The organism is Vibrio sp. 10N.237.312.B06 (assembly GCF_041464685.1).
Classification (GTDB): Bacteria; Pseudomonadota; Gammaproteobacteria; order Enterobacterales; family Vibrionaceae; genus Vibrio; species Vibrio tasmaniensis_A.
In genome coordinates this window covers 57,672-101,695 of record NZ_JBFSPI010000005.1, presented here as the reverse complement: position 1 = coordinate 101,695, position 44,024 = coordinate 57,672, and the positions used below count along the sequence as shown (strand labels likewise).

The following is a 44,024-nucleotide window of genomic DNA, read 5'->3' as shown; positions in this document are numbered from 1 at the left end:
CGGCAACCGTTAATAGCGGTTCTAGGGTTCAAATCCCTATCCCTCCACCACCATTGAAAAGCCCGCTGAGAAATCAGCGGGCTTTTTCATATCTGCTATTTAGAAAAACCAAAAAGAGCACTAATGTGCTCTCTCTATTATTTTCTTAACCAGCATATCTAAAGTTAACTAGTCAGGGAGATACTTTCCTTCGGCTACCTGCCAGAACGCTCTAATCAGTGGGTTCTCAAGTTGAGATCGTTTACAGCAAACACCTAATTCAAAGGGTTTGATTGGTTCTATTTTTAAACGATCGACTTTATCTCTCACAGGGCTGTTGTTGATTACAACGTCTGGAGCGATACCAACCCCACAGCCAAGAGCAACCATACTTACGATAGCTTCATGACCTGATACCTGAGCGTAAATGTTGGGCTTTATCTTCATCTTTTTGAACCACGCATTTGCACGTTCTCGTGCAGTACCTGCTTCGGGGATGATAAAAGGCACTTCATTCCAGTTTGGTTTCTCTGATTGCAGCTGCTGGCTAAAGCTACTAACACCGGATGGGATGATGACTGACAGTGGTATATCGCTAATAGTTTCGAACTCTAACCTTGAAGGCAAAATATCTGGTTTAGCTGAAATAGCAATATCAGCTTCATCATTCAGGATCTTGTCGATGGATTGCGCTGGATCACCGGTAGATAGCTTAAACTCAATATACGGATGAATAGCCCTGAATTCGGTAATGAGTTCAGGAAGGTGACTGTAGCTTGCTGTTACGGAACAGAAAATGCGGATCTCACCCTTGAGCTCCTGTTCTCCGCCTTTTAGGTGGAGATTATATTGCTGCCACTCGCCAACGATGCTCAATGCCACAGGCAACAGATGTTTCCCTGCTGGTGTGAGGTCAACACTTCGATTATCCCTGATAAGCAGTTCTTGCCCTGTTTCTTCCTCAAGCTTTTGTATTTGACGACTAAGGGCAGAAGGACTGACGTGCATAGCAGCAGCTGTTTTGCTGAAACTCTTGCTATCACATAAATGTATAAATAATTGTAGAGATTTTATGTTCATGTTTTGCGATCGTTTCCATGTTGCATTTATTGCAATAACTAATTGTGAATATATCACTTTCAGCAACGGAGTGTCTGTTTTAGTATGAAGTCATTCGATAGAGAGATATCGACCTTACGGACTTATTTTTAAAGGAGTGCCCTACAATGGCTAACTATTTCAATACATTAAACCTTCGTGAGCAACTAGACCAATTAGGTCGCTGCCGTTTCATGGATCGTGAAGAATTTACGACTGAAGCTGAATACCTTGAAGGTAAGAAGATCGTCATTGTTGGCTGTGGTGCTCAAGGTCTGAACCAAGGTCTAAACATGCGTGATTCTGGTCTAGACGTATCTTACGCTCTACGCCAAGCTGCAATTGATGAGAAGCGTCAATCATTCAAGAATGCTGACGAAAACGGCTTTGTAGTTGGTAGCTACGAAACGCTAATCCCTCAAGCAGACCTAGTTATTAACCTTACTCCCGACAAGCAACACACTAATGTTGTTGAGACAGTAATGCCTCTAATGAAAGAAGGTGCTGCTCTTGGTTACTCTCATGGTTTCAACGTTGTTGAAGAAGGCATGCAATTACGTGCTGACCTTACCGTTGTAATGGTTGCACCTAAGTGTCCAGGCTCTGAAGTACGTGAAGAGTACAAGCGTGGTTTCGGTGTTCCAACACTGATCGCTGTTCACCCAGAAAATGACCCTAAAGGTGAAGGCTGGGATATCGCTAAAGCTTGGGCTGCAGGTACTGGTGGTCACCGTGCAGGTTGCCTAGAGTCTTCATTCGTAGCTGAAGTTAAATCTGACCTTATGGGGGAGCAAACTATTCTATGTGGCATGCTACAAGCAGGTTCTATCGTATCTTACGAGAAGATGATTGCTGATGGCATCGAACCAGGCTACGCAGGTAAACTTCTACAATACGGTTGGGAAACGATTACTGAAGCACTTAAGTTTGGTGGCGTAACTCACATGATGGACCGTCTATCTAACCCTGCTAAAGTTAAAGCGTTTGAGCTTTCTGAAGAGCTAAAAGATCTAATGCGTCCGCTTTACAACAAGCACATGGATGACATCATCTCTGGTCACTTCTCTAGCACAATGATGGCTGACTGGGCGAACGATGACGTGAACCTACTAGGCTGGCGTGAAGAGACCGGCGAAACGGCATTCGAAAACTACCCAGCTTCTGACGTAGAAATCTCAGAGCAAGAGTACTTCGACAACGGTATCCTAATGGTTGCTATGGTTCGTGCTGGTGTTGAGCTAGCATTCGAAGCTATGACTGCATCTGGTATCATCGATGAGTCGGCTTACTACGAATCTCTACATGAGCTTCCACTAATCGCAAACACAGTTGCTCGTAAGCGTCTTTACGAAATGAACGTTGTAATCTCTGATACTGCTGAGTACGGTAACTACCTATTCGCTAACGTAGCAACACCGCTACTACGTGAGAAGTTCATGCCTTCAGTAGCAACAGACGTAATCGGCCGTGGTCTAGGTGAAACATCTAACCAAGTTGATAACGCTAAGCTAATTGAAGTAAACGAAACTATCCGTAACCACCCTGTCGAGTACATTGGTGAAGAGCTACGCAGCTACATGAGCGACATGAAGCGTATCGCTGTAGGCGGTTAATTAGTCGCTTAGATACTGATAAATTTGTAGAAAAAGCAAAGCAGTATCACTAGCTCCTTACTGGATGGAGTTATAAATAAGCAACACAACATCTAATGAAAAGGCTTGTTCGCCGTTGACCAAGCCTTTTTGCTTTTAGTAACAAAGTCTTAAAAATCAATAAAATGAACATTGTTTGTTCAGTCTTCGTCGACTTTCAGTTCTTGATTGATCTTCAGAAATACAAAAGGGTTGGTGCTTTAACACCAACCCTTTCAGTTTTCTTTCTTTACGCTTACTTGTCGGCAATCTTTGCTTCTAAGTCCGCTAGCTTTTGTTCCATTTCAGTCAGCTTTTGGCGAGTGCGCAGTAGTACTTGTGTTTGAACATCAAACTCTTCACGGCTTACAACGTCTAGCTTGTTCAGTTGGCCTTGGATAACCTGGCGAACTTTTTGATCTACATCTGAACCAAGCTCTTTTACTGGTTGAGGCATAGAATCGTGGATCTGCTTAGCAATCTGCTCTAGTTTTTTTGGATCAAACATATCAATTAAAACTCCTGAATATTTACCACTATTCTATTTAATCACACTTGCGATGTCGCCTATGGCGTACAAAAAAAGGCCACCGAAGTAGCCTTTTTATTGTTATTACGACTTAGTGATTACTTATTATCAGCTAATTCTCTGTGCGCTGCTTTTGCTTCATCGACGCGAGCTAGTTTTTCTAGGTCTTTGTCTTCAACAAATACAGGTAGAGGTTTGTGTTTTTCAGCCAAGTAGCTGTAAATCACAGGCAGTACAAATAGCGTGAAGAGAGTACCAATTGCTAAACCAGCAACGATTACGATACCAATACTGAAACGCTGAGCCGCACCCGCACCACTTGCGTACATCAGTGGGATTAGACCCGCGATCATCGCAGCCGTTGTCATCAGGATTGGGCGAAGACGAACCTTCGCTGCTTCCATTACCGCTTCAATACGAGTTTTTTGATTGTGCAGCTGCTCTTCTTTCGCTACCTCACAAATCAAGATACCGTGCTTGGTAATCAGGCCGACTAAGGTGATCAAACCAACTTGCGAGTAGATGTTCATCGTTGCCGCGCCCCAAGCCAGAGCTATTAGGGCACCACAGATCGCCAGTGGTACAGATACCATGATAACCAGTGGGTCTTTCAGTGATTCAAACTGAATCGCCAATACCAAGAAGATGATTGCCAGAGCTAAACCAAAGGTCGCGTAAAGTGCGCTACCTTCTGTTACGTATTGGCGTGCTTCACCCATGTAGTCATGGTTGTAGCCACTTGGAAGCTTATTCGCTGCCGTGTCTTCAAACCACGCAATTGCATCACCCATTGCAGCGCCTGGAGCCGGTACCGCACCAATCGTAGCCGAGTTCAATTGGTTGAAGTGAGGAAGAGAGCGAGGCTCTGCCACAACATCAATCGTAATCAAACTGCCTAGTGGTACAGCGTTGCCGTCTGCAGCACGTACGTAGTAGTTGTTCATTGACTCCGGGTTCAAACGGAATTTACGTTCAACTTGAGGAATTACCTCGTAAGAACGGCCATTTAAGTCGATACGGTTTACGTAGCCATCTGACATCATGGTGCCGAGCGTGATACCGATATCTTGCATGGTCACACCGTATGCGCCCGCTTTATCCTTGTCGATGTTGATCTTCATGGTTGCTGAGTCGTAGTTCAGGTCGAGATCTGAATATACGAACAACGGGTTTGAAGATACATCAGCCAGAATGTCTGTGGTAATTTGGAACAAGCTTTCAAAACTGTTTGGCGTTGTTATGACAAACTGAATTGGAAGGCCTGAACCAGCACCTGGTAGTTCTGGCATTTGGAATGCAGTTACCGCCATTCCTGGAACATCTTTCACCAAATTACCAACGCGGTTTGCTACGTCTGATTGGCTTGCTTCACGTTCGCTCCAAGGAACCATAGACGCGATACCAAATGCTTGGTTTGCATTTGGCACACCTGTAAATACCTGTGCGTAAGCAACTTCTGGCTGATCAGACAGAATCTGGTTTACGTCGTTCATGGTATTTTGCATGAAGTCTAAGTTTGCATTCGACGGTGCTGTACCCATCAACATGATTACACCTTTATCTTCTGAAGGTGCTAGCTCACTAGGGATGAATTTGAACAACAACGGTAAACTTGCAAATACGATGATAGCAAAACCAATAAATACTGGACGATGTTGCATTACCGCACCAAGCATACGCTCGTAACGGTTAGTCATGCCATCCAGCACGCTATGAACTTTCTGCTCAAACTTGCTTGGTTCAGCGTGAGCTTTCAGCATTTTTGAACACATCATTGGCGAGAGCGTTAGTGCCACAATACCTGATACGAAAACCGAACCAGCTAGGGTTAATGCAAACTCTTTAAATAGCGAGCCTGTAATACCACCCATCATCGCAATTGGAGCATATACCGCACCTAGCGTTAACGTCATTGCGATAACAGGCACCGCAATTTCTCGGGTACCGATAATCGCTGCACGGAAAGGGGACTCGCCGAGCTTGATATGCCTGTCGACGTTCTCAAGTACTACGATCGCATCATCTACCACTAGACCGATGGCAAGTACCATTGCCAATAGTGTCATTAGATTCCAAGAGAAACCCATTGCCTGCATTACCATTGCCACACCAATCAAAGACAGTGGGATAGTAATAATAGGGATCAGTACCGCTCGGAATGAACCTAAGAATAAGGTAATTACGATCAATACGATTAATGCCGCTTCAAGGATAGTCTTGATAACCTCCTGAATTGACTCGTTAATCGCAATAGTTGAATCGTACATGACGTTCATTGAGATGTTGCTTGGTAGGTTCTTCTCTAGTTGAGGAAGAAGTTCCAGTACATCAGCTGCGATGTTGATTGGGTTCGCACTTGGCGCCGCATTGATCGCGGCTACAACCGCCTCTTGGCCGTTAGCACTTGCTCGGTAAACATCGTGACTTTTCTCAAGAGAAACCTTCGCGATATCGGATAGGCGAATGATCTCACCTTCTCCGCTTTTCACGACTAGATTCTCTAGTTCTTCAGTGTTTGATACCTGAGTATCGGCACTGCCGTTGTAAAGCACGAACTCACCGGTCGCTTGACCCGTAGCTGATTGGTAGTTGTTAGCGTTCAGTACTGTCATTACATCAGATGCAGTCAGACCAATCGCCGCCATTTTTGATGGGTCTAGCCATACGCGCAGTGCGTATTTCATACCACCATATAGATCAACTTTAGATACACCATTAACCGTAAATAGCTGCGGGTTGATTACACGCTCTAGATAGTCGGTAATTTGGCTCGATACCAATTCGTCACTGGTAAAACCAATATAGAGTACAGCGGTTGTTGAACCGGTCGACATGGTTACGGTTGGATCTTCAGCCTCTTTAGGTAGCTGAGAACGTACCGAGTTTGTCTTGGCCAGTATGTCAGACAATGCCGCATTCGGGTCGGTGTTCAACTTCATGTTCACGGTAATCGTAGATTTACCTAGTACAGAAGAAGATGTCATATAATCGATATTATCCGCTTGAGCCACAGCCTGTTCGAGGGGCTGGGTGATAAAGCCTTGGATAAGATCGGCACTTGCACCATAGTAACCAGTTGAGACTGTCACCACGGTATTCGTCATTTCAGGGTATTCACGCACCTGCATTTTGAAGATTGCTTGTAAGCCAAGCAGAGCAATCAAAAAGCTGATGGATACCGCTAGAACTGGACGTTTAATAAAAACATCAGTAAAGCGCATTGTGCCTCCAGTTACAGCTTAGGTGTTTCAGATGGTGGAGTGATCGCATCACTTTCAACAACTTTAACTTTGGCGCCGTTACTTAGGCGTACTTGGCCAGAAGTTACAACTGTATCGCCAGCTTTTACACCATCAAGGATGTGTGCAATATCAGCCGTACGCTCACCTACTTTTACAACATGTTGAGCAACACGCTGAACTCCGTCTTCTTCAGTTAAGATGTAAACATTGTCACCATATAGAGTGAAAGTAATCGCTGTTTGAGGAAGAGTAACTTGGTTCTCTAGCTTAGGCAGAATGATGTTAGCACGAGCGAACATACCGCTACGAAGCTTGCCATCATTGTTTGGAATATCTGCTTGAACTTGGATAAGACCACTTTGGATGCTTACTGCTGGTTCGATGGCACTGATAGAACCTTCAAATGGCTTCTCTGGGTAGGCATCAACAAAGATGTCGATAGCTTGACCCACATGGATGCGAGAGATATCAGTTTGAGAAACCGTGAAGCGCAGGCGCATGACACTGGTATCTTCTAAACGAACGATATCCGTACCTGATTGCAGGTATTGACCTAGGTAAACGTTACGAATGCCCACTTTTCCATCGAAAGGAGCACGAATTTCACGACGTTCGATAGATGCTTTTAGGCTTTCAATATCAGCAGATAGAGAATAGAAGTTTGCTTCTGCTTCATCGTATGCTTCTTTAGAAATAGAACCTTTCTTAAAAAGACCTTGGTAGCGTTTGTATTTTGCTTTTGCCGCAGGCAGGCGAGCTTCAGAGCTCTTTAGATTTGCCTTTTCTACGCCGGAATCAAGACGAACAAGAAGTTGGTCATTTTTAACATCAGTACCAGAACCAAAAGAGATTTGGTCAATAACACCGCTGGTTTCGTTCGCTAGTGTTACACCTTGGTTAGGTTCGATGAAGCCGATAACTTCGATTACTGGAACCCAGTCGATAGGTTGAACTTCTGTTACCGTTACTGGAAACTCTGGCTCAGGTCGGTTAGCCATAAACTCAGCAATTTTTTGTTGTTTAAACATGTTAAACCCAATAACGCTGCCGAAAAGTAGTACAGCGATGAGTAACATGAAGAAAGTCCACTTTTTCATTCTAGTTAGAACTCCAAATTAGTGTGTAATAATCGCATCCCAACTTGCTTCAATCGCCGCTTCAATGGCTTTTTTATCAAGTTGGTAATATCCAAGAGATTGCTTACGGGCCAGCGTGACACTGACTTCTAAGCTAAGTGCTGCTAAAACAGGGTTTTCTAGAGGCTTAAACACCCCTTGCTCTCTACCTTCAGTAAAGAGTTGATCTATTTTGTGGAACATTTTTCGTTCAATCTCTTTGGTCTCATGGCTGCGAATACAAGGTAAAGAGTCGTATTGAGCTCTATTCTTTAAATTGCAGATGTTTGATCCCGAGAGCTCGAAAATGTTGAGCCACATTTTTCTAAATCGTTCTTTTAGACTCATCGAATCTTCAACGCCTTGCTGAATTAAACCAGCATTTCGTTGAGTGACAGCTAAGCGAACTTGTTGTAATAGTTCTTCTTTGTCTGAGAAGTAGCGATAAATAGTTCCAGCCGCAACTCCTGCTTCTTTAGCTAGTTTATGCATAGAAAGTCCGTGAAAGCCTGATTCAGCAATCAGTTTTTCGGCGGCATCTATAATTTGTTGTCTTTTATCTATCATAGAATAAAAACCAGACAGTGATAATATACTCACTAATGAATGAACGTTCATTCATTATAGCCTAAGACCCATACATAAGTGCAACATAGTTTTTCATATGTGATATAAAATTCTTGCATAAGAGAGCGTAGCATTCGAGGTGTTGCAGCATTATTATAGGCGCGCAATTGAATTCGCCCCGATAGACCAAATTGAGAACCAAATGAAACTGAACCCAAGACAAGATGAAGCCGTGAAATATGTTTCGGGCCCCTGTTTAGTATTAGCAGGCGCTGGATCTGGTAAAACACGTGTTATCACGAATAAGATTGCTTACTTGGTTCAAGAGTGTGGTTACAAGGCACGCAATATTGCAGCGGTAACTTTTACCAATAAAGCGGCACGCGAGATGAAAGAACGTGTGGGGCAAACTCTGGGTAAAGGTGAATCGAAAGGCCTGATCGTTTCGACTTTTCATACCATGGGCTTAACTATCATTCGTCGTGAATACAAAGCGCTGGGTCTGAAAGCGGGTTTCTCTCTATTTGATGACCAAGACCAGTTGGCGCTATTAAAAGAGCTAACAGAGAGACAGATCGATGGTGATAAGGACCTGCTGCGTGCTTTAATGAGCACTATTTCGAATTGGAAGAATGACATGCTGACGCCAGATCAGGCGAAAGCTCGAGCTCAAGGCGAACAAGAGCAGTTGTTTGCATTCTGTTTTGAGATGTACCAGAAACAGATGAAGGCATACAACGCGCTCGATTTTGATGATCTGATTGCGATGCCAGTATTACTTCTGAAAACCAATCAAGAAGTGCGCGAGCGCTGGCAGTCTCGTATTCGCTATTTACTTGTCGATGAGTATCAAGATACCAACACCAGCCAGTATGAATTGGTGCGTCTGCTTGTGGGAGAGCGTGGTCGTTTGACGGTCGTAGGTGACGATGACCAATCTATTTACTCTTGGCGTGGTGCAAAACCGCAAAACTTGGTGCTGTTAGGTGAGGATTACCCGAACTTACGCTTGATCAAACTAGAGCAGAACTACCGCTCAACGAGTCGAATTTTGCGTGCAGCGAATATCTTGATCGCTAATAACCCACACGTTTATGAAAAGTCACTGTTCTCTGAGATCCCGGACGGTGAAAAGCTCAAGGTATTGAATGCTAAGAATGAAGAGCATGAAGCAGAGCGTATTACAGGTGAGATCATCGCTCACAAGTTTTTGAATCGCACAGAATATAAAGATTACGCAGTGCTGTACCGTGGTAACCACCAATCTCGCTTGATTGAAAAAGCGTTGATGCAGAACCGTGTGCCTTACAAAATTTCTGGCGGTACCTCTTTCTTCGCTAGAGCTGAGATTAAAGACATCATGGCTTACCTCCGCGTGTTGGTGAACCCTGATGATGACAACGCGTTTCTACGTATTGTAAACACACCACGTCGTGAGATTGGCCCGGTGACGCTTGAGAAGTTAGGCAGCTACGCCAACATGCGTGGCAAGAGCTTGTTTGAAGCCAGCTTTGAGATGGGTTTAGAGCAAACTTTGACTGGTCGTGGTTTAGAAAACCTGCGCCGTTTCAGCGATTGGATTGTTCGTATTTCTGATAATGCTGAACGTGGCAATACCGTTGAGGCTGTACGCTCATTGGTTCGTGATATTAACTATGAAGATTGGTTGTACGAAACCTCGGCAAGCCCGAAAGCTGCAGAGATGAGAATGAAGAACGTTTCTGATCTTTATAGTTGGATCGTTGCTGACCTTGAGGGTGACAACTACGACAAAGAAGAGAAGACCCTACGAGAGGTGGTTCAACGTTTAACGCTACGTGACATGATGGAGCGTGGTGAAGATGATGACGATGCAGACCAAGTTCAATTAATGACATTGCACGCATCGAAAGGCCTAGAGTTTCCGTATGTGTTCCTGATGGGAGCCGAAGAGGGTATCTTGCCACACCAAACCAGTGTCGATGAAGGTAACGTAGAAGAAGAACGTCGTCTTATGTATGTAGGGATTACTCGAGCGCAGAAAGAGCTGACCTTCACTAAGTGTCGTGAACGTCGTCAGTATGGCGAATTGATAAAGCCAACACAAAGCCGATTCCTTGATGAACTGCCGCATGAAGATGTGGAGTGGGAAAGCGTGAAGAAGCCTCAATCAGCAGAAGAACGAATGGAGAAAGGGCAGGCACACATTGCCAACATTCGTGCGATGTTCAATAAGAAGTGATGTTTGGCTCTAAATCGAGACCAATAAAAAGGTGACCATGAGGTCACCTTTTTTGAATTTGGTATTTTTAATTACAGATCGGCAAATTACAGGCCGGCAATCATGTGCTCGATAGCATCTTTGATTTCGTCGTCGGAACAGTCCATACATGAACCTTTCGCTGGCATAGCATTGAAGCCGTTGATTGCGTGGTCAGCTAGGATGTCGCGACCTTGGGCAATACGAGGACCCCAGTCACCAGCATCTCCTGTTTTAGGTGCGCCACTTACGCCAGATGCGTGACAAGCGATACAAAAGGTACCGTAAACTGCTGCGCCATCACGAGGGCCTGTTGGTTCTGCGACTACTGGCTCGCTGCCGACTAGGTAAACTTGGCCAACTGGTTTGATGCGTTCAGCAATAGCATCTTGCTTTGCTTCGCTTAGGCCTGAAGCCATAGCGCCAGTTGAAAAGGTTAAAACTGCGATGACAACGCTTAAAATTCGACGAGACATATCCATTAAACTCACTTTACATTCCCAAGGTAAGTACATGCTTACCAATTTATAGTGTTGGAAGGGTGTTTTGGCTTTATCAGCAAAGAGCAACTGTTAAACCAATGTAAATAATGGGTGATTATATCCCGATAAGTTGTTGCAATAAACAACAACTTATAAGCTGCGGTGGGTTGTAGTACTCAAATAAGGGGTTTATCACATATTAACTGTCGAAAAAGAGACCAAACAGAAAAAAAAGTTAAAAAAGTACTAGACGGCATAAGGTGATATACGTATTATTCCACTCCGCCGACAGGGCGTGCGCCTGTAGCTCAGCTGGATAGAGCGTTGGCCTCCGGAGCCAAAGGCCGAAGGTTCGAATCCTTTCAGGCGCGCCATCCGGTCTCTTACTTAGGTAAGTGAGAATTGGCAAAAAGAAATAATGGTGGCTATAGCTCAGTTGGTAGAGCCCTGGATTGTGATTCCGGTGGTCGCGAGTTCGAATCTCGTTAGCCACCCCATTCTTTCTTTACAAAATATCGGTAGCTTCGGCTTCCAGTGTTGATTCATTATTCCCAAGAGTCGATACGAAATTAGTCGGTGAATAGCGCAGCTTGGTAGCGCATCTGGTTTGGGACCAGAGGGTCGGGGGTTCGAATCCCTCTTCACCGACCACTATTTCAATAATCGCTTTTTAAGCGGTTATATAAAAGATTAGTGGTGGCTATAGCTCAGTTGGTAGAGCCCTGGATTGTGATTCCGGTGGTCGCGAGTTCGAATCTCGTTAGCCACCCCATTAATTTTGGTAACTTCATTGAAGTTCCCTGTTTGAGAAATCAAACGAAACGTCTCGGTGAATAGCGCAGCTTGGTAGCGCATCTGGTTTGGGACCAGAGGGTCGGGGGTTCGAATCCCTCTTCACCGACCACCTTAAGAAGCCCTAGTCGAAAGACTAGGGCTTTTTTGCATCTGAAATTTAGATAACTTGAACAGAGTGGGGGTTCGCCTGATGTTCAAAGAATGTCTCTTCACTGACCGCCTTTAAGAAAGCTCATCAGAAATGATGAGCTTTTTTTTATCTGTAGATCACTAGATTGGAACCCAAGTGGGGTTCGCCTGATGTTCAAAGGATGTCTCTTCACTGGCCACCTTAAGAAGCCTCAACTAGCCGTCCGTGTCAGGAATGACGGGGCTTTTTTACATCTCTCATTTCAGTAATCCTCAATTTTTAATGCTGGGACCTCAACCGCTTCGACATCTTGCCTGATGTCACCTCCGTAAATCTCCTCCTTCCATACAATAAGATAGGCTTTTACCCTTTATCTCCATTATGGTGCTTATACGGAGCAGTTTGCTTTATCAAATGTGCAGATCGATATCTAATTTTATATAAAACTCACCACCAATCATTCGACAAATTAATAGGTTTGGTCTAAGGATTTTTATGAAAAGTGAAATTTGACGTTAAATATGTTCTCTAAGGCCTGTATTTGACAGATTTCTTCGAATCTTGTTGTTTAAAAAATCCTTTGATTTATTAAATCTTTCGTTTTTCTTGTTTGTATTTATCAAAAAAATCATATGGTTGAATATGTTGTTGGGTTGGTTTTATCTGGTTATTTTGTTTGCTTAAATTGGTAAAGTTAGCGTTTGTTTCTATAGTGTTAATTGTTTTTTGGAATAATTATTTGATCTTGGTGATTGGTGGGGATATGTGCTTTGAATGATATGTTTAACTCTACAAGTACGCAGTAGTAAGGGGTTTGTGAGTATTTATTATTGGAAATATAATGCTGGTTTTCATTACTATATGCTATTCGAGTGAATACTTATGTGGTATTTTTACTTGCTAAGCGTTTAATGTCGACTTTTTATCCTATTTTTGTTGCTTTTCTGTGAATTATTTGCCAAATTGTCAACCGTATAAAATATCAGAACAATATTCTGGTAAGAATGGATTCAATTTTGCAGACAGGGCAGAAAGCTGCCAAAGCAGTAGAGGTCTGGTAATGTCACTTTTAGAAGTAAAAAATCTTCGTATCGAATACCCATCTCGTCATGGAGTTCACGCCGCAGTGAAATCACTTTCGTTCAACATTGAACGTGGTGAGATTGTTGGCGTTGTAGGCGAGTCTGGTGCAGGCAAATCAACAGTAGGTAATGCTGTGATCGATTTGCTGAGCCCTCCTGGTCGCATTGCTAGCGGCGAGGTATTTCTGGACGGTGAAAAAGTTTCAGGCTTATCTCCTGAACAGATGCGTTCTGTTCGCGGCTCAAAGATTGGTTTTATCTTCCAAGATCCAATGACTTCTCTTAACCCTCTATTCACAGTAGAACAGCAGTTAAAAGAGACGATTCATGCCAACATGAAGGTTTCGGATCAAGAAGCCTACCAGCGCTCATTAGATTTGATGAACCAAGTTGGTATTCCGCAACCAGAAAACCGTTTAAAGCAGTACCCACACCAATTCTCTGGCGGTATGCGTCAGCGTGTTGTTATCGCGATCGCACTGGCAGGAGAACCTGACCTAATCATCGCTGATGAACCAACAACCGCACTGGATGTTTCTATTCAAGACCAGATCTTGGGTTTGATTCGCGACCTATGTATTAAGAAGAATGTAGGTTGTATGTTGGTCACACACGACATGGGTGTGGTATCTAATGTTACCGATCGCGTAGCCGTTATGTATCGTGGTGATTTGGTTGAGTTTGGTCCGACGGCGAAAGTCCTTGGTACTCCTGAACACCCTTACACGCACAGTCTTATCTCCGCGGTTCCGCGTTCAGATCGTAAACTTGATCGTTTTCCTCTTGTGAGCTACATCGAAGAAGCACATGAGATGGAACCACTTGATGTGAAAAACCACTGGTTAGGTCAAAGCCAAGACCACCGTGATTACACTGGTCCACTGTTGAATGTTGAAAACGTAAACTTGCGCTTTACTACCAAGGATTCTTTCTTTGAGAGTCGTCGTGAGTACGTTCAGGCGTCAAACAACGTGAGCTTTGAAGTACACGAAGGTGAAACTTTTGGTCTTGTTGGTGAATCTGGTTCGGGTAAATCAACGATTGCTCGTGTGATTGCTGGTTTGTACGCACCTAACTCAGGTAAGGTAACGTTTGAAGGCGTTGATCTTACGGGACTTAAATCTGAAAAAGAACGTCGCCCAATGCGTCGTCAAATGCAGATGGTTTTCCAAAACCCTTATACATCAATGAACCCTCGAATGAAGATATTCGACATCATTGCTGAGCCGATCCGATTCCATAAACTGACGCGTAACGAGAATGAAACTCGTCAGATCGTTAACGACCTGCTAGAGCACGTTGGTTTAGGCAAGATGGCTGGGGTTAAATACCCACACGAATTCTCAGGTGGCCAACGTCAGCGTATTTCTATCGCTCGCGCCTTGGCAACTCGTCCACGTCTTTTGATTTGTGATGAACCTACCTCGGCGCTGGATGTGTCGGTTCAGGCTCAGATCCTTAACCTATTAAAAGATTTACAAGACGAACTCAACCTAACCATGCTGTTCATCAGTCACGATTTACCGGTTATTCGCCAAATGTGTGATCGTGTTGGTGTGATGCAAATGGGAGAACTATTGGAAGTAGCGCCAACTGAGCAGCTATTCCAATCGCCTCAGCATGAATACAGCAAACACCTAATTTCTTTAATGCCTGAATTTACAGGTTTAAGAGAAGAAAAAGCAGTGGCACAAGCCGCGGTATAAAAATCAGCAGGCTGGAGTTTAGCTTGCTAAAAACAATAAACAGACGCAAATACAACAACTAGGGATCTGGATTCCCGCATGAAGGAGTTATGCAATGAAAACCATGAAAAGCAAATTAGCAGTAGCTTTAATGGCAGCTGGCCTAAGCTTTAGTGCAGCAGCAGCAGATATTACCGTTGGCTACGCAGCTGACCCGGTATCACTTGACCCGCACGAGCAGCTGTCTGGTGGCACACTGCAAATGTCTCACATGGTGTTTGACCCTCTAGTACGTTTCACTCAAGAGATGGATTTTGAAGGCCGCCTAGCATCTAGCTGGGAGCGTGTTGATGAAACGACTTTCCGCTTTAACTTACGTAAAGGCGTGAAATTCCACTCTGGTAACGAACTGACTGCTGATGATGTTGTGTGGACTTTTGAACGTCTACAAGCTTCTCCAGACTTTAAGTCTATCTTCACGCCATACGAAAAAATGGTAAAAGTGGATGACTACACAGTTGAGCTAGTATCAAAAGCGGCTTACCCACTAGTACTACAAACAGCAACCTACATCTTCCCAATGGACAGCAAGTTTTACTCTGGTCAAACAGCGGAAGGTAATGACAAATCTGAGCTAGTTAAGCACGGTAACTCGTTTGCTTCGACTAACGTTTCTGGTACTGGTCCATTTATCGTAACGCAGCGTGAGCAAGGCGTTAAAGTAACGTTCGAGCGTTTCAACGATTACTGGGACACAGAAACTGAAGGTAACGTAGACAAGCTAACACTTGTGCCAATCAAAGAAGATGCAACGCGTGTAGCAGCACTTCTTTCTGGCGACGTTGATATGATTCACCCTGTTGCGCCAAACGATCACAAGCGTGTTAAAAAAGCTAAGAACATCGATCTAGTAACGCTACCTGGTACTCGTATCATTACGTTCCAAATGAACCAAAACAGCAACGAAGCACTGAAAGATGTGCGCGTTCGTCAAGCAATCGTTCATGCGATTAACAATGAAGGTATTGTTAAGAAAATCATGAAAGGTTTCGCGACAGCTGCTGGTCAGCAGAGCCCAACAGGCTACGCGGGTCACAACGAAGATCTCGTTCCTCGTTACGATCTGAAAAAAGCGAAAGAGCTGATGAAAGAAGCGGGCTACGAAGATGGCTTTACACTAACGATGGCAGCGCCTAACAACCGTTACGTGAACGATGCGAAAGTAGCGCAAGCGTCTGCGGCAATGCTGTCTAAGATTGGTATCAAAGTTGATCTTAAGACAATGCCTAAAGCACAGTACTGGCCAGAATTTGACCTATGTTCAGCAGACATGATGATGATCGGCTGGCACTCAGATACTGAAGATTCAGCTAACTTCAACGAGTTCTTAACAATGACTCGCAACGAAGAGACTGGCCGTGGTCAATACAACTGTTCTGGCTACTCAAACCCAGAAATGGATGCGATTGTAGAAGCTTCTAACACTGAAACTGACCCAGTTAAGCGTTCTAAGATGCTGAAAGGCGTTGAAGCAACACTTTACAACGATGCAGTCTTCGTTCCTCTACACTGGCAGAGTGAAGCGTGGGGCGCGAAATCTAACGTAGGTGCAGCAGACGTAGTAAACCCAATGGTTATGCCTTACTTCGGCGACCTAGTTGTAAAATAATCTAGCTTGCTAGAATCGAGAGCCTGAAGCTTTCAGGCTCTCAATATTATTAAGATATAGATTTAAGTTTCGGTATTTGGTCTTCCTTCAGTCTGGCTAAATACCTTTTTTAAGACTGAATTTTTTTGTTGTCTAGTCGCGGATTTCGATTAGATAGTCATGGATAGATAAGGGGCAAGGAATGGTTACGTTTCTGGTCAAGCGCCTGTTTCAGGCACTGATAGTGATGTTTGTGATCAGTTTGGTGGCGTTTGCCATTCAGGATAACCTGGGCGACCCGTTACGTGAGTTAGTCGGTCAATCTGTTTCAGAGGCGGAGCGTCAAGCGCTACGCGATGAACTCGGCTTAAATGATCCCTTCGTTACAAAATACTCTCGCTTTGTAGGCGCAGCTCTACAGGGTGATCTTGGTACTTCATACTTCTTTAAGCGACCTGCAGTTGATGTGATTCTAGATAAACTAGTGGCGACTCTGGAGCTGGTATTTGGTGCTTCTTTAATTATTGTTTGTATGTCGATCCCACTCGGCGTTTACTCTGCTATTCACCCAAAAAGCTTTTTTACCAAATTGATTATGGCAGGCAGTAGTGTCGGTATCTCGGTTCCTGTTTTCTTAACTGCAATCATGCTGATGTATGTGTTCTCTATTGAGCTCGGTTGGCTGCCGTCATTTGGACGTGGTGATACGGCCAACTGGTTTGGTTGGGAGTCTGGCTTCTTAACGCTAGATGGCCTTGCACACTTAGTTCTGCCGAGTATTGCTCTGGCATCTATCATGCTGCCGCTGTTTATTCGTCTAGTTCGTTCTGAAATGCTAGAAGTTCTAAGTTCTGAATACATTAAGTTTGGTAAAGCGAAAGGCCTAGCGCTAAACAAAATCTATTACCAACATGCATTGAAAAACACCATGCTACCGGTACTTACCGTTGGTGGTGTTCAGATTGGTACTATGGTGGCATACACCATTCTTACTGAGACGGTTTTCCAGTGGCCAGGTACAGGTTTCTTATTCTTAGAAGCGATTAACCGAGTGGATACTCCGCTGATTACCGCATACGTTATTTTTGTTGGTCTTATTTTCGTCGTGACTAACACGATTGTTGATTTGCTTTACGGTGTTATCAACCCAACCGTTAACATCACAGGGAAAGGAGCATAATCATGGAACAGACATCGACAGTGCCGTCTCGCTGGGAACGTTTTAAGCAATCTGACATTGTGTATTACTTCTTACGCGACAAAGTGGCAATGGTGAGCTTCGCCATTTTCTCAATCTTCTTGGTGATGGCTCTAGCTGCACCTATCCTAGCGCCAACAGACCCGTACGACGTGACATCGATTGATATCATGGACTCAGAGCTGCCACCATCATGGATGGAAGACGGCGAAGAACGTTTCTTGTTAGGAACGGATGAGCAAGGCCGTGATATTTTATCGACTATGCTTTACGGTTCTCGTCTATCACTGACCATTGGTTTCTTAGCGGTAGGTCTACAACTGACGCTTGGTATTATCATTGGCTTGTCTGCAGGTTACTTCGGTGGCCGTATTGATAGCTTCTTGATGCGCTTCGCAGATGTTCAGCTTTCGTTCTCAACCATGATGGTTGCGATCATTGTCTCGGCCATCTTTAAGGCAAGTTTCGGTAGTGATTTTTATGCACAATACGCTGTGGTGATGCTGGTGGTGATCATTGGTATCGCAGAATGGCCGCAGTATGCGCGTACTATTCGTGCATCAGTATTAGCAGAGAAGAAGAAAGAGTACGTAGAAGCGGCACGTGTGATGGGCTTTAGAGCACCTCGTATCATGTTCCGTCATATTCTGCCTAACTGTTTATCACCGATTTTGGTTATCTCTACAGTACAGGTGGCAAATGCCATCATGTCAGAAGCGGCACTTTCTTTCCTAGGTTTAGGCCTTCCAGTCGACCAACCCTCACTGGGTGCTCTGATTAGTACTGGTTTTAACTACATCTTCTCAGGAGCATGGTGGATCACTGCATTCCCAGGTGTGCTTTTGGTGACATTGGTTCTAGTTATCAACCTACTAGGCGACTGGTTACGTGACGTGTTTAACCCGAAAATCTATAAAGGGTGATAGTTCAGTTTGATTTTTAGTAAAAAAAATCACTAAACTAAGAGTCGTAAGCAATTACGGCTCTTTTTTTGCTTAATGAATTTGGAACTTAGTACCATTGATAGAGTCAATAGTACTTAAAATGGAATTCATGTTTTATCGACATTTGTTCGGTAATAATTAACCCCTAGAGGGTTTAAGTGGTGGTTATGAAGTTGACAATGAATGTTGTATGTCGTGCTGTGGTTAGAAATTATCGTATGGGGCTTATTGCTGCATCCCTGTTGGTATCAAGCCAAGTTAATGCCGAATCGGTTCTATGCGATGCGACTCAGGCAAGCACCAATCAGTTACCACAGCTAGAACAATCATGTCCGATTGGTAAAGGCGTTTGGGGCAATAAAGCGCCTAAACATCATTCAGATAATGAGCTGTTTTGGGTTCAATGTGGTTTGTTGAATAAGCCTTTGTCACTGAGCAAAGCAAAGCCATTGTATGAGAAGATTTCAACTAACGTATGGATGAAGCCCGAAGGTGGAGATTATCGCTGCCTAATTGGTCCTTATTCTACCTTCTCTGATGCGAGAAAAGACTTAGCTCAGGTACGTAAGATTTCTGGGTATGGCGAAGCCTTTATTCGTATGGTTGATAAATCGAAGACCTCTTCTTCACAACCGGTCGTGACCAAAGCAATGAAGTCAAAAACGGCAGAGCCAAAAACGGTTAAGCATCAAGCCCCAGTTAAGGCTAAAGTAGCAGCGAAACCAGCGCCGAAGCCGATAGCTGCTGCTCAAAAAACTGCAGTCGCGAGTGCTGCTGCCATTCAAGCTTTCCCTAGTCATGGTGCAAATTCAGACAATGATCTGAACATTGAAATACGCATGACAGCGAGTGTTGCGGGTAGTAAATATGCGATTCCTTATCTTTTAGGTGATGAACAACAGTTTTATATGGAGCAAGGTAAACCTTGGAGCCGACTCGATTACGACAGTGCCGAATTAGTATGTGATAAGATTAATATGACGCTGTTGACTGAAAAGCAGTGGCAAAGTCTCTTAGGGTCGAAGGTCATGGAAAATCAGAACTGGCCAATGCATCTACCTTATTGGGGAGCGGATAAAAAAGGCCTGTTTACTAACGGTAACGTAAACCAGCTTAAAGGCTCCTCACTACTTAATGTGATGTGTGTGAAATAACGAAGACGTGCGTAATACCAAATAAGCCTCAGCCATTGCTGGGGCTTTGTTGTTTATACGCCTTTCTTTTCAATATCAGGTCTATTTCCGGATACTCGGATTTTCAATACAAATTTGATTAAAAATAGCTAAAAATTGTTCAAATAGAGCAGTTGGTGCGTAGAAAACCATAACTCAAGCAATAAGGTGATTGAGATTATGAGTTTGAAGAAACGATTAGAAGACGTAGCCCCGCGTTTTGAAGCCGGATGTAAATACGAAAAGCTTTACCCTGTCTATGAGGCGTTTGCCACCATCTTTTATACGCCCGGCAACGTAAACCGAGGCTTGACCCATGTTCGAGATAGTATCGATCTCAAGCGAATTATGATTCTGGTGTGGCTGGCGACTTTCCCTGCCATGTTCTGGGGCATGTATAACGTCGGGCACCAGAGTGTCTCGGCACTTACATCCAGTTATCAACTTAACGAACTTACCTCGGTTATTGAGAGTAGTTGGCGCTTGTCATGGGCATTTGCTGATGCACAGTCATTGATAGTAAGTAGCTGGGGAAGTCAAATGCTGCTCGGGGCTCTCTACTTCTTACCCGTTTACGCGACAGTTTTCGTCGTCGGTGGTTTCTGGGAGGTGCTGTTTGCCGTTGTACGTAAGCATGAGGTCAACGAAGGATTTTTTGTTAGCTCGGTTCTCTTTGCCTTAATTCTTCCACCGACTATCCCGTTATGGCAAGCAGCGCTAGGTATCACCTTTGGTATCGTTGTCGCGAAAGAGCTGTTTGGTGGCACAGGGCGAAATTTCCTTAATCCAGCGCTTGCTGGTCGAGCCTTTCTCTACTTTGCCTATCCTGCCAACATGTCGGGAGGTTTAGTATGGGTGGCAGCCGATGGTTATTCTGGTGCAACACCTTTAAGCCAATGGTATGAAGGTGGTGGCGCGTCACTCATCAATAACATGACTGGCGAGGCGATCACTTGGATGGACGCCTTTATCGGTAATATTCCGGGTTCGATGGGCGAGGTTTCTTCATTGCTTATCATGTTGACGGGGCTGATTCTGATTGTCATGAAGATCGCCTCTTGGCGCATTGTTGCCGGTGTGATTATCGGTCTCGTCGTGACTTCGAGTTTGATGAACTGGATTGGCTCTGATACCAACTCGATGTTCTCGATGCCGTTCTACTGGCACTTTGTATTGGGCGGTGTTGCCTTTGGCACTTTCTTTATGGCAACCGACCCAGTTTCTGCCGCGTTTACTAATCAGAGTAAGTGGGCTTACGGGATTCTGATCGGTGTGATGACGGTCGGTATTCGAGTGCTCAACCCTGCTTATCCAGAGGGCATCATGTTGGCGATCTTGTTTGCTAACCTTTTTGCTCCGCTGTTCGACTTTGTAGTGAAAGAGCAAAACATCAAACGCAGGCAGAAACGAACATTGCGCTGATTTCAGTGCAGATAGGGAAAGCGATTCCCATAAGAAAGGCTTGCATCGCTGCAAGCCTTTCAATTTTTATTGCGATTGATTTGAAGTTGATTTAACTCCACTTCAAATCAATTTCGAATGGTTGGGTGTTACCACAATGCTCACCGCACATCTCATCGTATGCACTGTTGTGTATCAGCATTGCTGACGATACGCCTTGATCACTGAAGTGGTCGCGGGCTTGGTTAACACTCAAAAACTTCATTGGGTGCTGGTGGTCGTCTTTGATTAATTGCTTTTGCTCGCCAATGATTTGGTAAGCCAAGTAGATCCCGCCTTCAAATGATTCAATGAGTAGATTCATAACAAACTCCATGTTGTTCTCGATAGTTCTTTGTTTCTGTATCTACGTTGATGGTTGTTTGAAGGTTCATGTGTGTTAAAAATGAAAAAACCAGAAGCTCAGCTTCTGGTTTATTAATAAGTAATCAAATTAACTCAAAGGTTAGTTGATTTTTTGCATGATGCTCACACGGCCTGTTGTTGATCCGTCTGGAGTCATTTTACGGCGAGTTAGCAACCCTTCATCCCAGTTAGTACCAGCAGGTTGGTATTCCCATTTAATGATGTATTCTTGGTTATTACCATTTGCATCAACAGGACATTTATCTCCTGAACCAGGAATATAATCATTGTCAGTATCATCACAGAAGCGCACAACTGAGTTTAAATCTGTCAGGGTTGCTTTTGATTCACGTCCCGAAATGTTAAACCACCAATAGTCAATTGCAGCAAGCTCTTCATAGGTATACTTCTTGCCTGAGTCTTCAAGATCTGCCGGTGAGTTTGCATTGCACTCTTTCCCTGATACGGTAGCGCCCTCAGAATCAAATACCATTCTCATGACAGCATTTTGTCCATCAGCGCAAATCTGAGTGGTATCCCAAGAGCCAGTAAAGTCTACGTACCTTTCGTCGCTAGGTGTTTCTACGTGATAGTAGAAATTCAAACTTTCTTCGATACGCTTTGCTTTACTTGATTCGCTTGATGGGTCGCTTAACTCTGTTTTTGAACGAATCTGTGTGTATATTTTTGTAATTGGGTCATAGCTACCTGAAAGAGTTTCATATTGGTATGAAGGGGTTGCATCGCCTTCATCTCGATCATCTTCCAGTTTGTTTGGCGTGTAGTGGTTGAGGACTTGTTGATTCCCTTCAATGAAAGGTGCCCAACCGTAACTCTCTGGTTTAGGTGTTGTATTTTCTTTGCTTTTATCAAGTAGAAGGTAAGAAAACGGAGCGTTTAGGGTGAAGTCTGGGTGAGCTGTTTGATTGCAGCCTGCAGAACTCCCTGCCAATACACAGCTGATGTACTTTTCAGCGTCTGCGTATGACAATAAAGAGTCGCTGTCATTTACAGCAATAAGACCATTGGCTGAATCTTGATAAGTGAAGTAAGGCGTGCCACGTGTATGTTCAAACACAGCTTTAGGGAGCATTTTGTCAGCGTGAACTAACATTGTTTTGTCGTTAGGGCGGTTGTTTGGATCGTTAATATCATACTGTCTCACCATGATTGAGCGAATAAATTGCCCATTTTTCGCTACAAATGGATTGGCATCAGCGCTGCCGCGAACAGTCCCTGATTTTTCTCCGAATGCTTTCTCCATATGAGCCAATGCTTCAGATTCATTAGTAATTGAAGTGACTCCCATCGCTGTTAGGAAGTCTGTAACAGAATCACGGTCATCTAGACTTAGGTTTTTCATCTTCGCTAACGTCGCAGCATCAGGTTCGCGCAACGCATCTGGAATTGTCAGTACTTCATCAGAAGCGCTACCAAATTGGTTATCTAAAGACTGAAGTAGAATTGCTAAATTTAGAGCTCGGTCGTATTTGCCCGCCGCTTCAAATGGTGTCAGTACATCACGGTTTGATGCTGCCCCTACTTTCAAGCCATTTTCACCACCAATGAAGAAGGTCACCGTATCGTCAGACTTAGCGGTAAATTCGCCTTCGCTGTTTGTGATGCCCTTTGAACCAGAGCTAGTGCTGTAGTAGATACCTTCAACAGCGGCATCGATAAATTTGTTGGTTGTTGTTGATGGTTCTGTCGGTGTTGTGACACCTGAATTAGAACTGTCGCTACCACAACCTGTTAAAGCCACTGCAATCGCTGCTGCGAGAATACTCACTTTTTTCATTACTCGTACATCCTTCATGTATTAGAGCTAATTGTTTTTTTTATGCGTGTAATTTTATAGCGCGCGATTGTAGTTTGATCTTGATTCCAAGTTAAGTATGTAAAATGCTGTTCGGTTAATAAACATCCCAACCATACGGTAAAAAACAAAAAAAGCCGACATAGGTCGGCTTTTGTATAATATTTCTTTGACTTACAGTGGTTTATCGCATGGTAGTATACTACCAACACAGGTCGATTCTGAAATAAATCTGGAAAGGTTAGTGTGATAAGGCTTACGAGCCTTTTCCAGAAAAACAGCATTCTTTAGCTGTTTTTCCTAAATCTTGAACTTTGATGCTATCAGTTTCCAGAAAATTAGTCACTTCTTGAAAGCTTGATTTTAAGAAGTGGAGAGGCAGGTGCCTTGTAGCGGCAAGCTCATTTTTGCCCCGAAGTGTTTTAAGAAGCATGGTTTGCTTAATAAGCATTGGTAATGATTTTAGGCCCTAACTAGAGTTTGCTAGACTTAGGCAAAGAGCACATCATGGTGGACGAATGAACTACTTTGCAGAGGACCCCTTCTAGGTAATGTAAACCTGGAGGGTAAATGAAAAAACTTAAGCAACAGTACCGAAGCCATATCAAGGCGCATGGCACTTATCTATGGGATGTGTACCCGAACGTGCGTAGCGGAACACATAAGCATTTTTCAACTAAGCAAGAGAAGAGCTACTTTTTCCTACACAAAGTTGAGTGTCTTGGATACCCAATCAAACTGCGAGCAGCTAGAGGGAAAGCACTAGCTAACCCGTGGGATGATTATCCTGCATACGTATACGACGTTGCGAAGTGCTGGAAGCATAATTCAAGAAGACGCCACCAGTACTACAAATAAACATCATTAAGCCTCGCTATTGCGGGGCTTCTTTATTACCCGTCAGCTTATTCAATTTGAAGCTATTACAAGATTTTGCCCCAAAATCAGTTAGCTCCGTACCAGTACGTAGTTCTATGTCCTTGGTATTCCGATATTTTTACTAAAACGACTTTTTGTGTGAGGAACTAATTGGTATGCGGTTGCATATAACGGTATGCTAGCTAGATGGACTAAAAATCCCCTCTACTCATGAGATAAAATAATGCCTGAAGCAAGTATAAGTAATAAGTGGTATAAGTTTGACTTTCATACCCACACCCCTGCGTCTTTAGATTACCGAGAACCAGATTCTCCTACCGCAAGAGACTGGTTACAAAGTGTTATGACTGCGAAACTAGATTGCGTGGCAATCACAGATCACAACACAGGTGAATGGGTTGATATTCTAAAGAGTGAGTATAGTGAGGTACAATCAGAAGATTGGTTTCGCCCAGTAACCATTTTCCCCGGGTGTGAACTAACTTTGTCCCTAGGTGCTACGCGCATACACTTATTGGCAGTATTCGACCCAAGTGCAACAACAGAAGACATCACTAGATTTTTGGGTAGTTGTGAACTTCAAGGTTCTTTTGGAGACCCAGAAAATTGTTTTACTACCCTTTCAATAGAGACCGTAGTAAAAAAGATTAGAGATGCTAATGGTATTGCAATACCTGCTCATATCGACATTACCAAAGGCCTTCTTCACAACGTAACAAGTACAAATCCAGATCTCAAAAAACACTTGTCACTATTTGAAAGTGCACAGTTTATTGACAGTTCGTACCAAGAAAATGAATCAATACATATTGAACTGAGAAAAGATACTGCACATTTAGCTATGGTTCGAGGTTCTGATGCTCATACACTAAGAGAGTTGGGGGCTAGCTATAGCTGGATTAAAATGGGGAGTCCAAATAAAGATGGACTTGATTTTGCGGTAAGAGATCATGCTTTTTGTGTTCTAAACCAAGAAGAAAATCCCAATAAAATTCCTCGTTCGTATATAAAGTCCTTAACTGTAAAAGGGATGCGTCATTGTGGTATGAACCCACAAAACGTTCCAACAGTTCAGTTTCACCCTTTATTTAATTCCATTATTGGTGGAAGAGGTACCGGAAAGTCAACATTTATAGAGGCTTTACGGTTGTCGCTGGGACGCAGTGAAGATACTGAAGAACTTACAAGCGTACACCAAGACATATCTGCATTTGTCGAAGGAGTAACTACTCCAACAACTGATATTGAGATTACGCTCAAAAGAAATTCTTCTGACTATAAGGCCAACTGGAAGAGAAGTTCACCTATTAGCTTTGAAAGGCTTAATGAGGGAAGTTGGATTGTTGATGAAGGAAGTATCAAAGAAAGGTTCCCTGTAAACATATACAGTCAAAAGCAGATCAATGCTTTATCCTCAAACCCTAATAGTTTACTAGAGCTTGTAGATCGGTCACCACTGGTTAATATCTCAGAATGGCGTGATAATTTTGATGAAAAACGAAGGTCATACTTACAGTTATGTTCAGATGAAGTTGAGCTAAACCGGAGTATTGCTCAAGAAGGTGCGAAGCGTTCCAGACTAATGGAAGTCTCCAGTGACATCACGAATTTTGAATCAGGAGGCCATAGTCAGATACTGTTTAGAAATCAGTTGATGTCTAGTGTTACTCGAACTCTTGAAAATGCTGGTGACGTTAGCGAAATAGCAACAAAGTTTGATGAACTTTGCCAGCTCCCAAGACCAACGTTAGATTTGTCGCCTCATGAACTTCCGTTCAATGTACTAAAAATAGATCTTGAGGCCATTCATGCTGTTTTTGACCGTGAAATAACAAATATTTTTACAGAGCTTGAACAACTAAAACTAAGATTAGAGCAGGCGAAAATTCGGCGGGAATCATCGATTGAAAACTCGAACTGGATGGTTGTGAAAAAGCAGTCTGAGCAACGTTATCAAGATATCGTTGCAGACTACGAAGAACGAGGAGTTGAATTCAACTCGCAAGAGTATGAAGAGTGGTTGAGAGAAAAAGAAACTATAGAAGTACAGCTTGCAGCTATTGAAGAAGATAAGCTTAGAAGAGAAAGCATACTTGAGGAAAAGGAAGAGCTACTTTCAGAAATCCGCGGCTTGAGAAGTGAGCTTCAATCTAATCGCCAGCAATTTATAGATGAAGTGCTTTCAGATAATGAATATGTTCAGATGACTATTCGTCCTTTCTCCGATGTATCTAAAGTTGAACGAACATTTAGAGAATTGATAGGGAATGAACGCTTTGCTTCTGTGATCTATGAACCTGAAAACGAAAACACCCTTCTTCACGGACTGATACACTCGGATAGTACATATGACGCCAAAATTGAAGCACACAAAAATCTAATAGATACGTTGACACAGCTAGTCAATGGTATCGAGCCCGATGGTTTCCGTGGAGATCGTAGATTTATTGAGTTTCTAAAAGAAAAATATGCATCACAACCAGAGTTTTTAGCTAGATTGGCCTGTTGGATACCTGATGACTTTTTGGAAGTTAAGTACTCTCAGCGTGGGAATGGCACCCAATTTACAAGTATAAATAAGGGCTCTGCAGGACAAAAAGCAGCGGCGATACTTGCTTTTCTGCTAAGTCATGGTGACGAACCGATAATTGTTGACCAGCCAGAAGATGACTTAGATAACGCCTTAGTTTATAGCTTAATTGTAAATCAGATACAAAGTAACAAAAAACGGCGACAAATTATTATAGTGACACATAACCCAAATATCGTAGTGAATGGTGATGCTGAGCTAGTCAATGTTATGGAGTTCAGAGGTGGGCAAGTTCAGATTAAGACGAGTGGTAGTCTCATCGAACAAAATATAAGAGATGAAGTCTGTGAGATTATGGAAGGGGGGCGTGAAGCATTTAACAAACGCTTCCAGCGAATCTCACAATTGTAATGAAGATGGCTTGCACCTAATGAAAGAGAATTGCCAAGTACAATCTTGGCAATTTATGCCGGTGATATATCTAAGGTATTGGAGATAGTCCAACCGATTGAGCGCAAGAAAAAGCCTTTTGCAATAGCTGAGATAATCCAAGTATTGCTAAATTAGCAACCTCACTAACACAGAATTGTCCAAAAATGAGTTTGAAAGCGTAGATTTGGATAGGTAATGGTAAGCCCACTCAATTGTCATTCAAGTGGGCTTCTGTGGAACTACTTAATTGATACCACCTTACTCCTTTTTAGCTTGGCTAGATTCTCTCGAAGCTCAGCATTCTCATATTCCAACTCATCAATACGAGCCAGTGCCTTAACTAACTTATCATTCAGGTGATGCTGTGCAGCCGCAAACAGAGCTAACTTCTCTCGCTCCGCCTCATACTTGTCTTTGAAGTTACTTTTAATGCGCTTTTGCTCTTTGAGCTTACTCCGCACCGCTTGGATTTCTGGCTGAACGTATTCGCCTTTCCCTTCTGCAATATCAATCTTGGTCTGCTTCACCTTCTCAACAAACTCAGGGTAGTAATAACCACTGCCATTGCCGAGTTTCGCTTCTTCCTCAACCGCTCTCACGCTCAATTTGCGGCTTTTAGGGATATGCTTCGGCTTACCATTGGCGATTCGGTCTAGCGCTGCTTCAAGGGCGACTAATGTATTTTCACTCTTACCCATGCTTAAACCTCCGTGATATTGAGTTCGGCTTCAAAAGGCGTAAATTCCATCCCAAAGTCACGCATGACGTTTTCTGCCGCTCTAATTTGAGTGATGTAATGGCTTCTATCTGTGACCGTAATATCGTCTCCTGTTTCCATGTAGGCCGACAAACTACGATGTTTCTTTTGCCACCACTTGGCTTGTTGCTCATCAATGATGCTGCTTCCAGACGAACAATCAACGCAAAACTGCGGTGCAACTACGCCATCCATATCGCAATCATAGCCACTCTTACAGTAGCTATGCAGTGAGCCATGAAGCGTGAGTTTTCCGTTTTTTACCGCTTTATAAATGGTGTCCCAAGAGCTGTAGATTGTAGGGATATCACCTCGCATCTTCATGATAGCTTTGCCATGTGCGCCTGATAATGTTTCATCAGAATGCCACTGTTTGAAAATTTTATTGGCAGTGGATTCAGCGTTAATCTCATCTAGCGTTTGTTGAATTTTCGGATCGACCTTTAAATCACGAAGGCTGGCTAATTTCCCACCATTGGTGTACCACTCTGTCATCGCCAGATACAAGTGCTTGAACTGCTGCTTGAGTGCAACCAGTGAACTTAATCGGTTTTTAATGCAGTAAAATGCCAAGGTGCGTCTAAACTGGTGAGTCGAAAACCACCAAGGTTGATTAACTACAATTTGCTTTTCAATTTTGAGTAATGACCGAGGGTTAGATTCTATGCATTCTTGGTAATCTTCTTCAGTAACAACAAAATCAAATTGCTGACAAAATTGGCGTAGTCGAGAGTTCCAATCGGTAATAAATTTGGGCGCATGAGAGCGGTATTTTTGATTTACCCAAAGCGAATTTGCGTATTTCTCATCGGGGTATTGCACTTCAGTTCGCCACTTTTTAGTGAGGATGGACATCAAATCAATCGCGGTTTTTGACACCGCTGCTGTGACCCACGTTTCTCGTTTTTCACCCAATTTAAACGTATGGGATTGAAGAAGGTGGTGTACACGGCCACTCAGTGAGTCTTGGTAATAACTGTTCGGAGTGAGCTTGTCGAGTTCGCTATCACGCATACCACTAAAGCCGCCACACACAATGTAACTCGCCGTGATTAGTTGCCCTAAGTATCGCTTAAAATCATTGCCATTCTTTAAGGGGATATTGGTTAGCTTTGTTGCCAGTGGCTTAATCAGTTCACTTTGTTGCTTAGGTTGATAGTTATGAATAGCGATAGAAAACTTGTGGGTATCAATGCTCCCATCGGAATTCATGAATGTGAAGACACCGCCAGCCTTCATCTTATCCTCTAGGGTTTGCTTACTCTGTATGTGGTTATCTTGGAGGCCTCGTTCAGTCTCGGCAATGAGTACAGCATAAGGAAGTGCTTCTTCAATAAGAGTTATTGCTTTGCTATAGATAGCGTGACACAGGCGCTCAGGAATAACTAATGTTTGTTGTTCTTCGATGCTACTTAATCGTCTAGCTTCTTTATTTGATGCGATAGGAATAGTTCCCAAGGTTATCTTGTGCCAGTTAGTGAACTCAATGGCTTTATTGATACTTACAAACATTTTTTCAAGCGTGCTAGAACTCAGCTCTTTTTCTATAAGGTAATCATCGAATTTTAGACGCATATTAGGGGACGAAAGCGCAGAGATAGATTGTACTCTTTCTTGTTCGAGAAATCGGTAGGTAGTCTTAAAGCTACTAAGCCGAGAGTGAATAGATGTGAATTTTGGTGCTTTCCTTTTTTGAGGAGATAGATTAAATAGCCAACCGTAAGTGAACAACTTCAACTCTCGTTGTAATTCTGGATGGGTATCTAATGCCGAAAAATTAAGATTGTTCTTTTCTTTTTTACGTGAAAAAGCAAAGCAATCCCAGATGTTTTGGCCGAAGGTGGCGGTGATGTTACCGTCCTTATCACGACAAACCACTACAGCATCCAATTCGTCGAATCGCTTCTCATGGTACAAGGTGATAATATCGGTAGGCTGGATTTTATGCTCAACGGGAAAGTCAGCAAGATACAAATGGTCAGTATTGAATTTATCGTTGCTCATTTGGATGTCTCCTGTGATGGAATGAGGCTAAGCACTGATTCGGCATCATCCCAGTTCGGATGTAAGCCCTCATCGTCCATTTTTTCTTCGGCCGCTTTAAGTAGAGAGGACTTGATGTTTGGCAGAATACGCGTCTCAATAAACGCAATGATGTCTTCAAAGTTCTGCTTGTAGTGATGAACATCAAGATGGCGATATAGGGATTCTTCAATACAGCTTTTGAAGCTTAATAGGCACCAAATATCTGAGAGAGATTGAACTATTACCTGGTCTGGGCAACCGAAACAACCAAGTAAGTCGGCACACGCCAACCTCTCACCGTCTTTAATCAATCCATGCTTGAGAGCTTTTCTTGTGTACTTTTCTGACTTTTCACCAAAAGGCTCAGAGCAACTTCCTCCGTTCGGAGTACGACTCAAGTTAGGGAGGTTGATTTTGTTTTCTGCCTCGATAACCAACACATCAATGCCTAAGCTTTTTTTGGCTTCTTTCGTGCTTTCACCTTGCTTAATCTCTTGCTCTCGCAAGGACATCGCATCTTGCATCATCCCATTATTGGCAGCTCGGTTGCCCTTGCTGTAGCTTTTCTTTCTCGTGTTAGAGGTGTTGTTGAGCATGATGTTGTTCACTAACTCACCCTGATGGTAAGTTGTGATTTGTGCGCCTGTTTCTCGAAAGCGGCTAATCATAGGGCGTAGACGGCATCGAGTTTGGTCGATAAAAGAAAAGTGCTTCTCTACCCATCCTTTCCAGAAACTTTGCAATGTCATACTTTTGATTTGAGCGTGCTGTTTTGATACCACTGTTTGTAATAGTGTGGCATTGGAATCAGTCGAAATAAGGCGTGATGCTTCGAGCAGCGTATCAAAGAAGCTCATTGTGTATTTAGGTATATCCAACTCATGACCGCCCATTTCAACTTGGATGGTTTTGAATGCTCGACGCTTAAAAGCGGGCATGGTGTACCAAATTTCACCGACTGATGTAGAGGCGTTATCTGGTTGCTTTAGTTGGAACAAGTCACTGGTATTGGCGTAGGTGTAGTAAGCCAGCAGGTACGTGCCAGCACACATCATTTTACTGATACCACCACATATTTTATAACGTTTCCCTTTCCATTTAAACGTCATAGTGGGCCTGCTCTTATGTGCATTTATATGCTTTTCAGGACTATCAATAAACTGCTTTGTAGTTTGCTTAAATAGACTGCGCAAAAAAGGTAGTAATTGATTTAAATCACTGCGAGTATAAGCCTCAAAGGGCTCACAGTCGCTTCTATCTATGATGGCGATATTGTCAAAGTACGTACTTGGCAGATCTAAGTAATCACTAAATAAGCGCAAAATTTGAGTGCGTTTAGTACCGTAGGTGGATCGTTTTATTTTTCCAAGTAATACCTCTTTGTAAAGAGATTCAAAGTAAGCTTCAGTGGCGTGTTGTGTGAACGCCTCTTCATTATTTTCATCGCACCAACGAAGATAGTGAGAGCATTTATTGTATGCATTGTACAGTGATTGGTGGCTTTTTCCTTCATCTACAAAATCATCGAAGCGAGACTTCATTTGAAGGATAAATCCTTCCCTATTTGCATTCTCAAATTGATTTCCCTTTTGTAATAATGCAGTTAAAGGAAAGCCTTTAAACATGAAGCGATTAAAGTCAGTCAAGCGGTTGTCGTCTAGTTGAAAACAAAGCTCTGGTTTCCAGCCGTGCAAATAAGCGATATTACTCATTCTCACCGCCTAACGCTTCATGCATGATGCCGTCTAAGATGCCGAACTTGACTTTGAAAGCCTCTTTGCGCTTCAAGTAGCGCAAGTATTTCCAAGTGGTTGATTCGTTTCGGTGTCCCATCCATCCCATCAGTAGTCCCAAGCTTTCTGATGAAGATAGCCCTGCTTCAAGCATGTCATTGAGTCGATAAGTGCCATAAGTCGAGCGCAAGTCATGAAAGCGATGTGTGAATGTGGGGTAGGTCTGTTTTATCTCGGCTCTTAGCTCTGTCCAACGAGCCTCGATCGACTTAGCGGTTACGGGGTTGCCTTGCTCACTGACGAACAAAGGTTCGTGACGCTCAGATAGCTCCAATCGCTCAAGCGCCTCTTTCTTTAGCGTGTTAGCCGTTTCTGGTAGTGCTTCAAGTTTTTGGTCAAGCTTGTTTACCCGTTTGATCCTTCGCTCTGAAACGCGATATTCATTCAATGTCGATAACAACTCGGCAGAGATTTCTACTTGGCGAGATTTAAGGTATTTGGTCATCACACCGGTGGCTTGAGGTGATAGCGACAACTCAAAGCGGTGCCTACTTTCAGCTACCGGTGTCGCTGTATCGATAGCTTTCGTGGATAACGTGGCTATCTCTTGGATACGCATACCCGTATCAAGAGAAATAAGCACCTGCAAGCGCAGCTCCTCTGAAGCCTTGGGCAGATATTGAGTGAGAATACTCAGCAGCTCTTGGCTCAGCGGAGTGAGAGGCCGGATATTGCTACTGTCGGCATCTTTGGGGACTTTAATGCGTAGGTCACTTGTTTCTATGGTAAAAGTGGGTGAAACGTGAGCCAACATTCCCGTACTCTGAACAGAAACAAATTCCATTTTGAATGGCGCTTCTTTCTCGTTCTTTATCTTTAGATAACCGTCATGCATCAACCACTTATAGTAATTGACGATTTGGTTCATGCGAACGCTAGCAGTGCTATGCGCCAAGTCACCCTTTTTAATCTGCTTTAGTAGGTGAGAGCGAAATAGATACGTTGGTTTTAGCCTTTTGACGGGAGGGAATGTATCCCATGCTAAGTTCTCATCTTCAAGGAATTGATAATAGGCATAAAGAGCTTGGGAGCAGGGACTAAGGTCTTTAGCATCCTTAACCGCTTTTTGGTAAAAGAGGTAGCTATTAGCTTCATGGTTGAATGAACCATCACCATTAAACAGAGTTGGTAGGGAGCCAATATTCCCCTTCGTCTTAACAGGAGAGCATTGGCAGGTGTTGTCACTGATTGATAGTTCTGTCTGTTTATAGACATTGCTTGATTGTATGAGAAACATAAATTCACCTAGAAAACCACTGACCATACATACAGCATAGTCAGTGATTGATTATTTTCCAGATTTATTTATGTGTGTAAGATGCTTTTCCTACACTAACCCGTCATGGTAACGAATTCTTCGCTGCCCGTTGGGTGAATTGCCACAACAGAGTCGAAATCTGCTTTGGTTGCGCCCATTTTCATTGCAACGCCGAAGCCTTGAATCATTTCATCAACAGTAAAACCGATGCCGTGTAGGCCAACGACAGTCTCTTCTTCGCCAGCACATACTAGCTTCATCTTACAAGGTTGACGGTGCTGAGTGACTGCAGTGTACATTGCAGTAAAACCAGACGTGTATACCTTGATGTTGTCTTTGCCGTATTGCTCTTCAGCTTCTTGAGTCGTTAGACCAATAGTGCCGATAGGTGGGTGGCTGAATACAACAGTAGGAACGAGCGTGTAGTCCATCTTCGCGTTCGTTTGACCGTTGAATAGGCGTTCAGAAAGTTGACGACCGGCTTTAACTGCAACAGGTGTTAGCTCGATACCGCCTTCCATGATGTCGCCAACACAGTAGATGCCAGGAACGTTGGTTGCTTGGAACTCGTCTACTTTGATGTAGCCACGGTCGTTAGTTGCAACGCCAGTTGATGCTAGGTTGATAGCGTCAGTGGCTGGGTGGCGACCGATAGCCCAAATTAGGTGGTCAACGTTTTGAGTGTTGCCGTTCTCAAGGTGCAGAGTCAGTGTGCCATCTGCTTCTTTCACTACTTCTTTAGGAACAGAGTGCGTGTGAAGTGTTGGGCCTTCCGCTTCCATTACTTCAACCAGTGTTTCAACAATCATTGGGTCGAAGCTGCGAAGTGGTGACTCTTTACGACAGAACAAGTGTGTCTCTGTGCCAAGTGCACTTAGTACGCCTGCGATTTCTACTGCGATGTAGCCTGCGCCGATTACAGCAACACGTTTAGGTTGCTCCATCAGATCGAAGAAACCGTTTGAGTCGATACCGTGCTCTGCGCCAGGGATGTTTGGAATGGTTGGACGACCACCCACTGCGATTAGGATGTGATCCGCTGTGTAGTGTTCACCGTTAACTTCAACGGTTTTTTCATCTACAAACTTAGCAAAGCCTTTGATTACGTTTATTTTGTTATTACCAAGAACGCGATCGTAAGATTGGTGGATACGACCAATGTACGCTTGACGGTTTTCAACCAGTTTGCCCCAGTTGAAGCCTTTTACGTCAACGTCGAAGCCGTAGTCTTTTGAATATAGGTTGATTGCTTCAGCAACTTGAGCACCGTGCCACATAACCTTTTTAGGAACACAACCAACGTTTACACAAGTACCACCAAGGTCTTGAGCTTCGATAAGTGCAACTTTTGCACCGTGCATTGCTGCGCGGTTAGCTGATGCGATGCCGCCTGAACCGCCGCCGATACAGATGTAATCAAAATGAGTCGCCATTACTTTCTCCATTTATTGAAGGCTGTGGGTACAGTGAGCGCACTGAACACCTACGTCCTATAGATTCTTAAATTGTCTAATTATTATATTGAGGGCAGATCGGTTGAACTCAATCTCCCTGTTTAAAATTTATTCGTGTACGTCACAATCTGCTGAATATTCGTCAGAGCATGACGTTAAGTTCGAGATTACTCGGGTACGATCCACTCTACTTTGAAGTGACCGGTTGCCGGCGCAATTGCTTCCTTCAAGAATGGAAGAATTTCGTTCATTTGGCTTTCTAGCTTCCAAGGCGGGTTGATAACAATCATGCCTGATGCTGTCATGCCACGCTCGTTGGTGTCAGGTGATACGCCAAGTTCGATTTGTAGAATCTTGTTGATGCCTAAGCCTTCAAGTCCTTCGATCATGTCTTCGATATCACAGCGGTTTACCACTGGGTACCAAATTGCGTAGATACCAGTTGCCCAGCGTTTATGGCTTTGAGCAATCGCAGTCACAACATCACGATACTCTTTTGCCAGTTCGTAAGGCGGATCGATTAGCACCAAACCACGACGCTCTTTTGGTGGCAGGCTGCCTTTTAAGCGTTGGAAGCCATCTTCTTTATAGATAGACACCTGACGATCGCGGTGGAACTCTTGCTCAAGCAGCGGGTAATCGGCTGGGTGAAGTTCGGTCAGTACCATGCGGTCTTGGTCACGCAGGTGCGCACGTGCTACACGTGGTGAACCTGGGTAAAAACGCAGTTTTTCGCCATTGTTGAGTGCTGAGATAGACTCAAGGTAGCTTTGAATGTCTTCAGGAAGTTCTGTTTGTGCCCAGACGCGGGCAATACCTTGTTTGTATTCGCCCGTTTTTTCAGACCATTCATGCGTTAAGTCGTAACGACCTACACCAGAGTGAGTGTCATGGTAAACAAAAGGCTTATCCTTCTGTTTCAAAGAATTAAGAATAAGGCTCTGTACGATATGCTTTACTACGTCGGCATGGTTGCCCGCGTGGAAGCTGTGGCGATAACTTAACAAATTAAACTCTCGTAACACTCTCGAATTAGAGTGTGGTTAGTGTAGGTGGGGTTAATTTGACTATTATAACCCCCAATGGACCATAAATTCTCGAACAATTCAGGAACAGCTGTTCGCAATATGCAGTTAGTTATTGGTTCTACTATTGAAATTTGCCTTCATGGGCACTATTTAATAACTATTCGCAGGTGATTTTTTAGGGCGATCCTTAGCCTGATGACTGTAAGGCGACCTCATTACAAAAAAGACGAAAGTCTCTAAAGCCAAAGGAATGTTTATATGTCTAATCCGCTATTAACCTTCACGGACTTACCTCCGTTTTCACAGATCAAACCTGAGCACGTTAAGCCAGCGGTTGAGCAAGTGATTGAAGAGTGTCGCAACAAGATAGAACAAGTACTTGAAGGTAATACTTCACCAAGCTGGGACAACCTCGTTGCTCCAATTGAAGAAGTGGATGATCGTTTAGGCCGTATTTGGTCACCTGTAAGCCATATGAATTCTGTGATGAACAGCGACGAACTGCGTGACGCTTATGAGAGCTGCCTGCCTGTACTTTCTGAGTACGGCACGTGGGTCGGCCAACACAAAGGTTTGTTCGAAGCGTATAAAGCGATCAAGGCGAGTGAGGCATTCTCGGCATTAGACCAAGCTCAACAGAAAACCATTACCGACGCACTGCGTGACTTTGAATTATCAGGCATTGGCTTACCCGCAGACGAGCAGCACCGCTACGGCGAGATCAGCAAGCGTCAGTCTGAGCTGGGTTCTCAATTCTCAAACAATGTGCTTGATGCAACCATGGGTTGGAGCAAGCAAGTTACAGACGTGGCTGAACTGGCTGGTATGCCTGAGTCGGCATTGGCAGCAGCACAAGCCGCGGCACAAGCTAAAGAGCAGGAAGGTTATCTACTGACTCTGGACATCCCTTCATATCTACCAGTGATGACGTACTGTGATAACCAAGAACTGCGTAAAGAACTGTACGAAGCCTACGTAACTCGCGCTTCAGATCGCGGTCCAAATGCTGGTAAGTGGGACAACACTGAGATCATCACTGAACAACTTAAGCTGCGTCACGAGATCGCACGTATGCTTGGCTTTAGCACTTACAGTGAAAAATCTCTGTCGACTAAGATGGCAGAAACGCCAGACCAAGTACTTGGTTTCCTTAACGACCTAGCAGTAAAAGCCAAACCACAAGGTGAGCGCGAAGTAGAAGAGCTACGTCAGTTTGCTGAGAAAGAGTTTGGTGTCTCTGAGCTAAACCTGTGGGACATCGCTTACTACAGCGAGAAACAAAAACAGAACTTGTTCGAGATCTCTGATGAAGAGCTTCGTCCATACTTCCCTGAGTCGAACGCAGTGTCTGGTTTGTTCGAAGTACTAAACCGTGTGTTTGGTATGTCTGTGACTGAGCGTGAAGGTGTGGATACATGGCATGATTCAGTGCGTTTCTTCGACATCTTCGATGCGACAGGCACATTGCGCGGTAGCTTCTACCTAGATCTATACGCACGTGAACACAAACGTGGTGGCGCTTGGATGGATGACTGTCGCGGTCGTCGCATTACTCAATCTGGTGAACTACAGACGCCTGTTGCTTACCTAACGTGTAACTTCAACAAACCAGTCGGTGACAAACCAGCACTGTTTACTCACGATGAAGTGGTCACTTTATTCCACGAATTTGGCCACGGTATCCACCACATGTTAACGCAAGTTGAAGCGGGCGCAGTCGCGGGTATCAACGGTGTGCCTTGGGATGCCGTTGAGCTACCAAGTCAGTTCCTAGAAAACTGGTGTTGGGAAGAGGAAGCGCTGTCGTTCATTTCTGGTCACTTCGAAACAGGTGAAGCGCTACCAAAAGAGATGCTAGAGAAAATGCTAGCGGCGAAGAACTTCCAATCTGCGATGTTTATCCTGCGTCAGCTAGAGCTTGGCCTGTTCGATTTCACACTGCACACAGAGTACGATCCTGAAGTCGGTGCGCGCGTACTAGAAACGCTAGCCGACGTGAAGTCTAAGGTTTCTGTATTGCCAAGCCTTGATTGGAACCGCTTCTCGCACAGCTTTGGGCATATCTTTGCTGGTGGCTACAGCGCGGGTTACTACAGCTACCTATGGGCAGAAGTATTGTCTGCAGATGCGTTCTCTGCATTTGAAGAAGAAGGTATCTTCAACACTGAAACCGGTAATCGCTTCCTGAACAACATCCTTGAAATGGGTGGTAGTGAAGAGCCAATGGAGCTGTTCAAACGCTTCCGTGGTCGTGAGCCTCAAATCGACGCGATGCTGCGTCATGCGGGTATCAGCGCTTAATATTGTGCTAGTCAGAATGTGAAAAGAGCCTCCTTGTGAGGCTCTTTTTGTATCGATTTATCAAACGATTATGGATTTACATTGCGGTTGATAGGGTTCTGCAATGAAATCAGTGTCTCAGTCGATTGAACCTCGTCAATCGCCTGCAATTTATCGATCAGTACGAACTGCAACTCTTCGATCGATTTACACATCAGCTTTACGAAAATGTTGTAGGCGCCAGTGGTGTAGTAAGCCTCAACCACTTCATCTAAGGCATTCAGTTTTGCAATGGCTGAGTGGTAGTCGCGAGCTGCGTTAAGGTTGATACCAATAAAACAACACACGTCGTAACCAAGCTTCTTGGTGTTTACCACAACCTCGGTTCGCTCAATAATGTCGGCCGATCTCATCTTTTCGATACGAACGTGAATCGTCGCGGGGCTGACATCGAATTTCTTTGCCATTTCAGCATAAGGCGTGCGCGCATCTTCCATTAAGGTTTTGAGAATGGCACGGTCTAGATCATCCAGACGAGCTGTAGTTGTGGACATGCATAATCCTTAGGGTGAATAAAAAACATACCGGCTTTAGTACACATCATAGCCAAGGGTGATAATATTAGCAGCAACTATAGTGTTAGGGTGAATTCAGTGCGATTTTCGTTGTTTTTGATTGTTATGTGTTGGAGTGCTTTTGTTTCAGCTCAAACAAAAGATGTGTTGGTTATTCACTCTTATCATCAGGGTTTTTTCTGGACTGATGATTTCCACAAAGGATTATCAGAAGAACTGGACCGTGATCGACTATCGTATCGAGTTGTTTATTTGGATAGTAAACGAACTCAAAACCCAGAATACTTAGAGCGCGTTTATCAGCTTTATCACACCAAGTTGATGCATGAAGAATTTGCTGCGGTTGTGGTCAGTGACAATAACGCCCTTAATTTAATGAAGCGCCTTGCGCCCGATCTCAAAGATACGCCAGTAATCTTTGGTGGCATCAACAATTTCTCCCCTGAAATGATTGAAGGTTTGAACGCGACGGGCATTACTGAAGATATTGATTTATTGGGTAATATTGAGCTAATTAAGCGCCTTCAAACAAACGTAAAGAAGATATACATTGTTACTGACCATTCAGTAACAGGTGAGGCTATCCGCTCACAAATCGATCGTTCTATTGAGGATCACCCCCACTTTTCCGATTTGCTGGAGCACTATGTGCCTGACTCTTACCAAGAGTTAATTGCGTTTTCTCAGCGAACCGATCTAGATCAGAGCTTACTCTTTTGGGCATATTATCGCGATGCTAAAGGCAACGTGAGTAGCGTTGAAGACTGGCGACAATTGAACATTAAAACCCAAATGCCACTGTATATGGTGCACGATTTGGGGTTGGGTTTTGGGGCGATAGGCGGTGTTATTCAAAGTGGTGAAACGCAAGGTCGAGATACGGGACGTGTTTTACTAAAGGTATTAGCAAACCCAAATGAACCTCTGCCTTTAGTCGCACCTGGCGCATCGGAAATTAAACTCGACTACCAACAGATGTCACGCTGGGGGCTGGGAACTGAGAATGAAGCTTCAATTACTTTTCTCAATAAGCCTCAGTCATTCTTGGTGCGTTATCACGATGAAATTCGAACAATAGGTTTGCTGTTTCTGGTTATGTCGTGTGTTATTGCGACCTTGGTTTACTACCTCAACCGCCTCAAGAAAAGTGAGCGTGCTAGCCGACAAAGCCAGCTGTTACTGGAGTCGATATTCGATCAAAGTCTACAGTACATGGGTATTCTTGATAAAGGCGGTGTACTGCTGTCGAGCAACAGTAAGCTGCATGAGCTTCTTTATAATCAAGGTTATAAATTAGGAACACCTCTCCAAGAATATTGGGAGGATGCCGCGGGCGAAGCGCTGAAGGAGTATTTTGCTGAAAGGGATGATTATCCAACCTTACGATTTGAGGCTGAGGTATGGTGCCGTGATCGTGGTGGAATGGTGCTAGATATCTCTTTAAAGCCGATGCCGAGCAGTGAAGAGGACACCATTCAGTTCTTATTTGAAGCTCGTGATGTTACCTCACGAAAGCTTGCTGAGAACAAATTGTTCCAACGTGAAGCGAATCTCAAACTGTATTACGACAAGCAACCGGTGATGATGATTACACTGGATGTCAATAATCGCATTCAGCAAGTGAACCAGTTTGCTGAAGAATTACTAGGTTATCCACTTGATCTGCTTTTGGGGCATCGCCCTAGAGAATTTTATGTGGATGAGAACGCGATGATTCCTCGTCATATCTTGTTGCAACCACAGCACAAAATTCGCGGCGTGTGGCGCCGTGATATCGAGTATCGTCATGCGGACGGTAGAACGATCTGGATTCGTGAAAATATTCGTCCACTGGTCGACTCGGGTCAGCTGTTGATTGTTGGAGAAGACATTACCGAAACCCGCGAACTTTCTGAAAAGTTAGAATACCAAGCGCGTTATGACCTGCTTACAGACACTTTCAACCGCAACCACTTTGAGCAAGAGCTACAAAAGGCGCTGAAAGAGGTTGAGAGTCATATGAGAACTCATGCGATGTTGTTCTTAGATTTGGACCAATTGAAGGTACTGAACGATACTGCTGGGCATGAAGCGGGTGATGCCGCGATTTTATTTAGCGCTAATCTGATAGAAGATGTGCTTCCTTACAATGCTGTGTTAGCTCGGATGGGGGGAGATGAGTTTGCGGTACTAATCAAAGACTGTACTGAGCGAGATGCTGTCAATGTCTGTCACAGTATTATATCGATGATGAGTGAGAATCCATTCTTATGGGGCGATATTCACCTCAATCTTACTTGTTCTATCGGAATTCGATTGATTGACCATACTGCCGCTTCATCACAAATGGTGCATGCACAGGCGGATGCCGCTTGCCATGCCGCTAAAGAGGAAGGGCGAAATCGTTATCACCTTTATCATCTAGATGATGAAGATCTGCGCCGTCGCCATTTAGAAATGGAATGCGTTAACTTGGTACACGAAGCCTTAGCCAATGATCGCTTGGAGTTATTTGCCCAACGTATTCTTGGCCTAGAGGAAAATAGCAACAAAATGCACTTTGAGATACTGGTGCGGATCAAGAACGTCCAAGGTGAGTACATTTCACCGGGGATCTTCATGCCAGCCTCCGAGCGCTATAACATCGCGCATTTGATTGATCGCCAAGTCGTCAGTCAGACGTTGAATTGGTTGGAGCAACGCCCACATCTCGTTGATGATTTGGGGATGTGTTCGATAAACCTTTCTGGTCACTCTATGGGTAACCGAGAGTTTGTTGAATTCTTGATTGAAAGTTTGGCGAACTCATCAGTGCCTTGCCATAAGGTTTGTTTAGAGATCACTGAAACGGCCGCCATGAGTAATATGAAGCAGGCAATCAACTTCTTTACTCGAATTAAAGAGCTCGGCTGTTTGATTGCTCTGGATGATTTTGGTTCAGGCTTGTCGTCATTCGGATATCTGAAGGCATTACCCGTTGATATTGTGAAAATTGATGGCCTGTTTGTGCGTGATATTGATGTTAACGAGATGGACTATGTGATGGTTCGTTCGATCAATGATTTAGCGAAGCAGATGGGCAAGCACACGGTGGCTGAATTTGTTGAAAATACTCAGGTTCTCGATAAGTTGATTGAACTCGGTGTTAACTACGCTCAGGGCTATGTTATTGGCCGACCGAAGCCACTGGCCGAGCTTGTTGAAGAGTTAAGGCAAGAACGAGAGATAGAGTAATTGGTTTAGGTAAGCCGACCGAGCTGTGAATACTTTTCACCGCTAATATGTATTGTGGAGGCAATCAGGTAAACTGGTTGCCTCTTTTATTTTGAATACCACTGTCTGTTGGAGACGACCTTGCAATTACAACTGATTTGCGAAGATGCTACCCAAATCGATCATTTAAATGACTTAGCGACCCGTTGGAATTTATCTCATGATGAAAGTAGCGAGTTTGCTTTGGTGCTGACTCGCGAGCGACTTGAGCTACGCAAAGTCGATGAACCTAAGCTTGGCGCTATTTTTGTTGATTTAGTCGGAGGCGCAGTCGGTCACAGACGTAAGTTTGGTGGTGGTAAAGGTCAGGCAATTGCTAAGGCGGCAGGTCTAAACAAAGGCGCAACGCCAACTATTCTTGATGGTACAGCAGGCTTAGGGCGTGACGCATTTGTATTGGCTTCGTTGGGCTGTAAAGTGCAGATGGTAGAGCGACATCCAGTTGTGGCTGCATTATTGGATGACGGCCTGCAGAGAGCACAAAAAGACCCAGATATCGGCGGTTGGGTTAGCGAACGTATGAAGTTGATTCACGCTTCAAGTCACGACGCGCTGGATAAACTTAGCAACGACCCTAACTTCGAACAGCCTGATGTGGTGTACCTCGATCCTATGTACCCACATCCAGAGAACAAGAAGAAGTCGGCTTTGGTTAAGAAAGAGATGCGAGTATTCCAATCTTTGGTTGGCGCCGATCTGGATGCCGATGGCTTGTTTGAGCCTGCGATGAAGCTGGCAACTAAGCGCGTTGTGGTCAAAAGACCGGATTACGCAGCATGGTTAGACGAGCAAAAACCGAGCATGGCAATCGAAACTAAAAAGAACCGTTTTGACGTCTATGTGAAAGCATCAATGACTTAGCTTAAGCATCAATAGCTTAGCTACACACTAAGAAAGTTTCCCGTCATAAATACGATAAATTGGCATTTAACACTTGCGATAGTCGCGTTACGGATGTATATCTAACTAAGAATCATTATTATTCTTAGCTGGAGTTGTAGCATGGCTAAACGCTTTTGTAAGTTAAACCGTCGAGATATCACTGAACACTTAGGAGAGATCCACAGTTTGGTTACTCAACCTAAGTTTGTGTGTCGTTCTTGTGCGCGTTCTTCGGCGGATCAAGCGAACCTATGCAAACCAACCGCAATTCCACCTCTTGGCTGTCAAAATAAACCCGTTGAAGAAAAAGCCGCATGCGGCCTGTTAGCGGAAACATTACCTGCACCCGAGCTATCACTTGCTGAAATCAACGAGACCCTTGAACCTGTTGTTCAAATGTTCGATCCAGCCGTTGCTGATATTGCCGCTAATGTTGTAGATAAAAATGCATCACAGAAAAAAGCCAAACTGAAAAAACGAATCGCTAATGCGAGTGGTGATGAAAAAGCCGATCTCAAGCGAGCGAAGAAAGCGGCTAAGAGACAAGAGAAGTACAACAAAAAGCTCGCGAAGATGATTAAGAAGCAGCAAAAGCTGTTTAAGAAAAGTCAAAAACTGGAAAGTAACCTTGAACGTATCAACCTACAACTTGATGACGTCGCTTTCACTGAAACCAAGACTCAGGTAGTGAGCCATAGTCACATTCACTGAAACTGGTACGGATAACTTATTGCTACAACGATGATTTAAAAAGAGCGACCTAAGGTCGCTCTTTTGCTTTTTGGGGTTATCAGAGCTAACTCATTTAGCTCTGCTCACTTAGCTTAGTTTAGTTCACTTAGCTCAGTGAAAGCGGTTAGGCGTTGCTTGTGGATCTCGCAACACGCTTTTTCACCCATGTCTCGTTGACGAATAGAGAGAACAAGATAACCGCGCCGCCAATGGCCAATCGAATCAAGTCGACGTCTCTGTTCCAAATAAGGATGTTCACTACAAGGCCGGCTGGAACTAAGGCGTTGTTCATTACAGCCAGTGCACCAGCATTCACCATGCATGCACCTTTATTCCACATAAAGTAACCTAGCCCCGAAGCAATCAAGCCAAGATAAATCAGGATGCCCCATTGAAGAGTGGTTGTTGGCAGCTTCTCAGGGTTACCTAAGAGTATGAAAGCAACCGAAGCGACGCATAACGCACCCAAATAGAAGTAACCAAATACTGTGCGCTGAGGTAACTCTGTCGATTCCTTCTCCATCACTACTTTGTAAGCAACTTGGCCGATAGCAAAGCACAGGTTTGCACCTTGGACTACGAGGAAACCGACTAAAAAGTTTTCGTTGATACCCGCGAATTTAATGAATACAGCGCCCAATACAGCAATCGCCGCTGTCACTAAATACCACGGAGAGAATTGTCCTTTGAGGAAGTCATAAATAAGTGTGACGTAAATTGGGGTAAAAACGGTAAACAGAAGGACTTCAGGAACGGATAGCAGCAAGAAAGACTGGTAATAGAAGCAGTACATCAGCCCAAGCTGGATACCACCAATAGCCATCAACTTAGCGATCAGCTTACGCGAGATACCTCGAAACTTCAGGAAAGGAAGAAATACAATGCCAGCAAGGGCAACACGCATTAATACAGAGAACCAAGAATCAACCTGACCAGCAAGGTACACGCCGATCAGGCTAAAAGAGAAGGCCCATAAGAGGGTAACACTA

At 43.9% G+C, this 44,024-nt stretch carries 31 protein-coding genes and 5 tRNA genes (1 of these 36 only partly in view); 19 read left to right on the top strand and 17 right to left on the bottom strand.

The features are described from left to right. Window positions 1-168: 168 nt before the first annotated feature. The gene (ilvY, locus tag AB6C75_RS02625) at window positions 169-1,059 is read right to left on the bottom strand and encodes an HTH-type transcriptional activator IlvY (protein WP_065679624.1); all 891 of its coding nucleotides are present in this window, start codon (window positions 1,057-1,059) and stop codon (window positions 169-171) included. A 146-nt stretch (window positions 1,060-1,205) separates the two neighbouring features. Here ilvY and ilvC point away from each other — a divergent pair, with 146 nt between their 5' ends. After that, complete coding sequence (gene ilvC, locus AB6C75_RS02620; RefSeq protein WP_135383094.1) at window positions 1,206-2,690, top strand: ketol-acid reductoisomerase; 1,485 nt, start codon at window positions 1,206-1,208, stop codon at window positions 2,688-2,690. 274 nt (window positions 2,691-2,964) lie between these two features. Here ilvC and ubiK read toward each other — a convergent pair whose 3' ends face one another. From ubiK to AB6C75_RS02600, 4 genes are all read right to left on the bottom strand, one after another. Then, window positions 2,965-3,216, bottom strand: a complete 252-nt coding sequence (ubiK, locus tag AB6C75_RS02615; protein WP_009848085.1) for a ubiquinone biosynthesis accessory factor UbiK — start codon at window positions 3,214-3,216, stop codon at window positions 2,965-2,967. Between the two features lie 119 nt (window positions 3,217-3,335). Continuing rightward, window positions 3,336-6,458, bottom strand: a complete 3,123-nt coding sequence (locus AB6C75_RS02610; RefSeq protein ID WP_009848084.1) for a multidrug efflux RND transporter permease subunit — start codon at window positions 6,456-6,458, stop codon at window positions 3,336-3,338. 11 nt (window positions 6,459-6,469) lie between these two features. Then, window positions 6,470-7,576, bottom strand: a complete 1,107-nt coding sequence (locus tag AB6C75_RS02605; protein WP_372106750.1) for an efflux RND transporter periplasmic adaptor subunit — start codon at window positions 7,574-7,576, stop codon at window positions 6,470-6,472. 18 nt (window positions 7,577-7,594) lie between these two features. Further along, window positions 7,595-8,212 (bottom strand): TetR/AcrR family transcriptional regulator, encoded by a 618-nt coding sequence (locus AB6C75_RS02600; protein WP_009848082.1) that lies wholly within the window; start codon window positions 8,210-8,212, stop codon window positions 7,595-7,597. A gap of 151 nt (window positions 8,213-8,363) precedes the next feature. Between AB6C75_RS02600 and rep the strand changes: the two genes are divergently transcribed. Then, a complete protein-coding gene (gene rep, locus AB6C75_RS02595) occupies window positions 8,364-10,382 on the top strand; it encodes a DNA helicase Rep (RefSeq protein WP_012602966.1) in 2,019 nt (672 codons plus the stop codon). Between the two features lie 86 nt (window positions 10,383-10,468). Here the strand turns inward: rep and AB6C75_RS02590 are convergent, their stop codons facing one another. Beyond that, window positions 10,469-10,882, bottom strand: coding sequence for a cytochrome c5 family protein (locus tag AB6C75_RS02590; RefSeq protein ID WP_372106747.1), 414 nt, complete (start codon window positions 10,880-10,882; stop codon window positions 10,469-10,471). Between the two features lie 297 nt (window positions 10,883-11,179). On the opposite strand from AB6C75_RS02590, the gene AB6C75_RS02585 reads away from it, so the two are divergent. The 11 genes from AB6C75_RS02585 (at window position 11,180) to AB6C75_RS02535 (ending at window position 20,958) form a co-directional block, all read left to right on the top strand. Further along, window positions 11,180-11,256: transfer RNA gene (locus AB6C75_RS02585), tRNA-Arg, on the top strand. 47 nt (window positions 11,257-11,303) lie between these two features. Next, window positions 11,304-11,379, top strand: a tRNA-His gene (locus tag AB6C75_RS02580). Window positions 11,380-11,456: 77 nt separating this feature from the next. Beyond that, window positions 11,457-11,533, top strand: a tRNA-Pro gene (locus AB6C75_RS02575). A 45-nt stretch (window positions 11,534-11,578) separates the two neighbouring features. Next, window positions 11,579-11,654 (top strand) — tRNA-His (locus AB6C75_RS02570). Between the two features lie 55 nt (window positions 11,655-11,709). Further along, a tRNA-Pro gene (locus AB6C75_RS02565) sits at window positions 11,710-11,786 on the top strand. A 1,081-nt stretch (window positions 11,787-12,867) separates the two neighbouring features. Continuing rightward, on the top strand, window positions 12,868-14,595 hold the full coding sequence (locus AB6C75_RS02560; protein ID WP_009848076.1) for an ABC transporter ATP-binding protein: 1,728 nt from the start codon (window positions 12,868-12,870) through the stop codon (window positions 14,593-14,595). Window positions 14,596-14,689: 94 nt separating this feature from the next. Further along, window positions 14,690-16,243, top strand: a complete 1,554-nt coding sequence (locus tag AB6C75_RS02555; RefSeq protein WP_009848075.1) for an ABC transporter substrate-binding protein — start codon at window positions 14,690-14,692, stop codon at window positions 16,241-16,243. Window positions 16,244-16,424: 181 nt separating this feature from the next. Further along, entirely contained in the window at window positions 16,425-17,402 is a 978-nt protein-coding gene (locus tag AB6C75_RS02550) for an ABC transporter permease (protein WP_009848074.1), read from the top strand. A 2-nt stretch (window positions 17,403-17,404) separates the two neighbouring features. Continuing rightward, window positions 17,405-18,343, top strand: coding sequence for an ABC transporter permease (locus tag AB6C75_RS02545; RefSeq protein WP_004735541.1), 939 nt, complete (start codon window positions 17,405-17,407; stop codon window positions 18,341-18,343). Between the two features lie 188 nt (window positions 18,344-18,531). Beyond that, entirely contained in the window at window positions 18,532-19,518 is a 987-nt protein-coding gene (locus AB6C75_RS02540; protein WP_372106744.1) for an SPOR domain-containing protein, read from the top strand. A gap of 198 nt (window positions 19,519-19,716) precedes the next feature. Continuing rightward, on the top strand, window positions 19,717-20,958 hold the full coding sequence (locus AB6C75_RS02535) for an NADH:ubiquinone reductase (Na(+)-transporting) subunit B (RefSeq protein ID WP_372106742.1): 1,242 nt from the start codon (window positions 19,717-19,719) through the stop codon (window positions 20,956-20,958). A gap of 91 nt (window positions 20,959-21,049) precedes the next feature. Here AB6C75_RS02535 and AB6C75_RS02530 read toward each other — a convergent pair whose 3' ends face one another. The 3 genes from AB6C75_RS02530 to AB6C75_RS02520 form a co-directional block, all read right to left on the bottom strand. Beyond that, window positions 21,050-21,301, bottom strand: coding sequence for a DUF6482 family protein (locus AB6C75_RS02530; protein WP_017103429.1), 252 nt, complete (start codon window positions 21,299-21,301; stop codon window positions 21,050-21,052). Window positions 21,302-21,442: 141 nt separating this feature from the next. Further along, window positions 21,443-23,140 (bottom strand): hypothetical protein, encoded by a 1,698-nt coding sequence (locus AB6C75_RS02525; protein ID WP_372106740.1) that lies wholly within the window; start codon window positions 23,138-23,140, stop codon window positions 21,443-21,445. A 274-nt stretch (window positions 23,141-23,414) separates the two neighbouring features. After that, window positions 23,415-23,609, bottom strand: a complete 195-nt coding sequence (locus tag AB6C75_RS02520) for a hypothetical protein (protein WP_372106739.1) — start codon at window positions 23,607-23,609, stop codon at window positions 23,415-23,417. A gap of 119 nt (window positions 23,610-23,728) precedes the next feature. On the opposite strand from AB6C75_RS02520, the gene AB6C75_RS02515 reads away from it, so the two are divergent. Together AB6C75_RS02515 and AB6C75_RS02510 are read left to right on the top strand one after the other, a co-directional pair. Then, window positions 23,729-24,016 (top strand): hypothetical protein, encoded by a 288-nt coding sequence (locus AB6C75_RS02515; RefSeq protein WP_274702427.1) that lies wholly within the window; start codon window positions 23,729-23,731, stop codon window positions 24,014-24,016. 244 nt (window positions 24,017-24,260) lie between these two features. Beyond that, window positions 24,261-26,978, top strand: coding sequence for a TrlF family AAA-like ATPase (locus AB6C75_RS02510; RefSeq protein ID WP_372106737.1), 2,718 nt, complete (start codon window positions 24,261-24,263; stop codon window positions 26,976-26,978). Window positions 26,979-27,238: 260 nt separating this feature from the next. Here the strand turns inward: AB6C75_RS02510 and AB6C75_RS02505 are convergent, their stop codons facing one another. From AB6C75_RS02505 to AB6C75_RS02480, 6 genes are all read right to left on the bottom strand, one after another. Continuing rightward, entirely contained in the window at window positions 27,239-27,697 is a 459-nt protein-coding gene (locus AB6C75_RS02505; RefSeq protein ID WP_372106735.1) for a hypothetical protein, read from the bottom strand. Between the two features lie 2 nt (window positions 27,698-27,699). After that, complete coding sequence (locus AB6C75_RS02500) at window positions 27,700-29,760, bottom strand: hypothetical protein (RefSeq protein WP_372106734.1); 2,061 nt, start codon at window positions 29,758-29,760, stop codon at window positions 27,700-27,702. Next, complete coding sequence (locus AB6C75_RS02495; protein WP_372106732.1) at window positions 29,757-31,493, bottom strand: hypothetical protein; 1,737 nt, start codon at window positions 31,491-31,493, stop codon at window positions 29,757-29,759. Before AB6C75_RS02495 ends, AB6C75_RS02500 begins: the two co-directional genes overlap by 4 nt. Then, window positions 31,486-32,811, bottom strand: a complete 1,326-nt coding sequence (locus tag AB6C75_RS02490) for a tyrosine-type recombinase/integrase (RefSeq protein ID WP_372106730.1) — start codon at window positions 32,809-32,811, stop codon at window positions 31,486-31,488. The genes AB6C75_RS02495 and AB6C75_RS02490 overlap by 8 nt, the downstream gene beginning before the upstream one ends. Window positions 32,812-32,906: 95 nt before the next feature. Next, window positions 32,907-34,265 (bottom strand): glutathione-disulfide reductase, encoded by a 1,359-nt coding sequence (gorA, locus tag AB6C75_RS02485; RefSeq protein ID WP_026012237.1) that lies wholly within the window; start codon window positions 34,263-34,265, stop codon window positions 32,907-32,909. 188 nt (window positions 34,266-34,453) lie between these two features. Beyond that, complete coding sequence (locus AB6C75_RS02480; protein WP_372106728.1) at window positions 34,454-35,293, bottom strand: 23S rRNA (adenine(2030)-N(6))-methyltransferase RlmJ; 840 nt, start codon at window positions 35,291-35,293, stop codon at window positions 34,454-34,456. A gap of 279 nt (window positions 35,294-35,572) precedes the next feature. On the opposite strand from AB6C75_RS02480, the gene prlC reads away from it, so the two are divergent. Beyond that, window positions 35,573-37,615, top strand: a complete 2,043-nt coding sequence (gene prlC / locus AB6C75_RS02475) for an oligopeptidase A (RefSeq protein ID WP_060983258.1) — start codon at window positions 35,573-35,575, stop codon at window positions 37,613-37,615. 68 nt (window positions 37,616-37,683) lie between these two features. Here prlC and asnC read toward each other — a convergent pair whose 3' ends face one another. Continuing rightward, window positions 37,684-38,148, bottom strand: a complete 465-nt coding sequence (gene asnC / locus AB6C75_RS02470) for a transcriptional regulator AsnC (RefSeq protein WP_009848066.1) — start codon at window positions 38,146-38,148, stop codon at window positions 37,684-37,686. Window positions 38,149-38,274: 126 nt separating this feature from the next. On the opposite strand from asnC, the gene AB6C75_RS02465 reads away from it, so the two are divergent. The 3 genes from AB6C75_RS02465 (at window position 38,275) to AB6C75_RS02455 (ending at window position 43,014) form a co-directional block, all read left to right on the top strand. Beyond that, a complete protein-coding gene (locus AB6C75_RS02465; protein WP_372106752.1) occupies window positions 38,275-41,382 on the top strand; it encodes an EAL domain-containing protein in 3,108 nt (1,035 codons plus the stop codon). Window positions 41,383-41,502: 120 nt separating this feature from the next. Continuing rightward, window positions 41,503-42,282, top strand: a complete 780-nt coding sequence (locus AB6C75_RS02460; protein WP_269337751.1) for a class I SAM-dependent methyltransferase — start codon at window positions 41,503-41,505, stop codon at window positions 42,280-42,282. 141 nt (window positions 42,283-42,423) lie between these two features. After that, window positions 42,424-43,014 carry a hypothetical protein gene (locus AB6C75_RS02455; protein WP_372106725.1) on the top strand — a complete coding sequence of 197 codons (591 nt, stop codon included), beginning with the start codon at window positions 42,424-42,426 and terminating at the stop codon, window positions 43,012-43,014. A gap of 145 nt (window positions 43,015-43,159) precedes the next feature. On the opposite strand, the gene AB6C75_RS02450 is transcribed toward AB6C75_RS02455, so the two are convergent. Continuing rightward, window positions 43,160-44,024: the 3' portion of a carboxylate/amino acid/amine transporter gene (locus AB6C75_RS02450; protein WP_017103435.1), read on the bottom strand. The gene runs 14 nt beyond the window's last position; the window shows 865 of its 879 coding nt (coding positions 15-879); the start codon falls outside the window, past its right edge; its stop codon occupies window positions 43,160-43,162.

Bases quoted from the DNA above. Each gene is read 5' to 3' on its own strand.
- ilvY (WP_065679624.1), bottom strand. From the start codon at position 1,059: ATGAACATAAAATCTCTACAATTATTTATACATTTATGTGATAGCAAG.
- ilvC (WP_135383094.1), top strand. From the start codon at position 1,206: ATGGCTAACTATTTCAATACATTAAACCTTCGTGAGCAACTAGACCAA.
- ubiK (WP_009848085.1), bottom strand. From the start codon at position 3,216: ATGTTTGATCCAAAAAAACTAGAGCAGATTGCTAAGCAGATCCACGAT.
- AB6C75_RS02610 (WP_009848084.1), bottom strand. From the start codon at position 6,458: ATGCGCTTTACTGATGTTTTTATTAAACGTCCAGTTCTAGCGGTATCC.
- AB6C75_RS02605 (WP_372106750.1), bottom strand. From the start codon at position 7,576: ATGAAAAAGTGGACTTTCTTCATGTTACTCATCGCTGTACTACTTTTC.
- AB6C75_RS02600 (WP_009848082.1), bottom strand. From the start codon at position 8,212: ATGAACGTTCATTCATTAGTGAGTATATTATCACTGTCTGGTTTTTAT.
- rep (WP_012602966.1), top strand. From the start codon at position 8,364: ATGAAACTGAACCCAAGACAAGATGAAGCCGTGAAATATGTTTCGGGC.
- AB6C75_RS02590 (WP_372106747.1), bottom strand. From the start codon at position 10,882: ATGGATATGTCTCGTCGAATTTTAAGCGTTGTCATCGCAGTTTTAACC.
- AB6C75_RS02560 (WP_009848076.1), top strand. From the start codon at position 12,868: ATGTCACTTTTAGAAGTAAAAAATCTTCGTATCGAATACCCATCTCGT.
- AB6C75_RS02555 (WP_009848075.1), top strand. From the start codon at position 14,690: ATGAAAACCATGAAAAGCAAATTAGCAGTAGCTTTAATGGCAGCTGGC.
- AB6C75_RS02550 (WP_009848074.1), top strand. From the start codon at position 16,425: ATGGTTACGTTTCTGGTCAAGCGCCTGTTTCAGGCACTGATAGTGATG.
- AB6C75_RS02545 (WP_004735541.1), top strand. From the start codon at position 17,405: ATGGAACAGACATCGACAGTGCCGTCTCGCTGGGAACGTTTTAAGCAA.
- AB6C75_RS02540 (WP_372106744.1), top strand. From the start codon at position 18,532: ATGAAGTTGACAATGAATGTTGTATGTCGTGCTGTGGTTAGAAATTAT.
- AB6C75_RS02535 (WP_372106742.1), top strand. From the start codon at position 19,717: ATGAGTTTGAAGAAACGATTAGAAGACGTAGCCCCGCGTTTTGAAGCC.
- AB6C75_RS02530 (WP_017103429.1), bottom strand. From the start codon at position 21,301: ATGAATCTACTCATTGAATCATTTGAAGGCGGGATCTACTTGGCTTAC.
- AB6C75_RS02525 (WP_372106740.1), bottom strand. From the start codon at position 23,140: ATGAAAAAAGTGAGTATTCTCGCAGCAGCGATTGCAGTGGCTTTAACA.
- AB6C75_RS02520 (WP_372106739.1), bottom strand. From the start codon at position 23,609: ATGCTTATTAAGCAAACCATGCTTCTTAAAACACTTCGGGGCAAAAAT.
- AB6C75_RS02515 (WP_274702427.1), top strand. From the start codon at position 23,729: ATGAAAAAACTTAAGCAACAGTACCGAAGCCATATCAAGGCGCATGGC.
- AB6C75_RS02510 (WP_372106737.1), top strand. From the start codon at position 24,261: ATGCCTGAAGCAAGTATAAGTAATAAGTGGTATAAGTTTGACTTTCAT.
- AB6C75_RS02505 (WP_372106735.1), bottom strand. From the start codon at position 27,697: ATGGGTAAGAGTGAAAATACATTAGTCGCCCTTGAAGCAGCGCTAGAC.
- AB6C75_RS02500 (WP_372106734.1), bottom strand. From the start codon at position 29,760: ATGAGCAACGATAAATTCAATACTGACCATTTGTATCTTGCTGACTTT.
- AB6C75_RS02495 (WP_372106732.1), bottom strand. From the start codon at position 31,493: ATGAGTAATATCGCTTATTTGCACGGCTGGAAACCAGAGCTTTGTTTT.
- AB6C75_RS02490 (WP_372106730.1), bottom strand. From the start codon at position 32,811: ATGTTTCTCATACAATCAAGCAATGTCTATAAACAGACAGAACTATCA.
- gorA (WP_026012237.1), bottom strand. From the start codon at position 34,265: ATGGCGACTCATTTTGATTACATCTGTATCGGCGGCGGTTCAGGCGGC.
- prlC (WP_060983258.1), top strand. From the start codon at position 35,573: ATGTCTAATCCGCTATTAACCTTCACGGACTTACCTCCGTTTTCACAG.
- asnC (WP_009848066.1), bottom strand. From the start codon at position 38,148: ATGTCCACAACTACAGCTCGTCTGGATGATCTAGACCGTGCCATTCTC.
- AB6C75_RS02465 (WP_372106752.1), top strand. From the start codon at position 38,275: ATGTGTTGGAGTGCTTTTGTTTCAGCTCAAACAAAAGATGTGTTGGTT.
- AB6C75_RS02455 (WP_372106725.1), top strand. From the start codon at position 42,424: ATGGCTAAACGCTTTTGTAAGTTAAACCGTCGAGATATCACTGAACAC.